This window comes from Halobacillus shinanisalinarum (assembly GCF_022919835.1).
Taxonomy (GTDB): domain Bacteria; phylum Bacillota; class Bacilli; order Bacillales; family Halobacillaceae; genus Halobacillus_A; species Halobacillus_A shinanisalinarum.
Genome location: NZ_CP095074.1, coordinates 403,700 through 461,370, shown reverse-complemented (window position 1 = coordinate 461,370; position 57,671 = coordinate 403,700). Strand labels below are relative to the sequence as shown.

Genomic DNA, 57,671 nt, shown 5'->3' with positions numbered 1-57,671 from the left:
AGAAGCTAGGCCACCCAGAACAGAAACTCATCTCTATTCACCTGGCTGGGACAAATGGGAAAGGTTCAACGCTGACTTTCTTAAGAAATCTTCTGCAAGAGCAAGGCTGCACGGTAGGTACATTTACATCCCCTTATATTACTCGATTTAACGAACGAATAAGTATCAACGGTTTACCGATTGATGATGAAGATCTTGCCAGCCTCGTCATGGATGTTCAGCCACTTGCCGACGAGTTAGGTGATACAGAGTGGGGAGAACCGACTGAATTTGAAGTGATTACAGCGATAGCGATCTTGTATTTTTCCCGTCAGCCATTGGATTTTGTTTTGTTTGAGACAGGCCTTGGTGGACGTTTAGATTCAACAAACATCATTCTCCCTGTCCTATCTATGATTACAAATATAGGATTAGACCACATGGCGATTTTAGGTGACAGTTATGAACAAATCGCCTACGAAAAAGCAGGGATTATAAAAGAGGATGTTCCCGTGATAACTGGAGCGGAACGTGAAGATGTTATTGAAGTCATACAGCAGCAGGCGGCAATGCAGCACGCACCACTAGATATTATCGGGGAAAGTTTCCATTATCAACATGAAACCAGTTCAGATCACGGAGAAGTTTTTTCCTTTTCCACTGCTGGCTATCAATCCCCGCCTTATGTAACGAAGATGATGGGTGTTCATCAAGTGAAAAATGCTTCTCTGGCCTTGTTTGCTATGGAGGTCCTTAAAGAACTCGGGTATAAGGTCGAACGGGAATTATATGCAGGCGGAATCGAGTCAGCTCGCTGGCCGGCCCGTTTTGAAAAAGTGTCAGGACAGCCTCTCGTCATTCTTGATGGAGCACATAACCAAGAAGGGACCCAAGCGCTCGTAGATACCATGAAACGGCATTACTCAGATAGGAAAATCATTATTTTATATTCTGCGTTACGTGACAAACCAGTTAAGAAGATGGTGGCCCAGCTTGAAGAAATTGCGAATGAGATGTGGTTTACTCAGTTCGACTTTCCTAAGGCAATGCAAGCAGAAGAAATTGCTTGGCTATCAACTAGTCATACTAAACATGTATGTATAGATGGCAACAGGGCCGTTGAGGGAATATGTCGTTCTATGAATGAGAAAGATGTCCTGCTTATAACGGGTTCTTTATACTTTATTTCCGAAATCAGGAAAAATTTTGAAAGAAAAGGTCCGTTATGATAATATATTATTAATTTGAGTGTACTAGTTAAAAAATTTTGATAGGGGGGGTGACTGCAAACTCGGTAGCCTGGCAGTCTCTCTGCCACTTTGTATATGATTTACGTAAATCATTCTTCCCCCCTTTTCTTGCATTATCCTTTCCTCTGTTTCCCCTAAAACCAAAGTGATCCCCCTTTCTTATAAAAATTAAATACTTTTAAAGATGAGGAGTAAAGTTGATGGAAAATACTTTCATAGTTTATTTTTTTATTCTAGGACTTGTGCTCGGCTCTTTCTTTAATGTTGTTGGGCTTCGGGTTCCAAAAGGAGAATTATTTACACAGAAACGATCATACTGTCCAAAGTGCCTACACAAGCTTACATGGCTAGAACTCATCCCCCTATTATCTTACCTCTTGTTAAATGGACGATGCCGATATTGCAACCGAGATATCCCTAAAATGTACCCTATAATGGAATCTGTGAGTGGATTAACTTTTATGTGCAGTTACCTTATATTAGGATTCCAAAGGGAGTTAGTTTTAGCGCTGTTGTTAATGTCGTTATTCCATATCATCATTGTAAGTGATTTAAACTATATGATCATCCCTGATAAGGTGTTGCTATTTTTCTTAGTACCGATCATAATTTATCGAACATTTACTCCCCTGACACCATGGTGGTCCTCCTTACTGGGAGTGTTTGTTGGGATTGCTGGGACAGGCTTAATTATTATCATCAGCCGTGGAGGGATGGGTGGTGGTGATATGAAGCTGTTCGGATTAATCGGTTTGGCTATGGGAACGAATCTTTTACTACTCTCTTTCTTTCTGGCAACTGTGTTGGCCACTATAGCTAGTATATGGCTGCTTATAACCCGTGTTATCTCAAAAAAGAACCCAATCCCGTTTGCCCCTTTTATTGTCGCGGGAACGACAATCGCCTTTTATTCCGGTACATTGATCATTGATTGGTATGTGATTCGTTTCTTTTAATAGAAAGGAAACTTGTCGAAGGACACACGACAAAATTCAGCTAGTTTTTTAAAACTTCTGTGATAGGGTTGGTAGAAACCATTGCAGGAGTGATATAGGATGAGCCAAAAAAATAAAATTTCTATTTCTTTACGTAAACGAGAAGAACCGGTGAAACAAGAGATCTTACAAGCCAAGCGTGAACAAGCGGCGGCTGCCGATGTTAAAGAGTCCCCTGAATATAGAGGAGACTCTTCCCACATGCATGTACATGAGATGCCTTATAAAGGAAAGAAAATAAACGGCCCCCCTTTTATGAAAAACATAATGTTATCTGTCATTACAGCACTCATCATAAGTTTAGCTCTTGGTTTCCTATTGTTACGTATGTTTGTATCGGTTACGGGTGACAACACTAGTTCTCCAAATGAACCAGCTAATGCAGGCGCTTCTGCCGTTCCCTCAGATCCTGTAAGCATGGTCACTGTCGAGTACCCAAGTTTTGAAGCAACAATCGTACAGGTTGGTGTTTATTCAACTGAAAGTAAAGCAAATGAGTGGAAAGAAAATCTAGCTGACCAATCAGTCCCTTCAGTAGTGTGGGAGAGAGATTCCCAATTTTACTTAATGGCAGGTAGTAATCATGATCAGGCTGCTATAGAATTATTAGCCGCAGAACTATCGGCTTCAGATATTCCTACCTATACCAAATCCTGGTCTGTCGCAGGGGGAAGTGCAGAAGTTTCTGAAGCCCAATCGTCTATTGTGGAAACCATTGTTCAACACATGGAAAGCCAGTCACTAGCTTCTGTCCCTTTGGAAGAACGTAAACAGCTTATGCAAGCATGGCAGGAGACAGAGCACGCTAACGGCGACTTCTTAAATGCATTAAAAACATGGTCAAATGAAGGGGAGAATGGGATAAGTTGGCTAATGTTCGGAAACGCACTTGAAAAAATGAAAAACAGCTAATATATTTACTACTATTTCGTAAGGCAATAAAGAATTTCAACTACTACTGTTGAATATTAGCTTTTTATTTATGAATTTAATGATAAGAAACAGAAAATACGAAATCCTAGTCAAGCCGTCTTTTGTGTAAACTGTTAGTACCTCAAAAGAAGAAAGGGTGTGGGTTTTGCCAAGACTAGTATTAGGTTCAGCTTCGCCGCGCAGAAAAGAGCTCATGAAGCAAGTGGGTTTTACCTTTGAAGTACGTCCCAGTCTTTATGATGAGGTGATTCCGGAAGATACGCATCCAGAGGATGTTGTGCAGTACCTTGCCGAACAAAAAAATCAAGCAATCCCAAGTTCGACAAACGAGGTTGTCGTTACCGCTGATACGGTTGTCTGCCAGGGAGGACAAGTATTAGGCAAGCCCAAAAGCTATAAAGATGCATATTCCATGCTGAAACAACTTAGTGGTAAGCGCCATTCCGTCTATACTGGGGTCTCTATAAGGGATTTCAATCATTGGGTGTCCTTTGCTGTATGTACAAATGTATATCTTCTTTCGTTGTCACAGGCAAAGATGGAATGGTATTTAGGAAAAGAGGAATCATGGGATAAGGCAGGAAGCTACGGAATTCAAGGTGCTGGAGCACTTTTAGTTGAAAAAATAGAGGGAGATTACAATAATGTTGTAGGTCTGCCGATGTCAAGACTGGCACGTGAACTTGATACTTTCATGATCAAACCTGGCTGATTTTCTTACTTTTGAGGAATGAATAGGAGAGGAAGCGAGCCGTCAATGTCTGAAACGAGTATCATGATCAAAGATGTACCAAAGCAGGATCGTCCTAGAGAGAGGCTAATAGAGCTTGGAGCTACCCATTTATCAAACCAAGAACTATTAGCTATTTTACTCGGCAGTGGTACGAGACAGGAGTCTGTAACTTCTCTTGCCCAGAGATTATTGATTCATTTCGAAGGCGTTATGCTCTTGAAGGACGCAACAATTGAAGAATTAACAGCTATTCGAGGGATTGGATCGGCAAAGGCTGTTCTTATTCTTTCAGCGATTGAGCTTGGCCGGAGAATTCAACAAATGAAACCTGTTGAACGATACATGATTCGCAGTCCAGAGGACGGGGCTGATTTTGTTATGGAAGAAATGCGGGAACTTAAACAAGAGCATTTTATCGTACTGTTTCTCAACACGAAGAATCAGGTTCTGCATAGGCAAACGATTTTTATAGGGAGCTTGAATGCCTCAATCGTACATCCTCGCGAAGTCTTCAAAGAAGCAGTCAAGCGATCGGCTGCTTCGATTATTTGTGCCCATAACCATCCTAGCGGCGACCCCACGCCGTCTCAAGAAGATATCCATGTTACTAGGAGATTGCAAGAATGTGGTAAGATGATTGGAATCGAATTACTAGATCATTTAGTGATAGGCGATCGGAAGTTTATCTCATTAAAAGAAAAAGGGTACTTGTAGTACTTTCTAAATATCCTATAATCCCTTATATGGAAGGGTTTCGAGGGATTAAATAAGGGCGAAAATAGAGAAACCTCACAAAACCCTCACATTAATTTTTAAAACTGTATTTTTTCCAAGATGTTCCTGTACAAATTAGAAATTTGAACAGGGGCATCTTTTTTCATTTTATTGGTTACGTGTGTGTAAATCATTGTGGTTGCTGCATCATCATGTCCGCCCCTTTTCATGATGGTCGGAAGCTCTACTTTAGCTTCTGCCAGCATATTTGAAGAAGGCAAACCACACAAAGTCGCTATCATTGCATGCGCAAACAAGCTCATTCATTGGATATATGCATTATTAAAGCGTAAAGAGGATTAACTAATAATATACATTTCAATCAAAAACTTCAAAATCATTTTTTTGAAGCTTCTTTGGTCAATTTTATTGTAATATGACTTTTTTATCTTTTTTAGTCCTACCTGTTGACCTTCTATTAGCTGGTATAATGGAACACAGTAAACTTCCCTATGAAACCTTTTAACTATCCCTGACTACTTTTAACATTTGCCGTATAGCTCCAAGATGATATGCTGCTGAATGAGCCAAAGAACCTGAAATTTCATTGGCAAGAAGTTTATTCCATTCAGTTCCAAAAGTGTTAAATATTCATGTCGTAATTCTTCCTTAATTCGATTCCACTGCTTTTCATCCACTATATTAATTTTCCAACTTTCTCCCTAACCCATTTTTGGCTGCTTGCCGTCTTGCAGGATGGCATTTGTTCCCCATAAATAAAAGCGGGTATGGTTAGCGTGAGCCGCAACCGTCGTCCCGTTAAGTTAAGGGACCATATCAAGGTATCTTTAGGGAAGAATGTTACTTTACAGGTTATTTATATTTGTATGAGCTTTACTTTAAAGATTTTCTTTATACTTAAGAACGGCTTTGAAGACTATCTAATCAAGGTTGTTCTTTGTTCAAGAAAAGGGTCGCTTTTATCTAACAATAAAAGCGACCAATTGCATGAAAAAAAGCACCGATAGATTAACTATGTTATTTCAGTATCGAAGTTTCTTTTTCACTTTCTGCTATCACGCTAATTTCCTCCATTAAATCAGAAATTTTAACAGGATAATTACTGAACAATCTGGCCCGATACATTAAGAAAAGCGCAATTCTTTGCTCCAGAATTGCGCCGCCCGATGATTGAATAGAACATTTACATCCAATTCCCTTTATAATCCTTAATGTAAGTCTTAATTTCCGTTGGTTTCTTATTCGTAATTTTTTCATAATCATACGTAATTCCTTTAGCCAGTCCCAGTTTTGTTGGGAAATGAATACCGATAACTACATTGATAAATTCTTCTTTTACCCCTTTCTCGAGCATAAATCCTTTAAACTCTTTTACAGAAGGATTGGTGTACTCAATATTAACGTGCAGCACCTCGGTCATGATGTCGGCTACTCTATAAAAGTCTAATGCCTCATCTCCTGTAATCACATATTTATTATTTTGATGATTTTCCGTATCTTGTAAAGCTATCATGGCCACCTCAGCAAGATCCCTTGTATCTACAAAGCTGGTCTTTCCTTTCCCGGCAGGTATAAAGATTCGCTGTCTCTCTTTGATTTCATCTCCTAGAAAATCATTTAAATTTTGCATAAAATACCCTGCACGAATAAAGGTATAAGGAACACCCAGCCTTTTTAGTAACTTTTCATTTTTAAAATGGTGGATAAAAGGTAAGAATTGAACATCTTTAACGGACAAATAGACAATGTGCTTGATCCCTTTTTGTTTTGCCTGATGCAAAAAACGTTCAAACTCAATCTTGTCGCCTGGCGGATAAATCAGAAATATTTTATCGATTTGGTTTAATGCGGTATCAAATGTGCTTGAATCTGAAAAATCGAGCCTAACAAATTCATAAGCATCACCATAATCCAATTTAGCCTTCTCCACATTTCTAACTGCACATTTTATGGGGATCGCTTTTTCTTTTAGTTTTTGGGCCACCTCAAAACCAACTTTACCATTAAATCCTGTCACAAGAATATTCATCTTATTCCTCCATCGCAAACAGAAGCGTGTTTATCTGTTTGCATAAACTATTGTTATTATAACCTTCTCTTTAAGTTAAATTTTAAATCTTTTTATCTCAAACCCAAAGATTCGGCCTGATCTTCGATATTCTTGCCCTTTAAATGCAGGAAGGGCGAAAGGCACAGATTATTATTTCAGGAGAATCAATTGATTGTTTAGTTACTCTCTTTTAAGGTAAACCAACCAAGCTTATCAGATGTATATATTTTTCAAGGAGTGTCAAAATAAAAGAGCCTTATTCAGGAGGGGAGGGAGATATATGTCTACACTGGAAGAGCATGAATCATTTCTCACAGAAGACACCGAACAAAATATCGAGTGGATCAAACGCGCGCTCTATCATACGGATGACCTTGTCATCCAACCATTAACGATCGGAGGGAAGTCGTGCCGTTTGTTGTACATAGACTCACTAATTTCTAATGAAAATTTGATGGATTATGTGATTCGTCCCACAAAAGGCAGTAAGATCAGAGATTTAGAGAAAGCGATCCAAGTTTCCGAGGTGAAGCAGACGGAAACTATTCATACGATTGTATCTAAGCTTCTGAAAGGTTCTTGCGCCATTCTAGTTGGAGGGGAAGCGAAGGCGCTGCTAGCTTCCCTTCCCTCTCAGGATAAAAGGGCCATAGCTGAGCCAGATTCAGAGCGGGTGGTCAGTGGGTCACATGAAGGATTTGGGGAAAATTTATCGACTAATGTGATGCTTTTAAGGAGAAGAATTAAAGCTCCATCACTGAAGATGAAAAAGTATGTGTTTGGGAAATGGACGGAAACAGACGTCGCTTTACTTTATATGGATGAAATTATCGACCAAGAGGTGATTCATAATATTGAGAAAAAACTGGATGGTGTTTACCTTGAGGACTTGCAGATATCTACAGAACTACTGGAGGCTATTCAAGAAAACAAACAATCTCCCTTTCCGCAAGCCTTAACTACGGAGAGATCAGATCGAGCAGCTTCTTATTTACTTGAGGGCAAAGCCGTATTGATTGTGGACGGGACACCGGAAGTACTCGTTCTGCCTACAACGTTTTTTTCTTTCTATCAAGCCGTTGATGATTATTCCATGCATTGGATGGTCGGGTCCTTTTTTCGAATTATTCGTTTGCTTTCTTTTTTTATTGCTATTACGTTACCTGCTTTATATATCGCGATAGTTACCTTTCATTCAGAGGTGCTGCCACTGGGAATCATGTACAACATCCGAACCTCCATCGAGTTCGTACCGTTCCCACCAATTTTAGAAGCCCTTGTGATGCAGCTTATATTAGAGCTCTTAAAAGAAGCAGCGATTCGTTTACCGTCCCCGATTGCGCAGACCATCGGTATCGTCGGAGGCTTGGTCATCGGGACCACAGTCGTAGAAGCAGGCTTAGTTTCCAATACAATGATCGTCATTATCGGTTTGACCGCGATCGCTTCTTTTGCAGCTCCTTTCAACCAAATGTCCGTCATCTCCCGTTTACTTGGCTTTATTTCGATGTTTGCAGCCTTATTCTTCGGTCTCTTTGGTATTGCTCTTATCTTGATGGCCATTTTGATTCACTTATGCAAATTGGAATCCTTCGGAGAACCTTACTTTTCTCCAATGTCCCCTCTTCGTGTCAGGGATATGAAGGACTTTATAATCCGTAGACAAAATCAAAAAGGGACCTCCAAATAAGTCTCGAGGAGTTGGTCTAAGATGAAAAATGGACAGTTGCTCACAAAACTCCAAGTGTATTTATTACTGATTCAAGCGCAGTTCGGGATAGGGCTGCTTTCTTTGCCTAACCTATTAGGAGCAAAGCTTGAACAAGACGCGTGGTTTTCCATATTAATTGCTGGCACTTTTGTACAGTTCACTTTGTTCATTTATTGGCTGCTGATTCGACGTTTTCCAGGAACATCTTATCATGATATTACAAAGATGATCACAGGAAAATACATAGGAACCATGATTAATGCCACCCACTATATCGGATACTTGGCTATTGGAACCTACACGAGCATTTTAGTAATCAATTTAGTGAACAATTGGCTTTTGCCATTTACACCAGTCTGGGCAGTCGGCGGTTCTCTTATCTTAATCAGCGTGTATCTAGTGATCAATGATTTTACTGTTGTCGCCCGTTTTTTCGTCCTTTTATCCATTGTAGTACTGCCTTGTTTTCTTACCACACTCCTTATGCTCACGACTCCCCTAGAAACACGCAATCTTATGCCGTTGGGGGATTCGGGATTTGTTCCTATTTTAAAAGGGAGTCATGGAGCATTGCTTGCTCTTTTAGGTTTTGAGTTGATTTTATTTATGAGCCCATACGTCAATATAGCTGAACGCAAACTGTTAAGGACTTTTACCCTTTCTAACCTGACCGTTACTATTCTTTATACGCTTGTCGTCATTCTAAGCCTGATGGTCTTTAGTCCTAACGTCTTAGGACAAGTGAGAGAGCCTGTTCTTTATATGTTCCGAGCCCTTTCATTCCAAACCATCGACCGTATTGATCTTTTATTTGTTTCTATATGGATCGGACCGATGACAGCTTCGATTATGATATATTTACTAATTGCCAGTAAGAGTCTTGCGAAAAAGAGAAGCGCGTTCAAAAAACTCGTCATCTCAAGTGGGGGAATTATGTATGTATTCATTCTCCTTGCCACCTACGATCAACAATCTATAGACCTCTATAGCCAAATTTTCAACTATTGCGTTTATACAGTCGTGTTTTTCTTGCCTTGCATCCTTTTGATCCTTTCTTACCTCCTGAAAAAGAAGAAGGTGAATATATGAAAAAAGCACTACCTATGATATTAACCGTCCTCATTTTAGCTGGTTGCTGGGACCAGGAGAATCTTGGGGACAAACGTCTCATTAATGGAATCAGCTTTGATGTGTCGGAAGAAAACCCCGAACTGATCAAAGGCGGCGTCCGTGCCTTGGATATCAAAAGCCAAGGAGGGGGAGAAATTAAGGTGAACGACGAGCTTTTGATTGCCAAAGGATCGACAACCGCTGAGCTCGGTCATAATATTAAACATAAACTGCCGGGAAAGCTTGACATAACCAAAGCTTTTCTCATTTTTATTGGAGACGAACTCGTTAAAGAGGGGCTTTATCCTTTGTTAGAAATATTCTATAGGGGAAATCTGGGCTATTTACCGGCAAAAATTGTCATTGTGAAGGGGAAAGCCCTTGATATTTTACGTATCAAGGATAATGAGAGTCCTATCGCATTCCGAGTTCTCAGTGGAATTGAAGCAGCAGAAACCAATACATTAATTCCGAGAGGAAACCTCTTTACTTTATGGAACAAAATGGAGGGGGACAGAATAGATCCGATCCTCCCTCTCGTTACAAAAGACAAGGGTAAATCTAATGTGACGGGTGTAGCCTTGTTTAACCAGGACAAGTACACCGGCAAATATTTACCGGATGAAGAAGCAACCATCTTGCTTTATTTTATGGATCGAAAAGGGCATACCGGGGATGTACACGTTCCTTATAAAGAAAACCCGAAAAAGAAGTTTGAGCTGAAAGTGATGAAAATTAATCGGAACATGGATGTTCAAGTCTCTGGCGATAACAGTATCATTTGCACTCTTGATTTGGAGTTAGTTACGGAATTGAATGCTGACCCCTTGTCAATCGGAAATGTAAAGAAAATGGAAAAGCAGACATCCGAATATATCACAAAAAGAGGTGGAGAAATTATGGAAAAACTGCAAAAAGCAAATAGTGATCCTCTTGGTATAGGAATGGAAGTGTCCTCGAAGTATCCGGAGTTATGGAAACAAATTGACTGGAAAAGTGAATATAAAAACGTAAAAATCGTTCCTAAAGTGAGCGTAAGGATTGAAAAGACGGGTGGACTTTTCTAAGGAACACCTTTTTCGCTGAAAAACAAAGCAGTTACTGAAATCAAGGACCTATAATTGTCGAATATGTATTATCTTCCTTTCCCTGATTTCAGGAAGACAGGATCATAATCCAACTTCAATTGACTAATATAGTTGCTGTCATTGTCACTCATTGTATTTGGATCACTTTGATAATGTAGCCAAAGATGTATGGTCGAAAGGTATAATAATGTTTGTACAAAATGATGAAGATGCTAAAGTAGTGTGAAATCCGGGTTCCAAAATGTCGAAGTTTTAGCAGAAGGTACAGTCTTTGAGGATATCAGGGAGTTTATCTTTAATTGAAGAAATAATAATGGGTTAGTCTGAATCCAATAGGTATTGATGCCAAAACAATAATAATTGATAAAAAAACAATCGAACGAAATCGATTTTACAGTGTGCTATTACCATAAATTAGCAGTTCAAAAGAAGGATAAGATGCAGAAAAAATAAAGAAGATATCACCATTAAGTTTGAAGATATGAGCTCTCATTTATTTAATGAGGGCTTTTTGTTTTTGTAAGACACAACTTCTCCAGATAACTTCTCACACAACTCTCTATAGTTTCCGTCCACTGGTTCATTCTCAAATTTTACATTCCTCCAGAAAATCTTAAGATCAACATATGTATCTTCGTAAAACAGATCATCCGTATTTAAGCTCTTGGGTCGCCAGCTGTTATTATCAAATTCTCTCGACATAAAAAATCCCTCCTATTATTATCGTAATGAGAGGGAAATTTGTTGTCATAAAATGTGAGGTAAATAAAATCTCACAAAAACATCACAGTAAATAAAAGTTTTACGAAGTATGGCGAAAGTTTGTTCGTAATTTTATCTTCTCAATAACTAGGGTTTATCGAAACGAATCTTGACAAAGAGGAAAAAACTTGAACATATGATACTCGTAACACTATCTATTTTCCATGATTTTTCGTATAATTAAATAGATGAACTGAATGAGCGCCATTTATAAGGTGATCTTATAAATCGGCGCTTCTTCTCATAAAAAATAGATGTTCTCACCATTTGAAAAAATGGATTAGTAGAAAGGAAGATAGTATTGGGTTTATTTGGATTCTCACAAGATTTAGGAATTGACCTTGGTACAGCAAATACATTAGTATTTCAAAAAAATAAAGGTGTTATCTTACGGGAACCATCTGTTGTTGCAAAGAATGCACAAACAGGGGATATAGAAGCGGTAGGAAATGATGCAAGAAATATGATAGGGCGTACCCCAGCATACATAACTGTTATTCGTCCAATGAAAGATGGGGTTATAGCAGATTACGAGACAACTGCTCAAATGATGAAGTATTACATTAAGCAAGCAATTAAAACCCGTTCATTCTTCGCAAGTAAACCGAATGTCATGGTATGTGTTCCGTCTGGTATTACAATGGTGGAAGAGCGTGCTGTTATTGATGCAACAAAACAAGCTGGTGCCAAGGAGGCTTTTCCTATCGCAGAGCCATTTGCTGCAGCTATAGGGGCAGGGATGCCCGTATGGGAACCGACGGGTAGCATGGTCGTTGATATTGGTGGTGGCACGACGGAAGTTGCAATCATTTCTTTGGGGGGATCGTGACGAGTCGATCTATACGTGTAGCTGGTGATGAAATGGATGATGCCATTATCCAGCATGTACGAAAGAAATACAACCTAATGATTGGTGAACGTACGGCCGAGGAAGTGAAAATGGAAGTCGGTGGTGCAGGGAATTTTGAAAGCAAAGAAAAAATGGACATTCGCGGCCGGGACTTACTTAGTGGATTGCCCCAAACGATTACGGTTCATTCTGATGAAATCGTAGAGGCATTGAAGGATACGATTGATTCGATTATTGAAACAGTTAAAAACACCTTAGAAAAGACACCACCAGAGCTTGCCTCAGACATTATGGAACGCGGGATCGTCCTGACAGGCGGTGGGGCTCTTCTAAATAATATAGATAACGTCATAGGTGAAGAAACGAACATGCCTGTATTTATAGCGGATGAGCCCCTGGATTGTGTAGCTATAGGTACAGGAAAGTCTCTGGAATATATTCAACACTTTAGATCTCAGCCTAATGTAGCAGCACGCCCGAAAACGGATTAGGAGTCTTTTTATGCCTTCATTTTTTCGCAGGAAAAGGTTGATGACCGTATTAATCGGGTTTGTCATTTTAGTAGTGCTTATTGGTTTTTCTATGAGAGATCGCAGCGAATTAACTATTCCAGAAAAATTCATCCAGGATACGGTGGGGTGGGCTCAAACTATTTTTCACTCACCTGTGCAACTAGTAACGAATACAGCAAATAATGTTCAGGATATGTTTAATGTTTATGAACAAAATGAGGTGTTGAAAGCCCGGTTAGCTGAGTATAAGGGGCTTATTCAAGAAAATCAGCAACTGAAAAAAGATAATGATGAATTGAGAGCAACGGTTGATAAGGCCAATTCTTTGAGTGATTATACTCCGATTCATGCTACTGTTATTGCACGCAGCTCTGAGCGTTGGTTTAAGCAAATGACGATTAATAGAGGAGAAGAGCATGGGATAGAGAAAGATATGGCTGTCATTACAAGTGAAGGCATGGTTGGGAAAATAAAATCTGCCGGTGCCTTTCACTCGACTGTTCAATTATTGAGCGGTTTTGATCGGTCAAACAAGATTTCCTCGTGGGTGTTACGTGAAGACAAGGAAAATGCCTTTGGTCTAATTGAAGGGTATGACATGGAAAGCGGCAAGTTATTACTCGAAGGAATTAAGCAGGATGTGGAACTCAACAAAGGAGACGTTGTCATATCATCAGGTTTAGGCGGTGTCTTTACTGAAAACCTTCGTATCGGTACGATTGATGAGGTTGTCAATGATCAGTTTGGTTTAACGAAAACAGCTTATGTTGAACCATTCGCGGATTTATTTGACATTAGCCATGTCATGGTTGTGGACCGTGACATGGAGACCATAACTGAAGAAGAACAGAGTGGGGAAGAGGAGCAATGAGGCGGTATATAATAGCGGGTCTTCTGCTCATTTTACTCGTCATGCAAGGGATGGCTATGAGTTTGCTGCCTGCAAATCTTGTTTATTCGGATTTGCTGATTACTCCGCACTGGGTGTTTTGTTTAGTCATCATCATTGCAATCTTTTATGATAGGGACGATACTTATCAAGCAATTTGGTATGGTATGATCTTTGGTTTGTTAATAGATGTTGCCTATACAGGTGTGCTTGGTGTGTATATGGCAACCTATGCGACGATAGCCTATATTCTTCATGGCGTTAAAAAAATGGTTCATGCTAACTTTATTGCGGCTTCATTATTAGCCATTCTTAGTGTGGCAATGGCTGATACGATGTTATATATCATTTATTCTTTTGTACAAGTAACCACATTCACCTGGGGAGAGTACGTAACATTGCGGTTACTTCCTACAGTAGCGGCGAATATGATCTTTTTCATTATTTTATATCCTTTAGTGAAGAATCGTATAGAGCAGTGGTCTGAAGATTTAAATAATGCTTAGTGTGAGTGTTCAAAAATTTGCCAAATTAGAACGAAAAGATTCGCCTCTTATCATTTGGTGACTTTTTGAACAACCTCTTAGAACATGAAAAGAGAATTGTTTAAGACTTTGAGGTGAGGGTTTGTGGTGTCTAACAGTCAATTAGTAACAATTAAAGGAACGAGAGATGGATTAACACTTCACTTAAATGATCAATGTTCATTTAAGTCCATAGTCAATGAGCTGGAACAAAAGCTTTCTATGAATGGACTGGATCATGATGAACCAATGATTCGAGTAACGATCCAGTTAGGAAAACGTTACTTAAGCAATCAACAGCAGGAAGCTTTAAGAGAAGTCATACGAGAGAGACAGAACCTTGTTGTAGAGTCAATTGATTCTGAAGTTATAACGAAGGAAGAGGCGTTGGCGTGGAAGGAAGACACTGAGATCACCCCTGTTGTTAGAACAATACGATCTGGACAAGTCGTAGAAACCAGGGGGGATATGTTATTAATCGGAGATGTTAACCCTGGGGGTGAAGTGTTGGCTACAGGTAACATCTTTATTATGGGCAGTATGCGAGGGATGGCCCATGCTGGAATCCATGGTGATAATAAAGCTATCGTAGCTGCCTCTTATATGAAACCTAACCAACTCCGTATTGCTGATCAACTCTCTCAGGCACCAAATTACGAGTCAGAAGGCGTCTACATGAGTTGTGGATTTATAGATGCGGGAGAAGGAGACATACGGATTGCCCCCCTGCACGAAGTAACCAGAAGAAGACCGGATTTGGCGAGTTTTGAAAGGAGAATGCTTAATGGGTGAAGCAATTGTTATTACCTCTGGAAAGGGAGGGGTTGGAAAAACAACGACCACTGCTAATCTAGGGACCGCTTTGGCTCTTCAAAATAAGAAGGTATGCCTTGTGGACACCGACATTGGGCTTAGAAACTTAGATGTTGTGATGGGGCTTGAGAATAGAATTATTTACGATATTGTTGATGTAGTTGAAGAACGTTGTAAGACGAAGCAAGCGCTAATTACAGATAAGCGCTTTGACTGCCTTCATTTATTACCTGCTGCCCAGACGTCGGATAAATCTGCAGTTACCCCAGAAGCCATAAAGGCGATTGTTGACGAACTGAAACAAGAATATGATTATATTATTATTGATTGTCCGGCAGGTATTGAACAGGGTTATAAAAATGCTGTGGCTGGTGCAGACCATGCTATCGTCGTTTCTACCCCGGAAAAATCAAGCGTACGGGATGCCGATCGCATTATTGGTTTACTGGAACAGGAGGAAATTGAACCGCCAAAGCTTGTAATCAATCGGATTCGAAGTCATATGATGAAAAATGGCGATATGCTTGATGTTGACGAGATCGTCAATATTCTTTCTATAGATTTACTTGGAATTGTCATCGATGATGATGCTGTTATTACGGGCTCCAACAAAGGAGAACCTGTGGCTCTTCAACCTAATACTAAGGCATCACTAGCCTACCGAAATATTGCCAGACGTATCTTAGGTGAATCGGTTCCTTTGTTAAGTCTAGAGGAAAATTTAACGCTGATGGCCAAAGTGAAGCGTTTTTTTGGGATACGCTCATAAAATCCATACATAGCGGTTTTCGAATACTTATTCGGAAGCCGTTTTTTGTTTTGGCTGAAAATAAGACTATATGAAGCGAGTTATTCCTCCGCATTGGCAAATGATCATGTTACCACTCATTCAAATGGCCGTCTAAACATCCGGAGATTGTGGTTTAAGTATTTTCTAATATTCAAATTAGCCGTGAGGGAATCTATCTGAAAAACTTTTTTGTTCGCTGCAATCGATTCATATTCATGATTGTCTTCCCATAGACTGATAGAAAAGGTGGAAGAGAGAAGGGGTTATAGTGAATAGGAATATTGAGCATGTTCGAAAAAACATAGCTGAACGAAAACGTCATAAAGTAAAATCCACAGGATACGAGCCGGTTAAGAGAAGAATTACTCCACCACAGGAAGAAGAGATGCATGGCTATCCTCCTTTAGTTACTGGTGAATTTAAACCCCCGCTAACCACGAAAAAACGCACCTCTTTTTTAGGTGTACAAGTTTTATTTTCTGTATTGTTATTTACAGGAGTCGTTGTTAGTGAAAAAACTGACCTGGCTATTACGGAGCAGCCGGAGGCATGGGTTGTAAGCCAGCTTGAGGAAGAGTTCCCATTCGCAAGTGTAACAGCCTGGTATAATGAGCGGTTTGGCGATCCTCTCCAGATTGTACAGCAAAAAGAGGGTGGTGGAACAGCTCAGTTAGCATTACCTGTGAATGGAACAGTCAAGGAACCTTTTCAAAATCATGGGCGAGGTATTATTATGACTACTGATGGGGGCTCTGAGGTGAAGGCCGTTAAGCCAGGTACGATCATCTTTGCAGGGAATGATGAGCAGACCGATAAAACTATTATTGTCCAGCACAAAGATGGCACAAATACGATTTATGGCTTTTTATCAGCAATAGATGTACATTTATATCAGCATATAGAGGCACAAGAGGCGATTGGGCAGTTAAATACAGCAGACGGGGAAACGAAAGAATTTTTCTTTGCTGTGAAAAAGGACGAGCAATATCTAGACCCCGTTGAAGTCATTAAAGTAGATGAAGGGTCTGACTAGTTATAAAGAGGATACGAATTCATCCTTTATTTTTCCTGCTCGCCTTTTCTGCCTTCCTCACTGGTGCGTTCTATGAATTTATTATCTTGTTTACAATCGTTGCTATACATGAATGGGGGCACTTTGCGGCTGCTCGTTCTAATGGCTGGAGAGTATCCCACATTGAATTTTGGTTGTTTGGAGGAGCTGTTGTAAGTGACGAGCATTCGACGAAACCATTTAAGGAACAAGCCCATGTTATTTTATCCGGACCGATCCAGCACGTGTGGATTGCTATTCTGCTTTTCCTCCTTCAATATTTTATGGGCCCCCATCCTTTACTGTCAACTGCCCTCCATTATAATGGACTTGTCCTATTATTAAATTTATTACCTATCTGGCCTCTAGATGGTGGGAAGCTCCTGTTCTATGTGTTGACACAACTTATCTCCTTTCAGAAGAGCCTTAAGGTGACATTATTTTTGTCTTTAGCATGTATTTTAACAGCGTTAATTGTACTGTTGCTTGAACAAAGAATGACACTATCTGGCCTGCTGCTCGCTGGCTTTTTACTTCTTGAGAACGGTTTAGAGTGGAAGAGGCGAACGTTTACTTTTATGAGATACCTTATATATGGTGCTAGGAGAGACCCAGGGAAGTTAAAGGTGAAATACCTCTCTATAGACCCCAACACCCCGGTTCGAAATGTCTTGAAAAATGTCCGAGCCAATCGCAGGCATTTTTATATATTGAAACGAAAACCAGGTTTATATATAGTAGATGAACAGGAGTGTCTTCGCATGTTTATCGATCAAAAGAAGACAAGCCTTCGGATGGAGGATCTGCCGCAAATCTTATAGCAAAGAGGGGTCTTATGAGAACGATTGCCGTACATACACAGACGAGTGAACAAATAGGTATTGTTCTAGAAAATAATGATGTCATCGAATATGTAACAATACGCCCGGAAGTGCAAATGCTTTCGGGTTCCATTTATTTGGGAAAGGTCAGTCATATTAATAAGGCTATCCAAGCAGCTTTTATTGATATTGGTGAAGAGAGGACAGGATTTTTAAAGAAGGAATCCATTCCCTGGGCTCAAAAATCTATTGAAAGCACGTTGAAAGAAGGGCAATCACTTACTGTCCAGGTTACAAAGGAACCTGAGGGCACAAAAGGCGCTCAGCTTACTGCAGATATTACTGTTCCTGGTCTCTTCGTCATTTATCAACCTTATGGAAAAAGAACAGCTGTTTCCAAGCGGATCGATGCGAAACAGGCGGAGGTGTTGAGGACGTGGACCAGTCGGCAGCTTGACGCGGATGAAGGAGTGATCGTTCGGACGGCTGCATCAAACGTTTCGACTCAAACGATTTTAAATGAAATCGACCAACTGAGGGATCTATGGGCGAGACAAATAAAGACCAGCACGACCGACCGATCGCGTAAACTAGTTGATGACCCCATTTTACCCGACCAACTGATTCGCAAGCATCCACTCTCACTGATTACAGAAATCGTTGTTAACAATAGTCAGTTGAGTCAATCGATCAAACAACGTTATCCTATGCTTGCTGAGAAAGTTAAGTGGGTGAAAAATATATCAAGCTATACTGGCATTACGATCAATGAACTGCAATCCAAACTAATCCAACCTGTTGTTGTAACGGAACAGGGAATGGAATTAGTGATAGAACAAACGGAAGCGATGACGGTGATTGATATTAACAGTCATAAATTCAAACAAAAGACTTTATCTTCTTACCAAAAGCTTGAAATGAATAAAACTGCAGCTGTAGAAGTAGCGAGGCAAATACAGTTGCGAAATATTTCAGGTATCATTTTAGTTGATTACATTTCTATGCAGGAGAAGAAGCAGGAAAAAGAACTTCTGAAATACATGTCTGAGCTAGTACGAAGAGATCCAGTATCCACCACTATTTTAGGGATAACAAGGCTTGGCTTAATGGAAATCACGAGACAGCGACGCTTTAGCAACGTGAGTGATCAATTAACGGCTATACAGAAACCAGCATTTTCTAAAGATACACTTATTTATCGCTTAGAACGTTATTTAACGGAAAATATCCAAAGTGAAGCTGTACTGGTAGCTATGTCCCCTGATCTTTATTACCATAAAAAACAATTGCTTTCTCAGTCTATTTCTAGTAAAATTCCACAGGAGCTATTTGTTAGACAAGACTCTTCGATCACTGACTGGCAAATAGAGCTTGAAGGGTCACTTGATATGATACAATCAGTCATCTCAAGACGTGTGTATCATGTTGACAACTTGTTTTGATTTGTGGTAACATTGTTATGTTATTCTAGTAGCACTTCATTGCTACAACCGCACAGAACAGGTTTTTAAAAACCGCAAACGGTACCTGAATGGCGAGTCTGAGTTAAATAAGGAGGTGCAAGTATGTACGCAATTATTGAAACTGGTGGAAAACAAATCAAAGTTCAAGAAGGCCAAGAAATCTACGTAGAGAAAGTAAGCGTAGAAGCTGGCGAGACTGTAACTTTTGATAAAGTGCTTTTCGTAGGCGGAGACGACACAAAAGTTGGTGCTCCTTTCGTAGATGGTGCTTCAGTAACGGCTAAAGTTGAAAAACAAGGTCGTCAGAAGAAGCTTACTGTCTTCAAATACAAGCCGAAAAAGAACTACAAGCGTAAACAAGGTCACCGTCAGCCGTACACAAAACTTGTTGTTGAGAGCATCAAGGCGTAAGGTGTCCGACTTATGATTAATGTTTCCGTGTTTCGCTTACATGGAGAAATCACAGGCTTTGAAATCTCCGGACACGCCGAAAGTGGTCCTTATGGCCATGATCTGGTCTGTGCTGCGGTTTCTGCTGTATCCATAGGAGCAGTGAATGCCATTGTGAGTCTTTGTGAATTTGAGCCTGAAATTTCCCAGGACGGTGAAGGTGGGTATTTAAAAGTGACCTTACCTGATAATTTAGATGAGGCAGCTCATACTAAAGCTCAAACTTTACTTGAAGGAATGCAGGTGTCACTCGAAACGATAGAAAATGAATATAGCCAATATATTAAAATCACACAAATGTAAGGAGGTGCAAACCCATGCTACGTCTTGATTTGCAATTTTTTGCCTCTAAAAAAGGTGTAAGTAGTACAAAAAACGGCCGTGACTCTGAGTCTAAACGTCTTGGAGCGAAACGTGCAGACGGACAATCTGTAACAGGCGGATCTATCCTTTATCGTCAACGCGGAACAAAGGTTTACCCAGGTGAAAACGTTGGCCGTGGAGGAGACGACACTCTATTCGCAAAAGTGGACGGTGTTGTTAAGTTCGAACGTTACGGACGTAATCGTAAGAAAGTGAGCGTTTATCCTGTAGCTGTAGCACAGGAAGCTTAAACTCGATATAGTATGGTATCATACGTACTTGTAAGCCGCGCTATGCCTATTGCATAAGCGCGGCTTTTTGTATGGACCCGCTCGGGTACTGCACTGCTTAGTCGAACTTCTCCTTCAGGGCGCTTCCGCTTTTTTCTGAGGGGCAGCACTTCGCGACATAAGCAGTTCGCTTCCAGGAAGAAAGACCACTTCCCTGCAGCGCTCCGCTTATGTGTGTGTCAGGTCTAACAACCCCTCTTTGGCTTTTCTATTGTCTAGCTGCGGTCCCAGACACTCGAGACAGAAGTATATCGCCTCCGTGGCCCCACAGGACATAAGGTCGTTCGTCGTTGAGGACGTGCCAATTTAGTTGAAGATCCTTGAGTTACTTTTCACTGCACCGCTTAGCTTATGCTTGTCGTATCTATCAGAGCACCTCCGCTTTTCTGTAACCATTCAGTTTCGTTATGAATTTTGCTATACTTTTTAATAATATGAAAGGTAGAGGGGCTGTTTTATTTGAGTAAAGAAGAGATGATTGCGATACTTAGACATAAGCGTCATGACTGGATGAATCAAATACAATTGATCCAAGGCTATGCCTCCATGGGGAAGGTAGACAAGGTACAAGTTCAAGTCGATAAAATTATACAGGATTCCGAGCAGGAACGAAGGTTGCTGAATAGTAGTGCGTATGAGTTTTCTCTTTGGTTACTTACATTTAATTTGAATCAGGATCAATATCGTTTAACATACACGATTCAGCTAGATGTTGATTTACCCATTTTTGATAAGAAATTGACGGCTTATGCAAAACGTTTACTTACATTGATGGATGAATTTCGTAAAAAAGATGAACTTTATGAAGGAAGAGTACAAATGTATCAGAGGTTAGGAACACATCAGCTAGGTGTAAGCTGGGAGTGGAAAGGAGCTTTTATAGCACCAGAGCGGTTAGAAACGAAGCTTAATGATGAAGGATTTATCGCATTCTACGATGGTGATGAACTTTCCGTTGAAATGACGATTGAATAAGAGGTGAAGAAATATGTTTGTTGATCAGGTCAAGGTGTTTGTGAAAGGCGGCGATGGGGGAATGGGTTAGTTGCTTATCGTCGTGAGAAATATGTTCCAATGGGAGGACCCGCTGGTGGGGACGGTGGGAACGGCGGTGACGTTGTATTTGAAGTCGACGAAGGGCTAAATACCCTCATGGATTTTCGCTACCAACATCACTTTAAAGCAAAACGTGGAGAAAACGGTATGAATCAGAAACAGCATGGAAAAAATGCTCAAGATCTCGTTGTCAGTGTTCCTCCAGGCACAACTGTGAAAGATGCTGAGACGGCTCGGGTTATTGCAGATTTAACCGAGCATAAGCAAACAGCAGTGATCGCAAAAGGCGGACGTGGCGGACGCGGGAACGCCCGTTTTGCAACGCCAAGGAATCCTGCTCCGGAAATTGCGGAGAATGGGGAACTTGGAGAGGCGTTAGACGTACAAGTGGAACTCAAGCTCCTTGCAGATGTAGGTCTTGTTGGTTTTCCAAGTGTAGGAAAGTCGACGTTCCTTTCCGTAGTAACAGCAGCAAAACCAAAGATCGCTGATTATCACTTTACAACACTTGCTCCAAACCTAGGAGTTGTAGAAAGTCAGGATCACCGTAGCTTTGTACTAGCTGATTTACCAGGATTAATTGAAGGTGCGCACGAGGGGGTTGGTCTTGGCTATCAATTCTTACGGCATGTGGAACGCACACGTTTACTATTACATGTCGTTGATATGGCTTCTTTGGAGGGGCGTGACCCTTATGAGGATTATGTAACTATTAATCATGAGCTGGCTTCCTATGATGACCGTTTGGCAAAGCGGCCACAAATCATTGTTGCGAATAAACTAGACATTCCAGAAGCGGAAGAAAAGCTGGCCTCTTTCAAAGAAAAAGTTGGAAATGTACCTGTCTTTCCGGTTTCTACTGTTACACGGAAGGGACTAGATGAGCTCTTATATGCTGTGGCTGATCATCTTGATCAAATCCCGAAACAAGAAGAGCAGCCGATTGAAGAAGTGGATGAACGAGTGGTATATAAATATGAAAAGGAAGAAGCGCCATTTAAGGTGACAAGAGCTGATGATGGAGCCTATGTCCTCTATGGTGAGAAAATTGAATCCGTGTTCAGACGCACCGACTTTTCACGAGATCAGTCCATTAATCGATTTGCCAGACAGATGCGAGGAATGGGTGTAGATGAAGAATTGAGAAAACGTGGAGCGAAGGACGGAGACACCGTCAGACTCCTCGACTATGAATTTGAATTTGTTGATTAAGGGGGTAGAGGAATGGCGGATTATAACGAGCAATTTTATTTAGTTCGTAGTGATATTCTCCCTGAAGCGATGAGGAAAACGATCGATGCGAAAGCATTACTGGAACGTGGAAAGGCTGAATCCATTTTTGAAGCCGTTCAGCATGTCGGTCTCTCTCGAAGTGCTTTTTACAAATACAGGGATGCCGTCTTTCCGTTTCAAGCTATGGTTAAGGAACAAATGATCACCTTGTTTTTCCATTTGGAAGATCGTGCTGGGACACTATCAAATCTGCTGTTAACCGTAGCTGAATCAGGTTGTAATGTATTGACGATACACCAAACCATTCCCTTACAAGGAAAAGCAAACGTAACTTTGTCTTTAAATACAACAGGGATGATGTACACAATAGAGAAATTATTACAAAAGCTTCATAAATTGGACTTCGTCGACAGGGTAGAAGTTTTAAGTTCAGGGGCTTAATGTTAGGAGTAGTGAGGCTATGCAACGAATTGGTTATTTGGGGCCTAAAGGAACGTTTACCAAAATGGCGGCGGATGCTTTTTTTGAAGAGGGGTCATTTATAGGCTACGAAAGCATACCAGCATGTTTGGATGCCGTAGAGAGTGGAGATGTTGATTTAGGAGTTGTGCCGATTGAGAATGCGATTGAAGGTTCTGTGCACTTAACGATTGATTACTTGATTCATGAAGTTAATCAAGCTGTGATTGCAGAGTTAACAGTTCCTATTCAACAGCACCTCCTCGTCCATCCTGACTATGACGGGGAAGGATTTACTCACATTTATTCCCATAGTCAGGCAATTGCTCAGTGCCAACAATACTTATATAAAAATTATCGAACAGCTGAACTTGTCTACACCAGTTCAACAGGGAGAGCAGCAGAGATTGTGGCTGAAAAAGGAATTCATACCGCTGCTATAGGAAACCACTTAGCTGCAGAGCAAAATGAATTAACTATTTTAAAGGCAAATATTCATGATTATGACAATAACCATACGCGTTTTGCCGTTGTCCAAAAAACACCTACACCATTAAATGCGGGGAATCATTCTGTTCAGAAACATAAGACAACCATCATGGTTACGCTTCCAAAAGATTATGTTGGCGCACTCCATCAAGTGCTCTCAGCGTTCTCCTGGAGAAAGATGAACCTTTCTAAAATCGAGTCAAGACCAATGAAGACAGGGCTTGGCAACTACTTCTTTTTAATAGATGTCGATCAACCCTTTGATGACGTTTTGTTTCCGGGGGTCAAAGCTGAGCTTGAAATGCTGGGATGCAGGTTGAAACTGCTTGGAACCTATCCTAGTTACTTAATGGAAATTAATTCATTCAATAGTTAAAGAAGGGCCACATTCTTTTTCACTAAACTATATCCCGATAAACGGTTACTTTTCAAAGTCCGTTTACCGGGGTTTTTTTATCCTCTAAAAATGTACTTCGGAGTGCTTCCACTTTTTCACTCCTCTTCGCTTTTCTAATAAAATAAATATGGGCAAATTCATCAACCTTTGGTGCTTTCTTGCATAGAGTGTTATGAAGCTATTATTGTTGTCTTACAATTTATAGATCACAGGAAGGAGTTGCAACTGTGAGAATTCACATTGTGCAAAAAGGCGATACACTCTGGAAAATATCAAAAAAATATGGAGTTGATTTTGAAGAGTTAAAAGGTTTAAATACCCAACTTTCAAACCCAGATATGATTATGCCTGGAATGAAGATTAAGGTTCCTCAAGGGGCAAAGCCAGTAAAAAAAGAGGCCCCGAAAAAGGAAATGCCTGCAAAGCATCCTTATAAGGATCAGTCACCTAAACCGATGCCTGTAATTAAAGAAGACGAGAAGATGCCTAAGCATAAGCCAGTTAAGGAAAAGCCAATGATGCCTATACAAATGCCGATGATGGAGCAGGAAGTACAGAACTATTACACGACATTTCATTTGCCTCAAATGCCGGCACCTGAACCAAAGCAGCAACCTGCACAGCAACCAAAGCAACCAAAGCAACCAAAGCAACAACCTGCACAGCAGCCCATGAAAGCTGAACAACCTAAACATTATAAAGAAAAAGAGCCGAATTATGATATGCCTTCTCCTGAGAAAGAAGAACAATATATGCCTGGTCATAAAATTGAAGAACAATATATGCCAATGCAGCAGCATATGCCATATCCCCAATGATGCCACAAGGTCAACTTGTATATAGTGATTGCTATTGCTGTCCGCCACACGATTATCCTATGATGCAAGATCCTTATCAGCACCAGCCAATGATGCCTGGGATGCAGCAGCCTAACCAACCACAGCATATGATGCCTGGGATGCAGCAGCCTAACCAACCACAGCATATGATGCCTGGGATGCAGCAGCCTAACCAACCACAGCATATGATGCCTGGGATGCAGCAGCCTAACCAACCACAGCATATGATGCCTGGGATGCAGCAGCCCAACCAACCGCAGCATATGATGCCTTGGCAGCCTTGGGATGGGGAAGAATGGGATTCACCTTCACAAGAAATGAATATGCCTGCCCATCATATGCCTGTTTCTGATTGTGGATGCGGCGGTGGCCACCATATGCCACAGCCTTATGGTCAACCACAGCAAAATATGTACGGCGGGTATCCTCAACAACATATGAGCCCACAGGGTGGTTGGCCCCAGGAACAAATGTACGGCGCCCCACAGATGGGAGGATGGCCGCAACAACCTATGAATGGTGGTCCTCAAATGGGTGGTTATCCTTATAATGAGGGACATATGGAAAATTGGAATCCAAATCAACCTTGGCGGGATGATGAAGATGACGAGTAAGGAAAGAAAGGGCGATTCGTATACGGATCGCCTTTTTCATTGGCTTAATTCACAGGAGAAACTGAGGATATCTCATGATCTTACGATTAAACCTAAGGTGTATAAAGCCTATTATCATGACAAACCTGTTCTTTTAAAAGGATATCGTCGTTCCAGAGTGCTTACTCAGCAGGTGGAGTTTTTTAATCATTGGCATGAGGCTGGATCCATTGCTGCCGTCCCTCTTACCTTTCCGGATGGAAGCTTTACGAAAAGCAAACTTGGTTGTGAATGGGGAATATTTAATTGGATTGAAGGACGACATGCAGATTTTAAGAGGCGAGAAGATCGAATTAAAACCTATAATGTACTAAGGCGGTTTCATAGGAGTACAAGGGGAATTTCTATACTCTCAATTCCTAAGGATCCCCTCTATATCAAATGGTCGGAGCGTATGAGACAGTTTGAAGATACGGAACAGGCGTTTCGTTCTTATCGAAGGAAACGACTGTATGATGAAATTTATGCAACTATGGAAAAACAGCTTGAACGTTTCACAGATAATCCCTGGGGAGAAATTGAACAGTCAGCATGGGAGGGTAACGAATGGCTGCATGGCGATGTGGCCCACCATAACTTTATTATAGATCGTAATCAAAAAGTGAAAATCATTGACTTCGACTTATTATACACTGGTCCAAAACTGTATGATGATATCCAGATTGCTCAACGGTTCCTCCCTCATATGGAAGGATATAAATCAGAATTTTTTAGTTTATTTAACAGGGTTAAACAGCCTAGGCTATGGCTGCAAGGAGTCTTGGTTCCGGCTGATTTATTGAGAGAATGGCTTTATGGGTATCGTAGATGTATAAGGGAAGAAGTCTCTTTATCCTTTCACCTGGGTAAGCTTGAGAGAGCATGGGAGACACGAAAGAAGTTTGTTCGTTACACAGAATATATGCTAAGATAAGGCATTATGAGTGTGAAAGGATGAACAAGTAAGTGGAAGAAAAAGTAGAACAACTCGTCAAATGGTTACGTGAAAAAGTTAAAGAAGCAAATGTGGAAGGTTTATTGGTTGGGGTTAGCGGCGGAATTGATTCGGCTGTGGTCGCGCATTTAATTAAACGCGCATGTCCTGAGCATTCTTTAGGAGTGATCATGCCATGTAAAAGCCAATCCAGTGACCAAGAACACGCTTATAAGGTCATTGAATCGTGTGGTATTTCTTCTTTAACTATAGATCTAACCGAAACACATAATGTTATGTTTCCATCCATACAAAAACAACTAAACAAGTCAGCTTCTTTAAATGAGGAGAATCAAAAGCTTGCTGATGCCAATTTACGGGCACGTCTTCGAATGAGTACGCTTTACACTATAGCAACAAATCACCGTTATCTCGTCGTGGGTACTGACAACGCAGCCGAATGGCATACAGGTTACTTTACTAAATTTGGAGATGGCGGTGTGGACCTTGTTCCGCTTGTCCACCTGACCAAAGGTGAAGTTAAAGGGCTGGCGAAGCACTTAGAAATACCTGCTGAAATTATTCATAAACAACCGAGTGCCGGGCTCTGGGAAGGTCAAACAGATGAAAATGAGATGGGAACCAGCTATGAAATGATCGACCGCTATTTAAAAGGCGGTGAGATTCCAGCAGAAGATAAGACAACTATTGACCACCTCCATAAGCGTTCAGCCCATAAGCGTCAGCTTCCTGCTGCACCACCTCGATAAATTTCCTAATATTAACTGAGTAAAACATTCTTCTTAGCCCATAGTAATGGAAAAAGGAGAATGTTTTTATGTGGAAAATGATTACAATGTTCCTGTTGATTTGTATTTTTCTTATTGCTTGTCAGGCTGAAGAGCCAGCAGAAACAGGTGAAGGTAACTACTTATATGAACCTGTTGAATACGGAGGAAATGAAGCGCAAGACCACGACGGAAGAATTCCAACAGGGGAAGACAGTTATTTCAAACGCAGAACAGATGAAGAAATGCGTAATACGAAATATAACGAATCAAATCGCTCCCACGATAACGATTTCAACAACGAAGATGCGATGGAAATTACACATGCAGTGAACGAATTTGATGAAGTCACACAAACACAGACTTTTACGAATGGTGAGAGAGTATATGTAGCTGTGATGATTAACCCCTATGACCGAAGAAACGGAAAGGTTGTAAATAAGATTCGTCAAAAAGTGGAGACGATGACAGATCTTGAGGTTGTTGTGTACTCGAATAATAGTCAATGGGAAGATGTGAAAGATATGAATGCGAGGCTAAAGGCCACACAAGCACCAGAAAATATCAAAGAAAAAGTAACAAACTTCTTCAAGCAAGACAGGTGACGTCAATTCTTAATATCCATATGAAAATGTGATATATTGTTATAGGATAAACTTGCTCCAAGAGAGGAGAATTACCTATGGCAGGACATTCAAAATGGAATAATATTAAACGTCGTAAAGGAGCCCAGGATGCCAAACGCGGCAAAATATTCATGAGGCTTGCTCGTGAGATTTTCATGGCTGCAAAAGAAGGCGGCGGGGACCCTGATATGAATTCTAACCTACGTTTAGCAGTCGATAAAGCGAAGTCTAACAACATGCCAAACGAGAATATAGATCGTGCGATTAAAAAGGCAATCGGCGACCTTGACGGGGTCCATTACGAAGAATTCACTTACGAAGGATATGGTCCAGGTGGAGTTGCTGTTATGGTGAAAGTGTTAACAGATAATAAAAATCGGACCGCCGCAGATGTGCGTCATGCTTTTAACAAAAATGATGGGAATCTGGGGGAAAATGGCTGTGTATCCTTTATGTTTGATCGCAAAGGCTATTTGGTCATTAACAGACAGACAACTGATGCAGACGAGGAAGAGATGATGCTTGAGGTTATTGAAGCGGGTGCAGAGGAAATGGAAACAGGTGAAGGACAATTTGAAATCTTCACTGTTCCGGAAGACTTTACTGCAGTAAAGTCAGCGCTCGAAGCAAGCGGTCATACGTTTGAGACTTCAGAAGTTACGATGTTTCCGTCCACTTATACCCCGCTTGAACGAGAAGGCGTAGAAAAAATGTTAAAGCTTATCGATATGCTTGAGGATAACGATGATGTCCAGGATGTTTATCATAATTTAGATGCTGATGACGAAATTCTTGAACAACTGTCATAAGATGAATCCTTATTTATAATAGCTTCTGTTTCTGTACATACTAGAAATAGAAGCTATTTTTATGTGTGAGGAGGGTTATGATGTTTCGTTGGATTTATGGGGCTATGCTTATTCTCTCGTTCTCCGTCTGGCAGCTTACTAGTGTAGATGATGGTTCGTTAACGGCTGAGGATATCCCCACACAAAGAACGTTAGAAAAGAAAGCTGAAGCGGTTTCCTCTACAGTTAGGGAAGAACCAGTAACATTTAAGGTGACCACAAAAAAACACTACTTAGATGGGGTAACAGAAACGACAAAGAAACAAGAAGTTATTTGGTCGATGGCGGATTTCTGGGTGAAGTATCGTGATTGGACCATTGTTGAACATGAACTAGAACAAATGGTTTTTTCTAAACAGGTTGATGAGATTTCACCGATTACCGAACAGAAGGGCTATTTTGGCGTAACGGCTGAAGGTGAATTAGCTGTATTCCAAGGAACACCTTCTGAAGGAAATATAATGAAATCGTTTAAACCTATCCCTCTAAAACCTTTAGAGGCTAAAAGAAAGCTTAAACTTGAGGATGGAATTAAAATTACTAGTTCTAAACATTTTCAGCAAGTCCTTAGTCAATACGTTGATGCAAAAGATCTTTAGCAAGCTCGGTGTAAGACTATCCAAGCATTTTGGTATAACAAGTGGTAACTATCATAACCATTGTCCTAAAAGTGGGATGCTCCGAGTTTTTCATTTGGGGCATCCTCTTTTTAATGGAAAACTCAGCCCAATCTCTTAACTCTTTTCTATTGTAGGGAAGAGCTCGTGACAGGTTTTCTTTGTCTACGCACATGTGCTGGTGTGTTACAATAAGGAGGATAAAGGAATTTAGGGCAGAGGAGAAAGATGTTCATGATTGCTTATGTAAAGGGTCTTCTGACAACGGTAGAGGACGAATCGATTACGATTGAAACACAAGGGATTGGGTATGAAGTTTTGTGTGCCAATCCTTTTCACTTCCAGAACGATGTTAAAAAAGAAATTAAAGTACATACTTATCATTATATAAGGGAAGATCAGCAGCTGTTATTTGGATTTAGAAAGAAAGAAGATAAATTATTATTTGCCAAGCTCCTAAATGTGTCAGGTATTGGTCCAAAAGGGGCTTTAGCGATATTAGGAACAGTAAGTGTACCAGAATTTGTTTCAGCGATTGAACAGGAAGATGAAAAATATTTAACGAGGTTCCCTGGTGTCGGAAAGAAAACAGCACGACAAATGATTTTAGATTTAAAAGGAAAACTAGTTATTTGGCTGCCGCATGAAGAAAACGAAGATTCTATTTTTTATCAAGAGGACACGACTTCAAAAGAAAAGAGAGAACGAATAGATGAAGCTCTTGAAGCATTGAAATCACTTGGCTATTCCGAACGGGAACTTAAATTGGTTCATACAGAGCTTGTAAATACGAAGAATGGCCAGGTAGACGATTTGGTTCGTCAAGGCCTTCAACTGCTAATGAAATCATAGTTGTGAGGAGGTAAGTATATGGAGGAACGTATGATATCAGGTGAACTTCAAGGAGAAGAACAGCAAATCGAATTGAGCCTCCGCCCGGAAACGCTTCGGCAGTATATTGGGCAAGATAAAACGAAGGAAAATTTGCGCATCTTTATTGAAGCCGCAAAAATGCGTCATGAACCTCTTGATCATGTACTGCTTTATGGACCGCCTGGTCTTGGTAAGACAACATTAGCGTCAATCATCGCCAATGAGATGGAAGGACAATTCCGATCCACTTCTGGTCCAGCGATTGAACGCGCTGGAGATTTAGCAGCTATTTTATCGTCATTAGAAGCAGGGGACATCTTGTTTATTGATGAAATTCACCGATTGCCCCGTTCAGTTGAGGAAATTCTTTACCCTGCTATGGAGGATTTCTGTTTAGATATTATTGTTGGAAATGGTCCAAGTGCAAGGTCTGTTCGGCTTGATCTTCCACCGTTTACTCTTGTCGGTGCTACAACGAGAGCTGGCTTATTGTCAGCTCCGCTTCGAGACCGGTTCGGTGTTCACAGTCGCCTTGATTTTTATGATACAGAAGCTTTATGTGCGATTGTTGAACGGACAGCGGATATCTTCCATGTAGGGATTGACACAGATGCTGCTGTTGAAATCGCACGAAGGTCACGCGGGACACCGAGGATTGCGAATCGTCTATTGAAGCGGGTCCGTGATATTGCTCAGGTGAGAGGAGAAGGTGTGATCAGTGAAAAAACGACGAAAACAGCACTTAAAATGCTTCAAGTAGATGGAGAAGGGCTTGATCATATTGACCATAAGCTTCTGCTAGCGATTATCGATAGCTTCAGGGGAGGACCTGTTGGTTTAGATACGATTGCAGCTACCATTGGGGAAGAGTCACAAACGATTGAAGATGTGTATGAGCCATTTTTATTGCAAATGGGCTTTATCCAACGAACACCACGGGGGCGGACCGTAACCCCAAAGGCTTATGATCATTTTAACAGAGAGGTGCCAGAGGCTTGACGGGTTTCGGGAAAATCTTTATTGTAATAGGGATTGTGTTTATAGTCATAGGGTTAGTATGGAGTTTGATCGGAAAGCTGCCAGGTGATATCAGCTTTAAAAAAAGGAATGTCAGCTTTTATTTTCCGATTATGACTTCAATTATTGTAAGTATCGTTTTATCATTAATTTTTTATATCATCGGCAAAATCCGTTGAGTTAAGAATAGGGGATTCACATGGACGTTAGGCAATATGATTTTTATTTACCGGAAGAGCTCATTGCACAAGTGCCGCTATTAGATCGGGCCTCATCAAGATTAATGGTGCTTAACAAAGAAGAACAAGTCATAAGTCATCACCATTTTTCTGACATTAAGCAATTTTTGCAAGCCGGAGATTGCCTCGTGTTAAATGATACACGAGTATTACCCGCTCGCCTGTATGGCTCTAAGAAAGATACAGGTGGAAAGGTAGAGGTGCTTCTCTTACATCAAGACCATGAGGACGAATGGGAAGTGCTTGTTAAACCAGCTAAAAAAGTGAAAATGGGAACGGAAATTATATTTGGTGAAGGAAAGCTAGTTGCAGAATGTATAGGTTTAAGTGCGCATGGGGGAAGAAAAGTACGATTTAGCTACGGGGGCATCTTCCTGGAAGTGCTTGAATCACTAGGGGAAATGCCGCTCCCGCCATATATTAAAGAACAACTGTCGGATCAAGAGCGTTACCAAACGGTTTACGCGAAAGAGGAAGGGTCTGCAGCGGCTCCTACAGCAGGTTTGCATTTTACAAAGGAATTACTGGCAGATCTCAAAGAGAGCGGGGTTGAGATTGCCTACTTAACATTACATGTCGGTCTAGGAACGTTTCGACCAGTAAGTGTTGAAAACGTGGAAGAACATGAAATGCATGCAGAATTTTACCGGTTGAATCAGGAAACAGCTGAACAACTGTTGCGTGTAAAGAGCAATGGCGGACGAATTATTTCTGTAGGGACGACCTCAACTCGTACGTTGGAGACGATTATGCGCGATCATGGAACGTTTAAAGAAGCGAGTGGATGGACAGATATATTTATTTATCCACCATATCAGTTAAAGGCAATCGATGGGTTGATGACGAATTTCCACTTGCCTCAATCGACATTGATCATGTTAGTCAGTGCCTTGGCAGGAAGAGACTTTATTTTAGAAGCATACAAAAAGGCTGTGGAGGAGAGGTATCGATTCTTCAGCTTTGGAGATGCCATGCTGATTTTATAAGAAAAGAGAGGATAGAAATCGTGGCAGTCACATATGAATTAATAAAAACATGTAAGCAAACAGGTGCGAGACTTGGCCGTGTTCACACACCTCATGGTTCGTTTGAAACACCAATGTTTATGCCTGTAGGTACGCTCGCTACAGTGAAAACCATGAGTCCTGAGGAGCTTGAGAGAATGGGCGCTTCTATCATTCTTTCTAATACGTATCATCTTTGGCTTCGCCCTGGAGAAGATATTGTAGAGGAAGCAGGCGGATTGCATAAGTTTATGAATTGGAATGGCTCGATTCTTACGGATTCTGGTGGTTTTCAAGTCTTTAGCCTAAGTGATTTAAGGCAAATTGAAGAAGAAGGCGTCCATTTCCGAAATCATATTAGCGGAGAGAAATTATTTTTATCTCCTGAGAAGGCGATGAGGATTCAGAATTCTTTAGGAGCCGATATAATGATGGCTTTTGATGAATGCCCGCCATACCCAGCCGATCACGATTATATGAAAAAGTCTGTGGAACGGACGAGCCGCTGGGCAGAGCGGTGTCTTGAAGGTCACCAGCGGCCAGATTCACAAGGGTTGTTTGGTATTATCCAAGGTGGAGAGTACGAGGATTTGCGCCGCCAGAGTGCGAAGGACCTCACTTCTCTTGACTTTCCCGGCTATGCCGTAGGTGGATTATCTGTTGGTGAACCAAAGGATGTTATGAACCGTGTGCTTGATTTCACGACACCATTGTTACCGAATGACAAGCCGCGTTATCTCATGGGGGTTGGATCTCCGGATTCCCTCATTGACGGTTCCATTCGTGGTATTGATATGTTTGATTGTGTCTTACCTACGAGAATCGCAAGAAACGGGACATGTATGACGTCCCAGGGAAGGCTAGTTGTAAGAAATGCTAAATTTGCACGAGATTTTCGTCCAATTGATGAGCAATGTGATTGCCATACATGCCGGAACTATAGCCGTGCCTATATCCGCCACCTAGTAAAAGCTAATGAAACTTTTGGCTTTAGGCTTACTACTTATCATAATCTTTATTTTTTGTTAAAATTAATGAGGCAAGTTCGTGAGGCCATTAGAGAGGATCGACTCGGTGACTTTAGAGAAGAATTCTTTGAAAAGTATGGTTTCAACAAACCAAATGCAAAGAACTTTTAGAAAGGGGGAAAATGAATGGATACATTAGTAGGGTTATTGCCGATTATTTTGATGTTTGTCATATTCTATTTCTTGTTAATCCGTCCACAACAGAAGAAGCAAAAGAAAGTGCAGCAAATGCAGACGGAACTTCAAAAGGGAGATAGAATTATTACAATTGGAGGCCTTCATGGTACAATTCATGCTTTAGATGAGGGTACTTTAGTTATTACTACACAGGATGGTACACAAATGAAATTTGATCGTTCTTCAATCCGTGAAAGATTAAATCAAGATTAATGAGAAAATCCCGCTAAGGCGGGATTTTTGTTTGATGACAGTGATTTATGATTTGTTGTCTGTGCTTCGCCTAGGCATATTTACTCCAATCATTCCCCCTAATAAAGCTGCAATAACCAGTCCACAAAAATAGCTTAACTGGGATAACGTTACCCAGGAATTCTCAAAAATCAATTGAAAACCTATCATAGCAACAACGAATACAAGACCTGTTAAGACTCCCGATAACCATCCTTTTTGTTCTCCTTTGTAAGCAGCAATTAAGCCACCGAAGGCTAAAATCGTTAAACCGGCTACTAGAGAAATTTGATTTAATGTGTCAATATCAATCGAAGTAAAGCGGAGAAGAATAGCTAGAACAGCGGCAACAACCATCATCAAAATCAGTATTGATCCTATTCCGTAACCAAGAACCCCTTGCATAAGCTTTTTCATATGCACCATCCCCTTTTTAAGAGTAAAAAATTATGACGTTTTCCTTTTCTAACTTGTCTCTAAGAATATATGCATAAAAACCCTATAGATAGAAGTAGATATTTTACCAACCTTTTGAATAGGTATAAGAAAAGACCATTTTAGAAGGAGTAAGTCTATGACAACCATGCTTGCATTACTTATCTTTGTCGCCAGCTATTGCTTAATTATGACGGAGAAATGGAACAGGGCAATTGTTGCTTTAACTGGTGGAGTACTGCTTCTTATTACTGAAGTACTTGATTGGGAGGAAGCAATCGGATTTATTGATTGGGAAACCATTGCCCTTTTATTTTCTATGATGGTGCTTGTATCGATAACTAAAAAAACGGGTGTTTTTTCCTTCGCTGCCATAAAGCTTGCTCAAATGGTTAAAGGAAGACCTGTCCCTTTGCTGATCGTTACCGCACTCTTTACAGCTGTGGGCTCTGCTTTTTTAGATAATGTGACAACGGTGATGTTATTTGTACCTGTTTTATTATCCTTAGTGGACCGTTTGAATTTGCCGGCCTTCCCTTATCTGTTAACCACCATTCTTTTCGCAAATATCGGTGGTACAGCGACGTTAATTGGTGATCCGCCAAATATTATGATAGGACAGGCCGTCGAACATTTTACTTTTTTGTCTTTCCTTTTCCATTTAGGTCCTGTTGTCCTCATTATTTTTATGATTGTCCTAGTGATTATTTTACTGCTTTTTAAAAAGAAGCTTGTTTACGATCAACAGTTAGCGTATCGATTAATGGATATGAATGCTAGAGAAAATGTGGTTGTCAACAAGCTCTTGTTTCATTCCATTCTTGTATTAATGCTGACGATTACAGGCTTTATGCTTCATCCTGTCATTCACATGGATATTACGACGATAGCTGTGAGTGGTGCTTTGCTGCTATTATTTTTAACAGATAAGCAAATTGAGGTTGAACGGGTTTTTGAAGAGGTAGAGTGGGTAACCTTATTTTTCTTTATTGGATTATTCATGTTGGTAGGCGGACTTGAAAAAGTTGGAATTATTGATGAAATCGCTCGAGGGATGATGGTTTTATCTGGAGGAGACATGCCGGTTACATCAATAATGATGTTATGGATTTCAGGACTACTATCTGGAATTGTTGATAATATTCCTTTTGTTGCAGCCATGATTCCTGTAGTACAAGAGCTTCAGGGCTATGGAATGATGAATGTGGATCCTATTTGGTGGTCGCTAGCCCTTGGAGCTTGCCTGGGAGGAAATGCGACTCTCATTGGGGCTTCAGCGAACGTTGTGGTTGCAGGGATCGCAGCCAGCCATAAACACCCTATTCCTTTTATGAAATTTGCTCTTTACGGCATTCCTGTTATGCTTCTCTCTCTCATCATTTGTACCATCTACGTTTTCCTACGTTATTTAGTCCCTTTTTTATCATAAGATGTGATTTTTAGGTCATGTTAAGAGAAGCAGGTGATAGTGAAGGGTTGATGGTGAATCATGTTTCTAGGCACAATCATTGTACGTACGATTATAACCTATTTAATTATATTAATTGTGTTTCGCCTAATGGGGAAGAGAGAAATTGGAGAGTTAAGTGTAATGGATCTCGTTGTATTTATCATTTTTGGGGAGATTGCCGTCTCTGTGATTGAAGAACCGACATCCTCTATGCTGAATGCTCTGGTTCCTATATTCATTCTTTTACTTATTCAATGGGGAAGTGCGATCTTTTCCTTGAAAAGTCAGCGATTTAGAAGTTGGTTTGATGGACGTCCTTCGGTGTTAATTAAACATGGGAAAATAGATGAGAAGGAAATGAGAAAGCAGCGCTACAACTTTTCTGACCTCCTGCTACAACTTCGTGAACAAGGGATTCAACAAGTAGACAGAGTTGCTTATGCAGTCCTTGAACCCTCTGGAAAGCTCTCCGTTTTTGAAAAAGAAAGGGATGGCAGCTCAGGGTATGCCGTGATTTTAATTGCCGATGGGAAAGTACAGTATAGTGGTCTAAAGACGATTAGAAAAAATAAACACTGGCTTATGAACGAAGTAAAAAAACGGGGATATACATCATTTGAAGAAATTTCATTATGTTCCATTAACGATAAAGGCGAACTGTGGCTTGACGAAGAAGATGAATATACGAAAGAGTAGCCCGCAAGTTAAGCTTGCGGGCTACTTGTGTTTAAATATTTTCCCCCAGGGGATTAATCGCCATTCGCTGATATATATCATCCGGCAGACAAACAACAGAATGATATAGACGATCGTTAAAACTACACCAAGTGCCATCATTTGAGGCAGTGGCTGGCTAGTCACCAACCAATGTGCCTTTAGTTGATAGCCGAGCCACCCGGTACCAGCTATCACAGTTGCAAATTGTATAACCATAAGGGGAGGAAGTTTGAAACTGGCATGACGCATAAGGACCAATAAATGTAATAGTGTGACTACTACAACTCCCACAACCATAGCAACTGCTACCCCGTGGATGCCAAATTCTGGTTTAGAACTTAGACCAACTAAGACAGTGAATTTTATAATTGCTCCTATTAAGGTGTTCCACATAGCATATTTAGCAAGATCCAATGCTTGCAGGCTTGCTTGCAAAGGTGTTTGAATATAATGCAGCAGGAAAAATGGAGCCATGAATTGCAACAAGAATGTTCCATGACTTGTACCATAAATGGTCATCAAAATAATAGATGGAAAGATCATAAAAATGATGGTAACCAGCCCTCCCGAAGCGAGGGAAAGGCGAATTGATTGTAAGATACGGTGTTGTATTGTTGTAGATTTATTCATGGCAGATGCTTCACTTATTGAAGGAACTAGTGCCGCTGAAAGCGCATGTGTCAGAAAAGTAGGTAGATACAGTAAGGGTAAAATATATCCGGTCAGCTCACCGTATTGTTTGGTAGATTCAATGGCGGTTAATCCTGCAATGGCTAAGCTTTGTGCTACAAGTATCGGCTCAAAGAAATTCGTCAATGATCCGATGAATCGGCTGCCGGTCGTGGGTAACGCAATCGTCATCAGTTCATTCAACGTGTTCTTCCCATTTTCCACATGTTTCTTCCACGTTTTCCTAAGTTTAAATTTCTTATGGATATTAAATTGACGAGTCATATAAAACAAAGAAACTAGTTCACCTAAGATGACAGCAACCATAGCTCCAGCTGCTGCATACTCGACTCCATAAGGATGAAACAGTTTTGTTAATAGAATGACTAGACAAACGCGAACGACTTGTTCAATGACTTGTGATATCGCTTGTGGCTTCATGTTTTGCCTGCCCTGAAAGTATCCCCTCAATACAGATGAGATCGCGACAATAGGAAGGATCGGAATAATAGCTAGAAGTGGAGCCAGTGCTCTTTGATCGGTTAATAAATGGTTAGCTACAAGGGGGGAGAGTAGAAATAGACCGATTGTAAACACAATACTCAACGAGCAAGTGACTGTAAGAGAGACGACTAGAATTCGCTTAATCTGTCGTTCATTTCCAATTGCTTCAGCCTCTGATACCCTTTTAGCTATTGCTACTGGAAGGCCAAATTGAGTAATGGTGTATGCTAAAAATAATGTAGGAAGGGCCATCATATAAAGACCTATCCCCTCCTGGCCCATCACCCGCGCGAGAACAATCCGATTGACAAAGCCGAGTAAACGCGTTATCAGTCCTGCCGCGACTAGAATTAGTGCACCATGAAGAAAGGTTTGTTTAGACATAACAGATCCGCCTTCTCAAAAAAATGGAATTCAGCTACAATGAAGTATATGCGATAGGATGGACAAGGCATGACAATGGATTTTTAAAAGCTTTGAAAACTAGAGACTGCGGGGGAGTGTCCATATGGAAATAGTAAAGCGAGTGAGCGAGTGGAAAGTTGAAGTGATTCCCGTACTAATTAGTAAAAAAGAGGAACTTCAAGAAATGGGTTACCAAAAAGCGACTACAGAAGAGGTGTGGAATTGCTTACAGAAGAAGGTATGGAAAAAAGAGTCGGAAAAAAGGCTGCATCAAGTTGTTCAGGACATACTTCATCTTAGTACAAATCAATTTGTCAGCTATATAACCGTTGAAGCCTATCAAGATGAGGATTTAATGGCTTCTATTCAAGCATTGTCAAACGAAAAGGAGTCAGATTGACATCCATTGACTACGTATTATAATGAGTCTATTGTTGTTAATAGTGAAAACATAGTGAATTAGGATTTTGTAATGCTTATAAAGTAATGGTCTGTAGCTTGTATCGCAGTTCTTTTACATAAGCTAAGAGCGTGTCGAATGAGACGAAGGAGGCAAAGGGTGTTATGGTGAAAAGGGGTCGGATTGTTGCCTTTTTTCTAGTAGTTATCATAGTAGCTGCTACAATTGGCACAACCATAACTGGTGTGACAAAAGATATTAACTTAGGATTGGATTTACAGGGCGGCTTTGAAATTTTGTATGATGTAGAGCCACTGAATGAAGACCAGGAATTAAACCAAACAGCTATGGAGGCGACTGTAGAGTCATTAACTCAACGCGTCAACGCACTAGGAATTAGTGAAGCGAATATATCTATTGAAGATGAAACGAAAATTCGTGTGCAATTAGCTGGGGTAGAGAATCAGGAAGAAGCGAGAGATCTTCTCTCCACGACAGCGGAATTATCATTTAGAGGGGTAGAAGGAAATGAATATATGGATGGGGCTGACTTAGTTGAAGGCAGTGCCCAGCAAACTTATGATCAAAATAATAACCCTGTCGTTTCTTTAGAAGTGGAAGATGCCTCGCAATTTTATGAAGTATCTAAAGAGATCGTAAATAAGGAACCAGATCCAAGTACACCTTATCCTGAAGATTTGTTAGTTATCTGGTTGGATTATGATGAAGAAACATCGTTTGCGGAAGAATATGGTACAGAAGATCCAAAATATCTCTCTGCACCAGCCTTTCCTGATGGGCCGGTTAGAAGTAACACCGTACAAATTTCAGGTGACTTCACAGTAGAATCAGCCAAGCAGTTAGCAGATCTTATCAATGCCGGCTCTCTACCTGTTGAGTTAACTGAAACCTATTCTACATCCGTCGGTGCCCAATTTGGGGAGCAGGCTATGAATAAAACGGTCTATGCCGGGCTTATTGGGGTTGCTTTGATCTTTCTTTATATGATCGCTTATTATCGCTTCCCGGGTGTTATAGCTGTTGTTACACTGTCCGCCTATATTTACTTAGTCTTGCTTGTGTTTGGGTTGCTGCAAGGTGTGCTCACACTGCCAGGAATAGCAGCAATCATATTAGGGGTAGGGATGGCTGTGGATGCCAATATCATTACCTACGAGCGAATACAAGAGGAACTTAAATCCGGTAAGTCTGTTATGTCAGCGTTCAAGGCTGGAAACAAACGGTCGCTGACAACGATTTTGGATGCGAATATAACCACATTAATTGCGGCTGCCGTACTCTTCACTTTCGGTACAAGCTCTGTAAAAGGGTTTGCGACAATGTTGATCATCAGTATTTTAGTCAGCTTTGTCACAGCCGTTTATGGAACCCGTTTGTTTATGGGCTTATGGGTGAAAAGCCGTTTTCTAAATAAACGCCCAAGATGGTTTGGAGTGAAACCTGAAGACATTCATTCTATTGAAGAGGGTGAGGAAGTAGAAGCTACTTTCTTCAAACGTAAAATTAATTTAGTTGGAGCGCGTAAACGTTTCTTTACATTATCTATTCTATTACTTGTAGCCGGTGCGATCGTTCTAGGAGTATTTAGACTTAACTTAGGAATCGACTTTACAAGCGGATCACGTGTTTCCATTTTGGCAAATGACAATGTTGAAGCAGAACAGATCGAAGAAACGTTTGAAAGTGAGTTTGGGCTAAATCCTAAGCAAGTTGTGATTTCCGGTGATAACGGTGAAATTGCGGTTGCGCGTTTGGAGGATGAACTTAGTAAAGCACAAGTAGCTGAAGTGCAAAACTATTTTGAAGAAGAATATGGGAATACGCCTAATATAAGTACAGTATCGCCTATTGTAGGGCAACAACTCGCTAAAAATGCGGCACTCGCTGTCTTATATGCGTCCATCGGGATTATTATTTATGTGGCGATAAGATTTGAACTATTCTTTGCCATAACGGCGATTATCGCCTTGCTCCATGATGCGTTTTTCATGATTGTATTATTTGGAGTGACACAACTCGAGTTCGATGTGACCATCATCGCTGCTATATTAACGATCGTTGGTTACTCGGTGAATGATACGATCGTAACGTTTGATCGAATAAGAGAGAACGTCAGGTTGAAGAAAAAAGTGAAATCCTTTAAGGAGTTAGCTAAGATTGTTAATGATAGTTTGCTTCAAACGATGGCTCGAAGCCTTAATACCGTGCTGACAGTTGTCTTTGCCGCGCTCATGCTGCTTATATTTGGAGCTTCTTCGATTACTAACTTTGCTTTCGCCCTTGTGATTGGGTTGATTGCCGGTACGTATTCTTCCCTGTTTCTCGCTGCACAGCTGTGGCTTGTATGGCGTGGTAAGAGTATTAAAGAAAAGCCGATTGATTTTTCTAAAAAGAAAAATACTGGCGGTCCACAAGTATAAAAATGATGAAAAAAGCGATTGTCCTAATCAATGGACAGTCGCTTTTTTTAAGAAGTGTTCAAATATAGACCTGTTTGGTGCATATAATTTAAATTACGTGCAATTAACGGGGACTTCGTGCAAATAACAAAAATTTCATGCAATTAATAAAAATCACGTGCAATGAATCGTTGGAGATCTACTGCTTAGTTCCTCATCTATCTGTTGGTTATTTTCTTGCCAAATAGGGTATAACGAGAATGAAGCATTAAATGGTTAAGGAGGTCGAACAATGAAAGGACAAACGTATATTATTCTTGCACTCATATTTGCATTACTAATTGCGGTGTTCGCCGTTATTAACGTGGACCCTGTCCAGGTCAATTATCTATTTGGTACAGGGGAGGCGCCTTTAATTTTGGTTATTATCGTGTCTGTGCTTATGGGAGTACTTATTACTGCTTCAGTAGGTGCTGTACGCTTCTTCAGATTACAACGCGAAAATCGCTCATTAACAAATCAGCTTGAGAAAAAAAACAGTGAGCATGCTACCCCTAACGAGTTTTCGGCCGCTCAAGAGACGACCGAGAAGGCTGACGATGCAAGCCAGGCTAAAGACACGAATACAGATGTGAAATAAGTGTAATTTGCTACCCCTGAATCCCTCTTGTATAATAGATGGGTCAGGGGTGAATTCATGTTACAAAGTAAAATGAAATGGAATTTTACATATATACAAGAAGATCAAACATCTGAGGCATTCCCTGTCAAAGGGATGTCAGATGTAACGAAAAGACTATTAGAAAAAAGGAATCTTACGGATCCTGATGCGATCGATCGATTTCTTCATCCATCTTTAGATGATATACATGATCCGTTTTTAATGGATGATATGGAACAGGCTATCGAACGAGTTCGGTCAGCCATTGATAATGATGAAAAGATTCTGGTATTCGGAGATTACGATGCTGATGGTGTTAGCTCCACAACAGTTTTGATCGAAGCGTTGTCGGAAGCTGGTGCCCAGTCTGATTACTACATACCAAATCGTTTTACAGAAGGGTACGGGCCTAATGAAGCTGCTTTTAGGCAAGCTTCTGTGGATGGATATTCCGTCATTATTACGGTAGATACAGGGATAGCAGCTATTCATGAGGCAAATATTGCAAAGGAGCTTGGAATTGATCTGATAATTACAGATCACCATGAAGTACAAGAGACTCTTCCACAGGCCTATGCAATTATTCATCCGAAAACGTCTGAAGCCTACCCGTTTAAGGAGCTTGCTGGAGTAGGCGTGGCTTTTAAATTTGCTACAGCTTTATTAGGTCGCTTCCCTGAACATTTATTAGATATGGTCGCCATAGGAACGATAGCAGATCTCGTTCCTTTACATGATGAAAATCGCGTGCTCGTCTCTTACGGTTTGAAGGCAATATCACGTTCCAATCGAAAAGGTATACAAGCCTTAAGAAGTGTGGCGGGATTAGATGGAGCCATTGATGAAGAGGCGATTGGCTTTACTATCGGACCAAGAGTCAATGCTGTTGGACGTCTGCAAGATGCAAGTCCAGCTGTGGAACTGTTTTTAACGGAGGACCGTGCTGAAGCAGATCGCCTGGCTTCACTTATTAATCAGCTTAACCAAGAACGGCAAAAAATTGTTGCTGATACAGCAAAAGAAGCCGAAGAAATGTTGAAGAGTGGGGAGCAGGAGCTGAGCAATGTCATCGTAGTAGCTAAAGAGGGATGGAATCCAGGAGTTCTCGGTATTGTCGCCTCAAAATTAGTTCGAACATTTGACCGCCCCGCCATTGTTCTAGCGATTGACTCCGAAACACAGCAAGCAAAAGGTTCGGCTCGCAGTATTGATGCCTTTGACCTGTTTGCCAATTGTATGGAAGTGAGAGATCGTTTCATTCATTTTGGGGGACATGCCCAGGCAGCAGGCATGACACTTGATGTGAACGAGATTGATAACTTAAGACAACAATTGAGTGACCTAGCTGAGCAGAAGCTTTCGCCGGAAGATTATCAGCAAGTTCTAGATGTTGAGATGTCTGTAGGAATAGAGGACGTATCCCTACAGCAAATAGAAGAAATCAATAAACTGCGGCCGTTTGGGATGGGAAATCCTAAGCCATTGTTTCATGTTAAGCAAACACCTAAAGAACTTAGACGAATTGGAAGCCGTAAAAACCATTTGAAGATTACCTTTCAAAAGCAGTCCGCTAAACTGGATGGGATTGCTTTTGGCATGGGGGACTCGTATCCACACATATCGCCACATGCAGAGCTTGAGGTAATAGGGGAACTTAGTGTTAACGAATGGAACGGCAAAAAAAATGTGCAAATTATGATCAAGGATATGCAGGTATCTTCATGGCAGCTATTTGACCTAAGGGGGTCGAAGCACATTGAGAAACAAATGAGTCTTTCAGATCAGGAAACGTATGCAGCTGTTAGTTTTCGGGACACGACTGAGATTCCTTTTCAGCTTCCCGTCTATGCTCCCTCAGAATTAGCTGGACTGAACGAAGTGGATGGACTCTTGCTTGTAGATTTACCGAAGCAACTGTCTGATTTATCTAACTTATTGAACGAGGTAAGGCCGGGGAAATTATATGCCTGTTATCAAGTAAACGAAGGTGCTTTTCTGAAAACGTGGCCTACACGCGACCACTTTAAATGGTTTTATGGTATGCTAGTAAAGCGTAAAAAGTTTGATCTTAACCAAGATCGAGAAAAACTGGCAGCCAGAAAAGGCTGGGATCGGTCAATGGTTGATTTTATTTCACAGGTGTTTTTTGAACTAGATTTTGTTAAAATAGAAGACGGTCTTATTACGATTAATTCAACTCCTTCACATAGAGATTTGACAGATTCAATTCTTTATCAAGAAAGAAAAAGTCAATTATATGTCGAGCAATCTTTATATTATTCGACTTATAAAGAGTTGAAGAGTTGGCTTGATACACAGAGGAACAGCCTCAAGGAGGAAGTAGTAAATGGATTATAAAGAACATATCGCTATCGTACAAGATTGGCCAAGAAAAGGAATAACATTTAAAGATATTACTCCATTAATGGATAATGGAAAAGCCTTCAAGTCTGCAGTAGACGAAATTGTCGACTACTCTAAAGATAAAGAGATTGATCTAGTCGTAGGGCCGGAAGCACGCGGATTTATCGTAGGCTGTCCTGTTTCTTATGCGCTTGAAATTGGTTTTGCGCCAGTACGAAAAGAAGGCAAATTGCCTCGTGACACCATTAAAGTAGATTATGGACTTGAATATGGAAAAGATGTTCTTACTATTCATAAAGATGCCATCAAGCCGGGTCAACGTGTACTTATTGTAGATGATTTGCTCGCAACAGGGGGAACGATTGAAGCCACCATTGCACTAGTAGAAGAGCTCGGAGGGGTCGTCGCCGGCTGTGCCTTTCTTGTTGAATTGACATATTTAGATGGAAGAAAAAAGCTTGATGGCTACGATGTGTTGACATTAATGCAATATTAAAGAGAAGGAGAGTGTCCTCTTAGCAGGACGCTCTTTGTTTTACGTGTAATGGAATAAAAAATTAAGAATGGCATTATATTGTCGAACTGCCCCTTTTGCGTTTTTCTATGTCTAGCTGCAGGGGGCAGACACGCAATACTCGTGGTTCGCCTCCGCTTTTCTAAATTAGACGTTTTTCCTTTACATTTGACAATCTTTTTTTGATAATGGTAAACAAACTATATTTTTTGTGAAGAGCATACAGAAATCAGGGGGTGATGATATGGCGAAAGATAATATATTAACAGCCGAAGAAGTAATCGAGCAAGCGAGCCAATATATGAACAATGACGATCTTGCTTTTATTCGCAGCGCCTTTGAGTTTGCCAATAATGCTCACAGTGAGCAATACCGCAAGTCTGGAGAGCCGTACATTATCCACCCGATTCAAGTAGCTGGAATTCTTGTTAACCTTGAGATGGATCCCGAAACAATTGCAAGTGGCTTTCTTCACGATGTGGTAGAAGATACAGAAATCGGTCTCAAAGAAATAGAGACAAGCTTTAATACAGAAGTATCTATGCTCGTAGATGGTGTGACGAAACTAGGTAAGATTAAATACAAGTCTAAAGAGGCACAACAAGCTGAAAATCATCGGAAAATGTTCGTAGCTATGGCTAAGGATATGCGTGTCATTTTAATAAAACTAGCTGACCGTTTGCATAATATGAGGACATTGAAGCATTTGCCTCCTGAAAAGCAAAGGAGAATTTCTAATGAAACGTTAGAAATCTTTGCCCCTCTCGCTCACCGGCTCGGGATTTCCACGATTAAGTGGGAACTCGAAGATACCGCCTTGCGTTATTTAAATCCACAGCAATATTATCGAATTGTTCACTTAATGAAGCAAAAACGTAATCAACGCGAATCCTATATTGAAGATGTGATGGGGGAAATTCGTGGCCAGCTGAATGATGTGAATATTGAAGCGGATTTGAACGGACGTCCTAAACATTTATACAGTATATACCGTAAAATGGTCCTGCAGAATAAACAATTCAATGAAATATATGATTTGCTGGCTGTACGGATTCAAGTGGAAAGTATTAAAGATTGCTACGCTGTGCTAGGAATCATTCATACATGCTGGAAGCCAATGCCTGGACGCTTTAAAGACTATATTGCTATGCCTAAGCCGAATTTATATCAGTCCTTGCATACAACGGTGATAGGACCTAAAGGTGATCCGTTAGAGGTGCAAATCCGTACACACGAAATGCATGAGATTGCAGAATATGGAATTGCAGCGCACTGGGCGTATAAGGAAGGAAAACAAACTCCTGCCATTCAGTCTTTTGAAGATAAGCTTACTTGGTTCCGTGAAATCTTAGACTGGCAAAGTGAAACGAATGACGCTGAAGAGTTTATGGAGTCGCTAAAGGTTGATTTATTTTCCGATATGGTTTATGTGTTCACTCCTAAAGGCGATGTCATAGAACTGCCGTCAGGTTCAGTGCCGATTGATTTTGCCTATCTTATTCATACCGAGGTGGGTAATCAAACGATTGGAGCGAAGGTAAACGGGAAGATGGAGCCGCTTGATTATCAGCTGAATACTGGTGACATTGTTGAAATGATGACATCGAAACATTCCTATGGCCCTTCTAAAGACTGGATTAAGCTCACACAGACATCACAAGCCAAAAATAAAATTAAACAGTTTTTTAAACGACAAAGAAAAGAAGAAAATGTTACAAAAGGCCGTGAAATGGTAGAGCGTGAAATTCGTAACTTTGACCTTCAGCCGAAGGAAGTATTCACAGCCGATAATCTGAATCGTGTGTCTGAAAAGTTTAACTTTGCAAATGAAGAGGACATGTTCGCAGCAGTAGGCTACCAGGGGATCACTGCCGCTCAAATAGCTACACGCCTAACTGAAAAATTAAGAAGGCAGCAGCAAAAGGAACAAAACTTAGAAGAAACTCTCGCTGATGTAACAACAACAGAAATTAAAAAATCATCGACGACTGGCAAAAAGGATTCAGGTGTAAAAGTGGAAGGTGTGGACAACCTGCTCGTTCGCCTTTCTAAATGTTGTAATCCTGTACCAGGTGACGACATTGTCGGTTATATTACTAAGGGACGCGGTGTATCTGTGCATCGTACAGATTGTCCTAACGTTCAGACGGAGGAAGCCAAGCCGCGCTTATTACCTGTCCATTGGGAAAAAGGTCCAACAAATACGAAACAGTATCATGTTGATTTAGAGATTTGGGGCTATGATCGCCGTGGATTACTAAACGAGGTCTTACAGGCTGTCAATGAAACAAAAACCAATATTACTGCTGTCTCCGGTAAATCAGATCGTAATAAAATGGCGACAATTCATATAACGATCCTTATTCAAAATACGGATCATTTACGAAAAATTGTTGAGAGAATTAAACAAATTCACGATGTGTACACAGTGCGACGCGTGATGCAATAAGTAAAAAGGGAGAATATGGGCATGAGAGCTGTTATTCAAAGAGCGGTAAATGCTTCCGTAGAGGTTGAAACAGAAGTAATTGGACAAATTGATGAGGGCCTGGTCGTTCTACTTGGTGTAACTCATGATGATACGGAGGAGGATGTTCGTTATTTAGTAAAAAAAATTCCCCACTTACGTATTTTTGAAGATCGTGATGGAAAAATGAACCATTCATTACTTGACATAAACGGAGGACTTCTCTCTATTTCACAGTTTACTTTATATGGCGACACCCGAAAAGGAAGGCGTCCTAACTTTATGGGAGCAGCAAAGTCTGAACAAGCTGATAAATTGTATGAAAGATTTAATGAGCTGTTGAGACAAGAAGGTTTAGATGTGGAAACAGGTGCATTTGGTGAGATGATGAATGTGCAATTGACAAACAGTGGTCCTGTGACACTTATTATAGACAGTAAGGAAAAATAAAAGTAACCCTGCAGCCTCTCAGGCTGCAGGGTTACTTTTTATATGAAGTTATTTCTAATCAAAATAATGAATAAGCCCGTTGGTAATTCCTTGACTGACTTTATTTTGAAATCCGGAACTTTTGACCACCCGTTCCTCTTTAGGATTAGAAAGAAATCCTAACTCAAGAAGGACAGCTGGCTTCTTATTATTTTTAAGGACATGGAAATTTCCATGTTTGACACCGCGATCCCTGAAGTCTGTTGTCTCAGCCAAACTAGACTGAAGATTGCTTGCAAGTGACTTCGCGTTGTTATGATAATAGTAAGTGCTAATTCCTGAGGTACTTATATCCTGTGGAAAGCTGTTATAATGAATACTTACAAATGCGTCCGCCTTTGAAGAATTAGAGAGGATCGTTCTTGCAGACAACGACACATATGAATCATTTGAACGTGTCATCATCACATGAGCACCGTTCTGTTCGATTGCATTCTTTAACTTTTCAGCAGTTTGTAATGTCAATGTCTTTTCGTAGCTTCCGTTAGCACCAATTGCTCCAGGGTCAAAACCGCCGTGGCCGGCATCGATCATGATGGTTTTTCCACTTAAACCATCAGATTCTTTATTGGAAGGTGTGGGCGAACTTCCTGCCTTTACAATCCACTCTGCAACATAAGCTTCCATGTCTTTATAGGAAATTTTGAACCACTGGCCTTCTTTATTCAATACATCAAATTGATCCCCTTTATGACCACGTCCTACTACTTTATTATTCGAGGAAGGGCCTGTACGAATGTTCGTTCCATTGTAGAGCAGTGTGACTTTCGAATGTTGCGCTACTGGTGTAGGGGAGAGTTTATCTTGTTTGTAACAAGCCACCCTGCAACCCAGCCTGTTTTGTTGTTATCCACCCTGACTTGATACCAGCCCTTGCTTTCTGAAATATAATCAAATGTTTTCCCTTTTCCTACTTGGGTAATAACCGAGCTGTTTGTTGAGGCCTGAGTTCTGACATTTATTACAGCAGTGGCTACAGTCACTTCACCCAGTAATTTGCCGTTTGAATCTGTTTCCTGTATATCTTTAGAATTACTGTGAGCATATGTACTTAAATAATCAGTATGAACCCACCCAGAAATTTTTGCGCTGGAAATCAACACCCAATCCCCTTGTTGCTTCTTCTTTGTTGCTTGTTTATTTTTCATTAAATAACCACGGATCTTTCCGTCCATCCCTGGTTCTTCCCGAACACGTAAATAATCGACCTTCGATGTAAAGGATTCCTCTTGCTTAATCTTGACGAGATAGCTTGCAACCCAACCCTTTTTATCGTTCCATTCAATTTGTGTCCAATTGTTTTTCTCATTAACAATGCGATAGGTTTCATTGTTGTTAGCTTGCCCGATAATGGAATCTGACAGACTAGGACCTGACCTCACATTTAAGCGGTCCACTTGTATAATAGCTTGGTCAGCATGAACAATATTTGTCGTCATCCAAATTAAGCCGGAAAAAATAAATAATAATGATAACCAGCCTTTCATATTTTGTGTACACCTCCATATTTTGTTGACCTTACACATATTCGACAAACATTTCTAATCCCCTTCCTAGTGCACAGAAAAGCTTCACTTGCTATGATGAAAATGGTTTGCTACGGAATAGGGTCTGAAGAACTTAAGCTATTTCATATGCGAATAAACTTGACATGTGAATAACTAAAAATATATGATAGTAATCAATTCTAAATGAATCGACTATAACCATTGAGGAAAAAAGTAATCTGAAATCAGATAGCCAGAGAAGAAATGTCGAACGGCTGAAAGCATTTCTATATCATGATCAGATGAAAGACATTTCTTAGGTTTCGCATCGAACCTATGTAGTAGGTGTGAACGTAGGCAGGCGTTAACTGTTTCGAGCGGGGGCATCTTTATGCCCCAACTAGGGTGGCAACGCGGGCTGTAACTCCCGTCCCTTTCTATTTTGTAGAAAGGGGCGGGAGTTTTTATATTGGAAGGAAATGGATTATTGATGACTTTGAAGGAGGAATAATAATGAATATGAGAGCACCGCGCGGTACACAGGATATTTTACCCGGTATATCAGAGAAATGGCAATATGTTGAACAACAGCTTATCGACCTTAGCCGTCGATACAATTATAAGGAAATTAGAACACCTATTTTTGAACATACAGAACTGTTTCAACGAGGGGTGGGGGATAGTACGGACATTGTGCAAAAAGAAATGTACACCTTTACTGACCGCGGGGACAGAAGTATAACCCTTCGGCCTGAAGGAACAGCCTCAGTGGTACGAGCCTTTGTGCAAAATAAATTATATGGTCTTGCCAATCAGCCGACGAAATTGTTTTATATCGGACCAATGTTTAGATACGAACGGCCGCAGCAAGGGAGAATGCGGCAATTTGTTCAGTTTGGGGTTGAAGCGTTAGGCAGTAACGATCCAGCTGTTGATGCCGAAGTGATGGCTTTAGCTATTAATGCCTATCAAGAACTTGGGCTAACCTCCTTAAAACTAGTTCTGAACAGCTTAGGTGATCAAGCGAGCAGAGAAGCACATAAATCAGCTTTAGTGAGCCACTTTGAGCCGCACAGGGATGAACTATGCTCAGATTGTCAGTTACGCCTGGAACAAAATCCATTACGAGTACTCGACTGTAAGAAAGACAAAGACCACTCTGCAATGGCGACAGCGCCCTCGATCTTAGAGTATTTAAATGATGAATCCAAGGCATATTTCGAATCTGTTCAAAATCACCTGCAAGCCATGAATATCGATTATGTTATTGATGCAAAATTAGTACGCGGACTTGACTATTACAATCATACTGCGTTTGAAATTATGAGTGATGCGGAAGGTTTTGGAGCCATTACGACCTTAAGCGGCGGCGGCCGTTATAATGGACTTGTTGAGGATATTGGAGGCCCTGAAACCTCGGGGATTGGTTTTGCTATGAGTCTGGAACGATTACTGATGGCGTTAGAAGCTGAGGGTGTTGAATTGCCAGTTGAGGATTCGCTGGATTGCTATATTGTTGCTATGGGAGAGGAGGCAGAACAAGAAGCTGTTCGCCTGACGCAACTTTTACGCAGTAATGGAATCCAAACAGATAAGGATTATTTACAAAAGAAAATGAAAGGTCAGTTCAAATCGGCTGACCGACTCAAAGCAAAATACGTCATCGTACTAGGAGAGCGGGAACTTGAGCAGAACGCTGTGACTGTAAAAAATATGACCAGTGGCGAGCAGACCGAACTTCCTCTCGGTGAAATCACAGGATATTTAGAACAAGAACTAGCTGGAGGCGAATAATATGCAGCGTAAATCATGCGGAACAATCAGAACATCTGATATTGAAGAACAAGTAACGATTAAAGGGTGGGTGCAAAAACGCCGTGACCTTGGCGGGCTTATCTTTATTGATTTAAGGGATCGATCAGGTGTTGTCCAAGTCGTGTTTAATCCTGAAGTGTCAAAAGAAGCACTCCAAACGGCTGAAAATGTTCGATCAGAATACGTCCTTGAAGTGTCTGGGCAAGTCGTTTTACGTGATAAGAGTACGGTAAATCAAAATATGTCTACCGGAGATATTGAAATCCTTGCGAAGGAGATTCAGGTGCTTAACAAAGCAAAGACGCCTCCATTTATGCTTGAGGATCAGACGGAGGTGTCTGAGGATCTACGCTTGAAGTATCGTTATTTAGACCTTCGCCGTAAGGAAATGCAGGAAACGTTCAAGCTAAGACATCAAGCGACCCAGGCAATTCGTACGTTTTTAAATGATGAAGGGTATCTTGAGATGGAAACACCGCTTTTGACCAAAAGCACACCTGAGGGGGCTCGGGATTATTTAGTCCCCAGCCGTGTGCATGGAGGAGAATTTTACGCCCTTCCGCAATCGCCTCAGTTATTTAAACAAATGCTGATGATGTCAGGGTTCGAAAAATATTACCAAATTGCCCGCTGTTTCCGAGATGAAGATCTACGGGCAGACCGTCAGCCAGAATTTACACAAGTCGACATTGAAACGTCCTTTATGAGTAAGGAAGAGATTATGGCAATGACAGAGCAAATGATGGCTAAAGTCATGAAGGATGTCAAAGGGATCGACATTCCGACACCATTTGAAAAAATGCCATATCAGGAAGCCATGGAACGCTTTGGCTCTGATAAGCCGGATACCCGATTTGCGATGGAACTTGTGAATGTATCCGGGATCGTGAAGGATTCGGACTTTAAAGTGTTCAGTGGTGCCGTGGCCTCAGGGGGCCGGGTCAGTGCCATTAATGTCAAAGGACAAGCCGATAACTTTTCACGAAAAGATATTGATAAGCTGACGGAAGATGTGAAGGTTTACGGGGCAAAAGGTCTGGCATGGCTGAAACTTAAGGATGGAGCACTTAATGGACCAATTTCTAAGTTTTTCTCTGAAAAAGATACTTCACAATTACAAGAAGCATTAAACGCTGAAGATAGCGATTTATTACTATTTGTAGCGGATAAAACGTCTGTAGTATTAGACAGTTTAGGTGCTCTCCGCAAACAGCTTGCTAAGCGTCTAAATTTAATTGATCAGACGAAATTCAACTTCCTTTGGGTGACAGATTGGCCATTATTTGAATATGACGAAGAAGAAGGAAGATACTTTGCGGCACACCATCCTTTCACAATGCCAGCAAACGGCGACATCGAAGAATTAAATAGTAAGCCAGAGGAAGCCATGGCAGAAGCGTATGACATTGTACTCAATGGTTACGAATTAGGCGGGGGCTCTCTTCGTATTTATCAAAAACAAATGCAAGAGCGTATGTTCCAGGTTCTTGGCTTTTCTAAAGAGGAAGCTGAGGAACAGTTTGGTTTCTTGCTTGAAGCATTGGAGTATGGTACTCCTCCGCATGGGGGGATTGCCCTTGGTTTTGACCGTTTTATTATGCTGCTTGCTGGACGCACGAACTTGCGGGATACCATCCTATTTCCTAAAACAGCATCGGCTCAGGACCCTCTTACGGAAGCACCTGGCCGTGTAAGTGAAGCCCAATTAGATGAACTTCACCTGCAGCTCAAACAAGTGAAAAAAGATTAAAGCAAGAAGAAACTTCTTTTTTATCACCTTGATTAGCTGAAATATTTATGCTATGATTTGAATACAATTAAAGAAACCAATCCTGATGTGTGCGTTGTTCGAATGTACGTTTTGACCGAACATTTTTGAAACGGGAGCCTGGAGTTTCCTCATGGAATGCAAGCCTTATTACTGAGGACGCAAGAAGTGAGGAGCAGGGCACCCACCTGCCTGGAGCGGGTTCAAAACTCATGATACGACGGCACAATTGGGATTGGATTTTTTTATGAGAAAGCAAATTACATAGAATAAAGCAGCACAGTTTTTTTGAGTAAACTGTGCTGCTTTTTATTTTGTTAAGTTCTTATCGCGCGACATGCTCAAGGTTGCCGTTCTTTTCCATCCGGAATTGTGGTTTTTGGGCATAATCTTGATCATCGAACATAACCATCTTTCGGGCGCGATCCATGATTTGGATTAATGCTTGATAATCCTCGGTCATCGAATTTAATTGACTGGTTAATTGTTGATTCATAGATGCAAGTTTTTTATTTTCATCTGCAAGTGCTTGATATTTATGACTCAAATTTTGCTGGGAAGAAGACTCTTTTTGAAATGCCTTCAAATCTTTAATAATTTGTGAGAGCGAAAGGGTCGGTTCAGGCTGTGGTTGTAGCTCTGTCTCAATCTCTCGCTCTGGCATGGAATAGGTGACCTCTTTCTTCACTTCATGATGATCATTTTCTTCATCATAGGAATCTACGACAACTGGGTTTGGCATACTTGCTTCATTTCGTTTTTTCTCTTTACGCTGTTTCTTTGCTAATTCTACAGCTTGCTCATATTTTTGTCGTACCTCGGCATTCCATCTAAAGCCACAAGCGGCTGATGTGCGATTTAATAGATCTCCGACTTCCTCAAAGGCCCTTAATTGGGTACTGCCTTCTCGGATATGTCTTAAGACCGTTTCAGCTAATAAAAGATCATCTTCATGAGACCAAGCATCTTGTCTAACCTTTGGCATATTGATCACTCCTGTTTTTCTATTAGAGAAATAGTTTGTCAGATTTATTTGTAGTGTGGACAACAGGAGGAAGAATTATACTTAACTATGATTTTTGTTTATTAATCTTATCGTAAACCTGTTTAAGAGCTTGTTCGAACTTGCCGGTTGTTTTCGGTTCATAATAGGATCGATCTTTAATGGTATCCGGCAAATATTGCTGATCTACCCATGCATGATCAAAATTGTGTGGGTATTGGTAATCGGTCCCTCGTCCTAACTTAGCCGCTCCCTTATAATGTGAATCTTTTAGATGGATAGGAACGTCCCCGCTTTTTCCTTTGCGAAGATCAGCTAAAGCAGCATCTAAGGCTTTGTAGGAACTGTTCGATTTTGGTGACAGGGCCAGTTCGGTTACAGCAGCTGCAAGGGGGACGCGTGCTTCAGGAAAGCCTAAACGTTCTGCGGCCTCAACAGCGGCTAATGCTCGAGGGCCTGCTTGCGGGCTTGCTACCCCGATATCCTCATAGGCGATCACAACCAGACGCCGTCCTATACTGTCTAAGTCGCCCGCTTCAACTAACCTTGCTAAGTAATGAAGGGATGCATTTACATCACTACCACGAATCGATTTTTGAAAAGCTGAAAGAACATCATAATGAGCATCTCCATCTTTGTCGTGTGAAAAGCTTTTTTTCTGCATACATTCTTCGGCAATGGATAAATCAATAGAAACGATGGTTGATTCATCTTGAGGTGTTGAGAATGCTGCAAGTTCTAATCCATTGAGAGCCGCTCGTAAATCCCCGTTAGCTGCATCAGCAAAGTGTGCCATCGCTTCGTCAGTTAAATGGATGGACATGTTGCCAAGCCCATTTACTTTATCTTGGACGGCACGATGGATGGCCTCAATAATATCTTGTCTTTCAAGACGATAAAGCTCGAATAGATGACAGCGGCTTCTAATCGCCGGATTAATAGAGTGATAAGGGTTACTTGTTGTACAACCGATCATGGTCAACGTATTACTCTCGAGATGGGGCAGAAGGAAATCTTGCTTAGCTTTATCCAGGCGATGGACTTCATCGAGAATCAGCACCATTTGTCCTTGCATTTTTGCCTCTTCCACAGCGATTTCCATATCTTTTTTCTTATCTGTAACGGCATTGAGCGTTTTAAATGGGATGCTTAAATGTTTAGCCATGGATTGGGCCATCGATGTTTTCCCTGTTCCAGGAGGTCCAAAAAGAATCATAGAAGCAAGCCGGTTCGCCGTAATCATTCGGTGAATCGTTTTTCCCTCTTCTACTAAATGTTTCTGGCCGATAATTTCATTTATGTTGGATGGTCGCATGCGAAACGCAAGTGGTTTTGTACTCATGGTTTACGCTCCTTTACTCATTTCATAATTTTCAGCGTAGGACTAAATCTAAGAAAATGCAAGAGACTTGCCATCCATGCTATAATAGCGTTTGGTATAGAAAGTTGAGAAGAGAGCAGATTTGGCTCAAGAAAGATGTTTATTTACGAATAGGATCGATTTTTTCGTTAAAACAGATACGTATTTATATAAGATAGCAAATAGAGTGAATGGGTGACGGATCAAGGTTTCTCTCAGTTTAGGAAGAAGGGTTGAATGAAAATGAAGATCTCTACGAAAGGACGTTATGGATTAACGATCATGATCGAGCTTGCCAGAAAGTTTGGTGAAGGACCGATCTCTTTAAAACAAATAGCTAGAGACAATAATTTGTCTGAGCACTATTTAGAGCAATTAATCGCTCCATTGCGTAATGCAAGTCTTGTGAAAAGTGTTAGAGGTGCATACGGTGGCTATATGTTAACAAAGCCTCCACACGAAATTACTGCCGGTGACGTGATTCGAATACTGGAAGGACCAATTACGCCTGTGGAAGGAATTGAGGATGAGGAGCCAGCTAAGCAGGCGCTTTGGAAAAGAGTAAGGGATGCAGTAAAGGATGTTTTGGATACGACAACATTAGAGGATCTAAAAGATCATGTAGATGATCAAACACAGGATGCTTATATGTTCTACATTTAACATACGGAGGTGTCAGTAGTTGGAGCCTATTTATTTAGATCATGCTGCTACAACCCCTGTCCATGAACAGGTGATCGAAGCAATGGTTCCGGTTTACCAGGAGGTATTTGGAAACCCGTCGAGTGTTCACCAATTTGGCCGCAAAGCTAGAAGTCTTCTTGACAAGGCTCGTAGTACAGCCGCCAGAAGTTTGGGTGCGAAAGAGAAGGAGATCATTTTCACAAGCGGCGGGACAGAGGCTGATAATCTGGCCATTATCGGTACGGCGCTGGCTAATCAGGGAAAAGGGAAGCATATGATTACGACAAAAATCGAACACCATGCTACACTTCATGCTGTTGAAGCCCTAGAAAAAGACGGTTTTGAAATTACCTATTTACCCGTATATGAAGATGGACGTGTGAAAGTAGAGGATTTTGAGGCTTCACTAAGAGAGGATACGATCTTAGTCTCAATTATGATGGTAAACAATGAAACAGGAGTCATCCAGCCTATTGAAGCGATAGCAGACCAACTCGCTTCCCACCAGGCTTATTTTCATTCGGATATCGTCCAGGCCTATGGATTAACGGAAATAAATGTTGAGAAACTACCTGTTGATTTATTAGCTGTATCAAGTCACAAAATTAATGGGCCAAAAGGAATTGGTTTTCTTTATGTTCGTGAAGGTACCCAAGTGCAGTCACTTGCATATGGCGGTGAACAGGAAAGAAAACGCCGGGCAGGAACAGAAAACGTTCCAGGGATTATAGGTTTTCAAAAAGCGATTGAACTGACGGAAGCGGAACGGTTTTCAAGAGAAGAACGTTACGCACGCTTTAAAACGTTATTTTTAAAACAATTAACGGAGGAAGCGATTGTCTATGAAATCAATGGTTCAAAGAATCAGGCCGTGTCGACCATTGTCAATGTAAGCTTCCCCAAGATGAATGTCGAAACAATGCTTATGAATTTTGATTTATCAGGAATAGCAGCCTCAAGCGGGAGTGCTTGTACGGCAGGTTCTGTTGAGCCCTCGCATGTTCTATCAGCTATGTATGGTAAAGAAGATGCGCGAACAGTCAACTCAATTCGTTTTAGTTTCGGGATCGCGAATAACGAAGAGAATGTCATAGAAGCGGCGAAACGGATTAGCCAAATCGTAAAAAGGCTGACATAGGAAGGTGAAAGAAATGAAACAACCGAAAGATACACGTGTTGTTGTTGGTATGAGCGGCGGAGTAGACTCTTCCGTAGCCGCTCTTCTGTTGAAACAGCAAGGCTATGATGTCGTCGGCATTTTTATGAAAAATTGGGACGACACAGATGAAAATGGGGTATGTACAGCAACCGATGATTACGAAGACGTGATTCGTGTTTGTAATCAGCTTGATATCCCTTACTATGCGGTTAATTTTGAAAAACAGTATTGGGATAAAGTGTTTACCTATTTCCTTGATGAGTATAAGGACGGGCGAACTCCGAACCCTGATGTGATGTGTAATAAAGAGATAAAGTTTAAAGCTTTTCTCGATCATGCATTAGCGCTTGGGGCAGATTATTTAGCAACAGGCCACTATGCCCAAGTACGTGAAGTCGATGGCACGTATGAAATGCTTCGAGGAGTGGATAACAATAAAGATCAGACGTACTTTTTAAATCAACTTTCTCAGGATGTACTTGCTAAAGTTATGTTCCCACTAGGAGATATCGAAAAGAAACAAGTACGCCGAATGGCTGAAGAAAACGATTTGGCTACCGCAAAGAAAAAAGATTCAACTGGAATATGTTTCATTGGGGAACGTAATTTCAAAGAGTTTTTAAGTGAATATTTGCCCGCACAACCTGGTACGATGCAAACGCTCGATGGTGAAGTGAAGGGCCAGCACGACGGACTGATGTATTATACACTTGGTCAGAGACAGGGTTTAGGTATCGGCGGTGCAGGTGAGCCATGGTTTGTTGTTGGTAAAAATGTGAAAGAAAATACTTTATATGTCGGTCAAGGGTACCACAATGAAGCATTGTACTCAGATGGACTGATCGCAACAGAGGCAAACTGGACGAGTGGTGAAGCACCAGATACAGCTTTTGAATGTACGGCGAAATTCCGTTATAGACAAGACGACAGTAAAGTAACTGTGACACCACTTTCAGATGGAAAATGGAAGGTAAACTTCCATGAGCGTGAACGTGCTGTGACACCAGGACAAGCGGTAGTCTTTTATAAAGATGAGGTCTGTCTTGGAGGGCAACGATTGATGAAATAACGAAAGAAGATAAAGCCCTGTCTTATGTTGGTTGATGATACGGCCATGTCCGAATGGTACAGGGACATGGCCATTTTTTTAATAGTAAGAAATGATAAGATTTGCGCTAATGTTTACATGTCTACCGGGCCCGTGTGCTTTTCTTATGAAAAGGAGAATAAGAGAATGGATAAAATGACAAG

General features: G+C 40.9%; 56 protein-coding genes, 1 other RNA gene, 3 pseudogenes and 2 other annotated features (2 of these 62 running past the window's edge). Of the genes and pseudogenes, 52 read left to right on the top strand and 8 right to left on the bottom strand.

What is annotated here, in order from left to right:
- From MUO14_RS02515 to radC, 5 genes are all read left to right on the top strand, one after another.
- A protein-coding gene (locus MUO14_RS02515) for a bifunctional folylpolyglutamate synthase/dihydrofolate synthase (RefSeq protein ID WP_244755452.1) crosses the window boundary here: on the top strand, nucleotides 1–1,208 show its 3' portion. 94 nt of this gene lie to the left of the window's left edge; 1,208 of the gene's 1,302 nt are visible here — the last part of the coding sequence; the start codon falls outside the window, past its left edge; the stop codon is at nucleotides 1,206–1,208.
- 221 nt (nucleotides 1,209–1,429) lie between these two features.
- Nucleotides 1,430–2,185: a prepilin peptidase gene (locus MUO14_RS02505; protein ID WP_255822153.1), complete on the top strand. Its 756-nt coding sequence runs from the start codon at nucleotides 1,430–1,432 to the stop codon at nucleotides 2,183–2,185.
- Nucleotides 2,186–2,284: 99 nt separating this feature from the next.
- On the top strand, nucleotides 2,285–3,136 hold the full coding sequence (locus MUO14_RS02500; protein ID WP_244753490.1) for a hypothetical protein: 852 nt from the start codon (nucleotides 2,285–2,287) through the stop codon (nucleotides 3,134–3,136).
- Nucleotides 3,137–3,302: 166 nt separating this feature from the next.
- The gene (locus tag MUO14_RS02495) at nucleotides 3,303–3,869 is read left to right on the top strand and encodes a Maf family protein (RefSeq protein ID WP_244753489.1); all 567 of its coding nucleotides are present in this window, start codon (nucleotides 3,303–3,305) and stop codon (nucleotides 3,867–3,869) included.
- A gap of 45 nt (nucleotides 3,870–3,914) precedes the next feature.
- A complete protein-coding gene (radC, locus tag MUO14_RS02490; RefSeq protein WP_244753488.1) occupies nucleotides 3,915–4,604 on the top strand; it encodes a RadC family protein in 690 nt (229 codons plus the stop codon).
- A 1,204-nt stretch (nucleotides 4,605–5,808) separates the two neighbouring features.
- Here radC and MUO14_RS02485 read toward each other — a convergent pair.
- Nucleotides 5,809–6,654 (bottom strand): SDR family oxidoreductase, encoded by an 846-nt coding sequence (locus MUO14_RS02485; RefSeq protein WP_244753487.1) that lies wholly within the window; start codon nucleotides 6,652–6,654, stop codon nucleotides 5,809–5,811.
- A 301-nt stretch (nucleotides 6,655–6,955) separates the two neighbouring features.
- Between MUO14_RS02485 and MUO14_RS02480 the strand changes: the two genes are divergently transcribed.
- From MUO14_RS02480 to MUO14_RS02470, 3 genes are read left to right on the top strand one after another with little or no spacing between them, the layout of a single operon-like run.
- Nucleotides 6,956–8,365 carry a spore germination protein gene (locus tag MUO14_RS02480; protein ID WP_244753486.1) on the top strand — a complete coding sequence of 470 codons (1,410 nt, stop codon included), beginning with the start codon at nucleotides 6,956–6,958 and terminating at the stop codon, nucleotides 8,363–8,365.
- Nucleotides 8,366–8,386: 21 nt separating this feature from the next.
- The gene (locus tag MUO14_RS02475) at nucleotides 8,387–9,475 is read left to right on the top strand and encodes a GerAB/ArcD/ProY family transporter (RefSeq protein WP_244753485.1); all 1,089 of its coding nucleotides are present in this window, start codon (nucleotides 8,387–8,389) and stop codon (nucleotides 9,473–9,475) included.
- Entirely contained in the window at nucleotides 9,472–10,563 is a 1,092-nt protein-coding gene (locus tag MUO14_RS02470) for a Ger(x)C family spore germination protein (RefSeq protein WP_244753484.1), read from the top strand. Before MUO14_RS02475 ends, MUO14_RS02470 begins: the two co-directional genes overlap by 4 nt.
- A 510-nt stretch (nucleotides 10,564–11,073) precedes the next feature.
- On the opposite strand, the gene MUO14_RS02465 is transcribed toward MUO14_RS02470, so the two are convergent.
- Nucleotides 11,074–11,286, bottom strand: coding sequence for a hypothetical protein (locus tag MUO14_RS02465; RefSeq protein ID WP_244753483.1), 213 nt, complete (start codon nucleotides 11,284–11,286; stop codon nucleotides 11,074–11,076).
- Nucleotides 11,287–11,647: 361 nt separating this feature from the next.
- Between MUO14_RS02465 and MUO14_RS02460 the strand changes: the two are divergent.
- From MUO14_RS02460 to yajC, 28 genes and pseudogenes are all read left to right on the top strand, one after another.
- Nucleotides 11,648–12,687 (top strand): annotated as a pseudogene (locus MUO14_RS02460) (rod shape-determining protein).
- A gap of 10 nt (nucleotides 12,688–12,697) precedes the next feature.
- Nucleotides 12,698–13,579, top strand: coding sequence for a rod shape-determining protein MreC (mreC, locus tag MUO14_RS02455; protein WP_244753482.1), 882 nt, complete (start codon nucleotides 12,698–12,700; stop codon nucleotides 13,577–13,579).
- Nucleotides 13,576–14,103 (top strand): rod shape-determining protein MreD, encoded by a 528-nt coding sequence (gene mreD / locus MUO14_RS02450; protein WP_244753481.1) that lies wholly within the window; start codon nucleotides 13,576–13,578, stop codon nucleotides 14,101–14,103. The genes mreC and mreD overlap by 4 nt, the downstream gene beginning before the upstream one ends.
- Nucleotides 14,104–14,229: 126 nt before the next feature.
- Nucleotides 14,230–14,913: a septum site-determining protein MinC gene (gene minC / locus MUO14_RS02445; protein WP_318036007.1), complete on the top strand. Its 684-nt coding sequence runs from the start codon at nucleotides 14,230–14,232 to the stop codon at nucleotides 14,911–14,913.
- Entirely contained in the window at nucleotides 14,906–15,703 is a 798-nt protein-coding gene (gene minD / locus MUO14_RS02440) for a septum site-determining protein MinD (RefSeq protein ID WP_244753479.1), read from the top strand. Before minC ends, minD begins: the two co-directional genes overlap by 8 nt.
- A 289-nt stretch (nucleotides 15,704–15,992) precedes the next feature.
- Entirely contained in the window at nucleotides 15,993–16,757 is a 765-nt protein-coding gene (locus MUO14_RS02435; protein ID WP_244753478.1) for a M23 family metallopeptidase, read from the top strand.
- 86 nt (nucleotides 16,758–16,843) lie between these two features.
- Nucleotides 16,844–17,596, top strand: coding sequence for a site-2 protease family protein (locus tag MUO14_RS02430; protein WP_244753477.1), 753 nt, complete (start codon nucleotides 16,844–16,846; stop codon nucleotides 17,594–17,596).
- 14 nt (nucleotides 17,597–17,610) lie between these two features.
- Nucleotides 17,611–19,038, top strand: a complete 1,428-nt coding sequence (locus MUO14_RS02425) for a ribonuclease E/G (RefSeq protein ID WP_244753476.1) — start codon at nucleotides 17,611–17,613, stop codon at nucleotides 19,036–19,038.
- A gap of 36 nt (nucleotides 19,039–19,074) precedes the next feature.
- Nucleotides 19,075–19,148 (top strand) — a sequence feature (ribosomal protein L21 leader region).
- Nucleotides 19,149–19,161: 13 nt separating this feature from the next.
- Nucleotides 19,162–19,470 (top strand): 50S ribosomal protein L21, encoded by a 309-nt coding sequence (gene rplU, locus MUO14_RS02420; RefSeq protein WP_244753475.1) that lies wholly within the window; start codon nucleotides 19,162–19,164, stop codon nucleotides 19,468–19,470.
- A 12-nt stretch (nucleotides 19,471–19,482) separates the two neighbouring features.
- Entirely contained in the window at nucleotides 19,483–19,812 is a 330-nt protein-coding gene (locus tag MUO14_RS02415) for a ribosomal-processing cysteine protease Prp (protein WP_244753474.1), read from the top strand.
- Between the two features lie 14 nt (nucleotides 19,813–19,826).
- On the top strand, nucleotides 19,827–20,123 hold the full coding sequence (gene rpmA / locus MUO14_RS02410) for a 50S ribosomal protein L27 (RefSeq protein WP_244753473.1): 297 nt from the start codon (nucleotides 19,827–19,829) through the stop codon (nucleotides 20,121–20,123).
- 498 nt (nucleotides 20,124–20,621) lie between these two features.
- Entirely contained in the window at nucleotides 20,622–21,137 is a 516-nt protein-coding gene (locus MUO14_RS02405; RefSeq protein ID WP_244753472.1) for a Spo0B domain-containing protein, read from the top strand.
- A 13-nt stretch (nucleotides 21,138–21,150) separates the two neighbouring features.
- Nucleotides 21,151–22,430 (top strand): annotated as a pseudogene (gene obgE, locus MUO14_RS02400) (GTPase ObgE).
- A 12-nt stretch (nucleotides 22,431–22,442) separates the two neighbouring features.
- Nucleotides 22,443–22,892, top strand: coding sequence for an ACT domain-containing protein (locus tag MUO14_RS02395; protein ID WP_244753471.1), 450 nt, complete (start codon nucleotides 22,443–22,445; stop codon nucleotides 22,890–22,892).
- A 19-nt stretch (nucleotides 22,893–22,911) separates the two neighbouring features.
- Nucleotides 22,912–23,775: a prephenate dehydratase gene (pheA, locus tag MUO14_RS02390; RefSeq protein WP_244753470.1), complete on the top strand. Its 864-nt coding sequence runs from the start codon at nucleotides 22,912–22,914 to the stop codon at nucleotides 23,773–23,775.
- Between the two features lie 248 nt (nucleotides 23,776–24,023).
- A complete protein-coding gene (safA, locus tag MUO14_RS24475; protein WP_304654209.1) occupies nucleotides 24,024–24,614 on the top strand; it encodes a SafA/ExsA family spore coat assembly protein in 591 nt (196 codons plus the stop codon).
- Nucleotides 24,611–25,249: a polyadenylate binding domain-containing protein gene (locus tag MUO14_RS02380; RefSeq protein WP_244753469.1), complete on the top strand. Its 639-nt coding sequence runs from the start codon at nucleotides 24,611–24,613 to the stop codon at nucleotides 25,247–25,249. Before safA ends, MUO14_RS02380 begins: the two co-directional genes overlap by 4 nt.
- On the top strand, nucleotides 25,185–26,201 hold the full coding sequence (locus MUO14_RS02375) for an aminoglycoside phosphotransferase family protein (RefSeq protein WP_244753468.1): 1,017 nt from the start codon (nucleotides 25,185–25,187) through the stop codon (nucleotides 26,199–26,201). Before MUO14_RS02380 ends, MUO14_RS02375 begins: the two co-directional genes overlap by 65 nt.
- Nucleotides 26,202–26,233: 32 nt before the next feature.
- Nucleotides 26,234–26,971 (top strand): NAD(+) synthase, encoded by a 738-nt coding sequence (gene nadE, locus MUO14_RS02370; RefSeq protein ID WP_244753467.1) that lies wholly within the window; start codon nucleotides 26,234–26,236, stop codon nucleotides 26,969–26,971.
- 68 nt (nucleotides 26,972–27,039) lie between these two features.
- Entirely contained in the window at nucleotides 27,040–27,594 is a 555-nt protein-coding gene (locus tag MUO14_RS02365; RefSeq protein ID WP_244753466.1) for a YhcN/YlaJ family sporulation lipoprotein, read from the top strand.
- A gap of 77 nt (nucleotides 27,595–27,671) precedes the next feature.
- Nucleotides 27,672–28,424 (top strand): YebC/PmpR family DNA-binding transcriptional regulator, encoded by a 753-nt coding sequence (locus MUO14_RS02360; protein ID WP_244753465.1) that lies wholly within the window; start codon nucleotides 27,672–27,674, stop codon nucleotides 28,422–28,424.
- Between the two features lie 80 nt (nucleotides 28,425–28,504).
- On the top strand, nucleotides 28,505–29,062 hold the full coding sequence (locus tag MUO14_RS02355) for a BofC C-terminal domain-containing protein (RefSeq protein WP_244753464.1): 558 nt from the start codon (nucleotides 28,505–28,507) through the stop codon (nucleotides 29,060–29,062).
- Between the two features lie 252 nt (nucleotides 29,063–29,314).
- A complete protein-coding gene (ruvA, locus tag MUO14_RS02350; RefSeq protein ID WP_244753463.1) occupies nucleotides 29,315–29,932 on the top strand; it encodes a Holliday junction branch migration protein RuvA in 618 nt (205 codons plus the stop codon).
- A gap of 18 nt (nucleotides 29,933–29,950) precedes the next feature.
- Nucleotides 29,951–30,952 carry a Holliday junction branch migration DNA helicase RuvB gene (gene ruvB / locus MUO14_RS02345; protein ID WP_244753462.1) on the top strand — a complete coding sequence of 334 codons (1,002 nt, stop codon included), beginning with the start codon at nucleotides 29,951–29,953 and terminating at the stop codon, nucleotides 30,950–30,952.
- Nucleotides 30,949–31,149 carry a DUF2905 domain-containing protein gene (locus MUO14_RS02340; RefSeq protein ID WP_244753461.1) on the top strand — a complete coding sequence of 67 codons (201 nt, stop codon included), beginning with the start codon at nucleotides 30,949–30,951 and terminating at the stop codon, nucleotides 31,147–31,149. The genes ruvB and MUO14_RS02340 overlap by 4 nt, the downstream gene beginning before the upstream one ends.
- Nucleotides 31,150–31,169: 20 nt before the next feature.
- Entirely contained in the window at nucleotides 31,170–32,195 is a 1,026-nt protein-coding gene (gene queA, locus MUO14_RS02335) for a tRNA preQ1(34) S-adenosylmethionine ribosyltransferase-isomerase QueA (protein ID WP_244753460.1), read from the top strand.
- Nucleotides 32,196–32,212: 17 nt separating this feature from the next.
- Complete coding sequence (gene tgt / locus MUO14_RS02330) at nucleotides 32,213–33,352, top strand: tRNA guanosine(34) transglycosylase Tgt (RefSeq protein WP_244755448.1); 1,140 nt, start codon at nucleotides 32,213–32,215, stop codon at nucleotides 33,350–33,352.
- A gap of 15 nt (nucleotides 33,353–33,367) precedes the next feature.
- The gene (gene yajC, locus MUO14_RS02325; RefSeq protein ID WP_244753459.1) at nucleotides 33,368–33,631 is read left to right on the top strand and encodes a preprotein translocase subunit YajC; all 264 of its coding nucleotides are present in this window, start codon (nucleotides 33,368–33,370) and stop codon (nucleotides 33,629–33,631) included.
- A 45-nt stretch (nucleotides 33,632–33,676) separates the two neighbouring features.
- Here yajC and MUO14_RS02320 read toward each other — a convergent pair whose 3' ends face one another.
- A complete protein-coding gene (locus tag MUO14_RS02320) occupies nucleotides 33,677–34,066 on the bottom strand; it encodes a TIGR04086 family membrane protein (RefSeq protein ID WP_244753458.1) in 390 nt (129 codons plus the stop codon).
- A gap of 157 nt (nucleotides 34,067–34,223) precedes the next feature.
- Between MUO14_RS02320 and MUO14_RS02315 the strand changes: the two genes are divergently transcribed.
- Together MUO14_RS02315 and MUO14_RS02310 are read left to right on the top strand one after the other, a co-directional pair.
- A complete protein-coding gene (locus MUO14_RS02315) occupies nucleotides 34,224–35,513 on the top strand; it encodes an ArsB/NhaD family transporter (protein WP_244753457.1) in 1,290 nt (429 codons plus the stop codon).
- Nucleotides 35,514–35,573: 60 nt separating this feature from the next.
- On the top strand, nucleotides 35,574–36,230 hold the full coding sequence (locus tag MUO14_RS02310; RefSeq protein WP_244753456.1) for a DUF421 domain-containing protein: 657 nt from the start codon (nucleotides 35,574–35,576) through the stop codon (nucleotides 36,228–36,230).
- 21 nt (nucleotides 36,231–36,251) lie between these two features.
- On the opposite strand, the gene spoVB is transcribed toward MUO14_RS02310, so the two are convergent.
- On the bottom strand, nucleotides 36,252–37,808 hold the full coding sequence (gene spoVB / locus MUO14_RS02305) for a stage V sporulation protein B (RefSeq protein ID WP_244753455.1): 1,557 nt from the start codon (nucleotides 37,806–37,808) through the stop codon (nucleotides 36,252–36,254).
- A 124-nt stretch (nucleotides 37,809–37,932) separates the two neighbouring features.
- On the opposite strand from spoVB, the gene MUO14_RS02300 reads away from it, so the two are divergent.
- The 7 genes from MUO14_RS02300 to dtd all read left to right on the top strand — a co-directional run bounded on the left by MUO14_RS02300 (nucleotide 37,933) and on the right by dtd (nucleotide 47,105).
- Nucleotides 37,933–38,229 (top strand): post-transcriptional regulator, encoded by a 297-nt coding sequence (locus MUO14_RS02300; protein WP_244753454.1) that lies wholly within the window; start codon nucleotides 37,933–37,935, stop codon nucleotides 38,227–38,229.
- A gap of 164 nt (nucleotides 38,230–38,393) precedes the next feature.
- Nucleotides 38,394–40,670: a protein translocase subunit SecDF gene (secDF, locus tag MUO14_RS02295; protein WP_244753453.1), complete on the top strand. Its 2,277-nt coding sequence runs from the start codon at nucleotides 38,394–38,396 to the stop codon at nucleotides 40,668–40,670.
- A gap of 271 nt (nucleotides 40,671–40,941) precedes the next feature.
- Nucleotides 40,942–41,289 (top strand): LapA family protein, encoded by a 348-nt coding sequence (locus MUO14_RS02290; RefSeq protein ID WP_244753452.1) that lies wholly within the window; start codon nucleotides 40,942–40,944, stop codon nucleotides 41,287–41,289.
- 57 nt (nucleotides 41,290–41,346) lie between these two features.
- Nucleotides 41,347–43,668 (top strand): single-stranded-DNA-specific exonuclease RecJ, encoded by a 2,322-nt coding sequence (recJ, locus tag MUO14_RS02285; protein WP_244753451.1) that lies wholly within the window; start codon nucleotides 41,347–41,349, stop codon nucleotides 43,666–43,668.
- Nucleotides 43,658–44,170, top strand: coding sequence for an adenine phosphoribosyltransferase (locus MUO14_RS02280; RefSeq protein WP_244753450.1), 513 nt, complete (start codon nucleotides 43,658–43,660; stop codon nucleotides 44,168–44,170). The genes recJ and MUO14_RS02280 overlap by 11 nt, the downstream gene beginning before the upstream one ends.
- Before the next feature lie 262 nt (nucleotides 44,171–44,432).
- Nucleotides 44,433–46,637, top strand: coding sequence for a RelA/SpoT family protein (locus tag MUO14_RS02275; RefSeq protein ID WP_244753449.1), 2,205 nt, complete (start codon nucleotides 44,433–44,435; stop codon nucleotides 46,635–46,637).
- A 21-nt stretch (nucleotides 46,638–46,658) separates the two neighbouring features.
- Nucleotides 46,659–47,105: a D-aminoacyl-tRNA deacylase gene (gene dtd / locus MUO14_RS02270; protein ID WP_244753448.1), complete on the top strand. Its 447-nt coding sequence runs from the start codon at nucleotides 46,659–46,661 to the stop codon at nucleotides 47,103–47,105.
- Between the two features lie 54 nt (nucleotides 47,106–47,159).
- On the opposite strand, the gene MUO14_RS02265 is transcribed toward dtd, so the two are convergent.
- Together MUO14_RS02265 and MUO14_RS02260 are read right to left on the bottom strand one after the other, a co-directional pair.
- Nucleotides 47,160–47,966 carry an N-acetylmuramoyl-L-alanine amidase family protein gene (locus tag MUO14_RS02265; protein ID WP_244753447.1) on the bottom strand — a complete coding sequence of 269 codons (807 nt, stop codon included), beginning with the start codon at nucleotides 47,964–47,966 and terminating at the stop codon, nucleotides 47,160–47,162.
- The gene (locus tag MUO14_RS02260) at nucleotides 47,924–48,631 is read right to left on the bottom strand and encodes an SH3 domain-containing protein (protein ID WP_244753446.1); all 708 of its coding nucleotides are present in this window, start codon (nucleotides 48,629–48,631) and stop codon (nucleotides 47,924–47,926) included. The genes MUO14_RS02265 and MUO14_RS02260 overlap by 43 nt, the downstream gene beginning before the upstream one ends.
- Nucleotides 48,632–48,844: 213 nt before the next feature.
- Nucleotides 48,845–49,069: a binding site (T-box leader), on the top strand.
- 75 nt (nucleotides 49,070–49,144) lie between these two features.
- On the opposite strand from MUO14_RS02260, the gene hisS reads away from it, so the two are divergent.
- From hisS to ssrS, 3 genes are all read left to right on the top strand, one after another.
- Nucleotides 49,145–50,425 (top strand): histidine--tRNA ligase, encoded by a 1,281-nt coding sequence (gene hisS, locus MUO14_RS02255; RefSeq protein WP_244753445.1) that lies wholly within the window; start codon nucleotides 49,145–49,147, stop codon nucleotides 50,423–50,425.
- 1 nt (nucleotide 50,426) lies between these two features.
- Entirely contained in the window at nucleotides 50,427–52,196 is a 1,770-nt protein-coding gene (aspS, locus tag MUO14_RS02250) for an aspartate--tRNA ligase (protein ID WP_244753444.1), read from the top strand.
- A gap of 76 nt (nucleotides 52,197–52,272) precedes the next feature.
- A non-coding RNA gene (gene ssrS, locus MUO14_RS02245) (6S RNA) lies at nucleotides 52,273–52,454 on the top strand.
- An 85-nt stretch (nucleotides 52,455–52,539) separates the two neighbouring features.
- Here ssrS and MUO14_RS02240 read toward each other — a convergent pair.
- Together MUO14_RS02240 and MUO14_RS02235 are read right to left on the bottom strand one after the other, a co-directional pair.
- Nucleotides 52,540–53,199, bottom strand: coding sequence for an RsfA family transcriptional regulator (locus MUO14_RS02240; protein ID WP_244753443.1), 660 nt, complete (start codon nucleotides 53,197–53,199; stop codon nucleotides 52,540–52,542).
- Nucleotides 53,200–53,284: 85 nt separating this feature from the next.
- The gene (locus MUO14_RS02235; RefSeq protein WP_244753442.1) at nucleotides 53,285–54,559 is read right to left on the bottom strand and encodes a replication-associated recombination protein A; all 1,275 of its coding nucleotides are present in this window, start codon (nucleotides 54,557–54,559) and stop codon (nucleotides 53,285–53,287) included.
- Between the two features lie 261 nt (nucleotides 54,560–54,820).
- Here MUO14_RS02235 and cymR point away from each other — a divergent pair, with 261 nt between their 5' ends.
- The 4 genes and pseudogenes from cymR to MUO14_RS02215 all read left to right on the top strand — a co-directional run.
- Nucleotides 54,821–55,240 carry a cysteine metabolism transcriptional regulator CymR gene (cymR, locus tag MUO14_RS02230; protein ID WP_244755447.1) on the top strand — a complete coding sequence of 140 codons (420 nt, stop codon included), beginning with the start codon at nucleotides 54,821–54,823 and terminating at the stop codon, nucleotides 55,238–55,240.
- Between the two features lie 19 nt (nucleotides 55,241–55,259).
- Nucleotides 55,260–56,399, top strand: a complete 1,140-nt coding sequence (locus MUO14_RS02225; protein ID WP_244753441.1) for a cysteine desulfurase family protein — start codon at nucleotides 55,260–55,262, stop codon at nucleotides 56,397–56,399.
- A 13-nt stretch (nucleotides 56,400–56,412) separates the two neighbouring features.
- Nucleotides 56,413–57,524, top strand: a pseudogene (gene mnmA, locus MUO14_RS02220) (tRNA 2-thiouridine(34) synthase MnmA).
- A gap of 130 nt (nucleotides 57,525–57,654) precedes the next feature.
- Nucleotides 57,655–57,671, top strand: the 5' end (the start) of a protein-coding gene (locus tag MUO14_RS02215; protein ID WP_244753440.1) for a tetratricopeptide repeat protein. 646 nt of this gene lie beyond the right edge of the window; 17 of the gene's 663 nt are visible here — the first part of the coding sequence; the start codon lies at nucleotides 57,655–57,657; its stop codon lies beyond the right edge, outside the window.

Excerpts from the sequence above, each read along its gene's own strand:
- MUO14_RS02505 (WP_255822153.1), top strand. The coding sequence starts at position 1,430 with ATGGAAAATACTTTCATAGTTTATTTTTTTATTCTAGGACTTGTGCTC.
- MUO14_RS02500 (WP_244753490.1), top strand. The coding sequence starts at position 2,285 with ATGAGCCAAAAAAATAAAATTTCTATTTCTTTACGTAAACGAGAAGAA.
- radC (WP_244753488.1), top strand. The coding sequence starts at position 3,915 with ATGTCTGAAACGAGTATCATGATCAAAGATGTACCAAAGCAGGATCGT.
- MUO14_RS02485 (WP_244753487.1), bottom strand. The coding sequence starts at position 6,654 with ATGAATATTCTTGTGACAGGATTTAATGGTAAAGTTGGTTTTGAGGTG.
- MUO14_RS02480 (WP_244753486.1), top strand. The coding sequence starts at position 6,956 with ATGTCTACACTGGAAGAGCATGAATCATTTCTCACAGAAGACACCGAA.
- MUO14_RS02475 (WP_244753485.1), top strand. The coding sequence starts at position 8,387 with ATGAAAAATGGACAGTTGCTCACAAAACTCCAAGTGTATTTATTACTG.
- MUO14_RS02470 (WP_244753484.1), top strand. The coding sequence starts at position 9,472 with ATGAAAAAAGCACTACCTATGATATTAACCGTCCTCATTTTAGCTGGT.
- MUO14_RS02465 (WP_244753483.1), bottom strand. The coding sequence starts at position 11,286 with ATGTCGAGAGAATTTGATAATAACAGCTGGCGACCCAAGAGCTTAAAT.
- mreC (WP_244753482.1), top strand. The coding sequence starts at position 12,698 with ATGCCTTCATTTTTTCGCAGGAAAAGGTTGATGACCGTATTAATCGGG.
- mreD (WP_244753481.1), top strand. The coding sequence starts at position 13,576 with ATGAGGCGGTATATAATAGCGGGTCTTCTGCTCATTTTACTCGTCATG.
- minD (WP_244753479.1), top strand. The coding sequence starts at position 14,906 with ATGGGTGAAGCAATTGTTATTACCTCTGGAAAGGGAGGGGTTGGAAAA.
- MUO14_RS02425 (WP_244753476.1), top strand. The coding sequence starts at position 17,611 with ATGAGAACGATTGCCGTACATACACAGACGAGTGAACAAATAGGTATT.
- rplU (WP_244753475.1), top strand. The coding sequence starts at position 19,162 with ATGTACGCAATTATTGAAACTGGTGGAAAACAAATCAAAGTTCAAGAA.
- MUO14_RS02415 (WP_244753474.1), top strand. The coding sequence starts at position 19,483 with ATGATTAATGTTTCCGTGTTTCGCTTACATGGAGAAATCACAGGCTTT.
- rpmA (WP_244753473.1), top strand. The coding sequence starts at position 19,827 with ATGCTACGTCTTGATTTGCAATTTTTTGCCTCTAAAAAAGGTGTAAGT.
- MUO14_RS02395 (WP_244753471.1), top strand. The coding sequence starts at position 22,443 with ATGGCGGATTATAACGAGCAATTTTATTTAGTTCGTAGTGATATTCTC.
- pheA (WP_244753470.1), top strand. The coding sequence starts at position 22,912 with ATGCAACGAATTGGTTATTTGGGGCCTAAAGGAACGTTTACCAAAATG.
- MUO14_RS02380 (WP_244753469.1), top strand. The coding sequence starts at position 24,611 with ATGATGCCACAAGGTCAACTTGTATATAGTGATTGCTATTGCTGTCCG.
- MUO14_RS02375 (WP_244753468.1), top strand. The coding sequence starts at position 25,185 with ATGAGGGACATATGGAAAATTGGAATCCAAATCAACCTTGGCGGGATG.
- MUO14_RS02365 (WP_244753466.1), top strand. The coding sequence starts at position 27,040 with ATGTGGAAAATGATTACAATGTTCCTGTTGATTTGTATTTTTCTTATT.
- MUO14_RS02360 (WP_244753465.1), top strand. The coding sequence starts at position 27,672 with ATGGCAGGACATTCAAAATGGAATAATATTAAACGTCGTAAAGGAGCC.
- MUO14_RS02355 (WP_244753464.1), top strand. The coding sequence starts at position 28,505 with ATGTTTCGTTGGATTTATGGGGCTATGCTTATTCTCTCGTTCTCCGTC.
- ruvA (WP_244753463.1), top strand. The coding sequence starts at position 29,315 with ATGATTGCTTATGTAAAGGGTCTTCTGACAACGGTAGAGGACGAATCG.
- ruvB (WP_244753462.1), top strand. The coding sequence starts at position 29,951 with ATGGAGGAACGTATGATATCAGGTGAACTTCAAGGAGAAGAACAGCAA.
- queA (WP_244753460.1), top strand. The coding sequence starts at position 31,170 with ATGGACGTTAGGCAATATGATTTTTATTTACCGGAAGAGCTCATTGCA.
- yajC (WP_244753459.1), top strand. The coding sequence starts at position 33,368 with ATGGATACATTAGTAGGGTTATTGCCGATTATTTTGATGTTTGTCATA.
- MUO14_RS02320 (WP_244753458.1), bottom strand. The coding sequence starts at position 34,066 with ATGAAAAAGCTTATGCAAGGGGTTCTTGGTTACGGAATAGGATCAATA.
- MUO14_RS02315 (WP_244753457.1), top strand. The coding sequence starts at position 34,224 with ATGACAACCATGCTTGCATTACTTATCTTTGTCGCCAGCTATTGCTTA.
- MUO14_RS02310 (WP_244753456.1), top strand. The coding sequence starts at position 35,574 with ATGTTTCTAGGCACAATCATTGTACGTACGATTATAACCTATTTAATT.
- spoVB (WP_244753455.1), bottom strand. The coding sequence starts at position 37,808 with ATGTCTAAACAAACCTTTCTTCATGGTGCACTAATTCTAGTCGCGGCA.
- MUO14_RS02300 (WP_244753454.1), top strand. The coding sequence starts at position 37,933 with ATGGAAATAGTAAAGCGAGTGAGCGAGTGGAAAGTTGAAGTGATTCCC.
- secDF (WP_244753453.1), top strand. The coding sequence starts at position 38,394 with ATGGTGAAAAGGGGTCGGATTGTTGCCTTTTTTCTAGTAGTTATCATA.
- MUO14_RS02290 (WP_244753452.1), top strand. The coding sequence starts at position 40,942 with ATGAAAGGACAAACGTATATTATTCTTGCACTCATATTTGCATTACTA.
- recJ (WP_244753451.1), top strand. The coding sequence starts at position 41,347 with ATGTTACAAAGTAAAATGAAATGGAATTTTACATATATACAAGAAGAT.
- MUO14_RS02280 (WP_244753450.1), top strand. The coding sequence starts at position 43,658 with ATGGATTATAAAGAACATATCGCTATCGTACAAGATTGGCCAAGAAAA.
- MUO14_RS02275 (WP_244753449.1), top strand. The coding sequence starts at position 44,433 with ATGGCGAAAGATAATATATTAACAGCCGAAGAAGTAATCGAGCAAGCG.
- dtd (WP_244753448.1), top strand. The coding sequence starts at position 46,659 with ATGAGAGCTGTTATTCAAAGAGCGGTAAATGCTTCCGTAGAGGTTGAA.
- MUO14_RS02260 (WP_244753446.1), bottom strand. The coding sequence starts at position 48,631 with ATGAAAGGCTGGTTATCATTATTATTTATTTTTTCCGGCTTAATTTGG.
- hisS (WP_244753445.1), top strand. The coding sequence starts at position 49,145 with ATGAATATGAGAGCACCGCGCGGTACACAGGATATTTTACCCGGTATA.
- aspS (WP_244753444.1), top strand. The coding sequence starts at position 50,427 with ATGCAGCGTAAATCATGCGGAACAATCAGAACATCTGATATTGAAGAA.
- MUO14_RS02240 (WP_244753443.1), bottom strand. The coding sequence starts at position 53,199 with ATGCCAAAGGTTAGACAAGATGCTTGGTCTCATGAAGATGATCTTTTA.
- MUO14_RS02235 (WP_244753442.1), bottom strand. The coding sequence starts at position 54,559 with ATGAGTACAAAACCACTTGCGTTTCGCATGCGACCATCCAACATAAAT.
- cymR (WP_244755447.1), top strand. The coding sequence starts at position 54,821 with ATGAAGATCTCTACGAAAGGACGTTATGGATTAACGATCATGATCGAG.